The sequence below is a fragment of the Micromonospora sp. NPDC049282 genome (assembly GCF_043197045.1).
Lineage (GTDB): Bacteria > Actinomycetota > Actinomycetes > Mycobacteriales > Micromonosporaceae > Micromonospora.
Window position 1 is genome coordinate 82,380 of sequence record NZ_JBICSL010000002.1, and the last position, 54,718, is coordinate 137,097.

The 54,718-nt window shown below is 75.2% G+C and carries 55 protein-coding genes and 1 pseudogene (1 of these 56 running past the window's edge); 27 read left to right on the forward strand and 29 right to left on the reverse strand.

The window, feature by feature from the left end; genetic code table 11:
* The first annotated feature begins 226 nt into the window (after positions 1-226).
* The 3 genes from ACGFI2_RS04160 to ACGFI2_RS04170 all read left to right on the forward strand — a co-directional run bounded on the left by ACGFI2_RS04160 (position 227) and on the right by ACGFI2_RS04170 (position 2,318).
* Positions 227-898: a response regulator gene (locus tag ACGFI2_RS04160; RefSeq protein WP_393510323.1), complete on the forward strand. Its 672-nt coding sequence runs from the start codon at positions 227-229 to the stop codon at positions 896-898.
* Between the two features lie 207 nt (positions 899-1,105).
* Entirely contained in the window at positions 1,106-1,591 is a 486-nt protein-coding gene (locus tag ACGFI2_RS04165; protein ID WP_393510326.1) for a hypothetical protein, read from the forward strand.
* A 76-nt stretch (positions 1,592-1,667) separates the two neighbouring features.
* The gene (locus tag ACGFI2_RS04170; protein WP_393510329.1) at positions 1,668-2,318 is read left to right on the forward strand and encodes a class F sortase; all 651 of its coding nucleotides are present in this window, start codon (positions 1,668-1,670) and stop codon (positions 2,316-2,318) included.
* Positions 2,319-2,760: 442 nt separating this feature from the next.
* Here the strand turns inward: ACGFI2_RS04170 and ACGFI2_RS04175 are convergent, their stop codons facing one another.
* Entirely contained in the window at positions 2,761-2,931 is a 171-nt protein-coding gene (locus tag ACGFI2_RS04175) for a hypothetical protein (RefSeq protein ID WP_393510332.1), read from the reverse strand.
* A gap of 8 nt (positions 2,932-2,939) precedes the next feature.
* On the opposite strand from ACGFI2_RS04175, the gene ACGFI2_RS04180 reads away from it, so the two are divergent.
* A complete protein-coding gene (locus ACGFI2_RS04180) occupies positions 2,940-3,491 on the forward strand; it encodes a CorA family divalent cation transporter (RefSeq protein ID WP_393510335.1) in 552 nt (183 codons plus the stop codon).
* Between the two features lie 12 nt (positions 3,492-3,503).
* Here the strand turns inward: ACGFI2_RS04180 and ACGFI2_RS04185 are convergent, their stop codons facing one another.
* Complete coding sequence (locus ACGFI2_RS04185; RefSeq protein ID WP_393510338.1) at positions 3,504-4,175, reverse strand: TetR/AcrR family transcriptional regulator C-terminal domain-containing protein; 672 nt, start codon at positions 4,173-4,175, stop codon at positions 3,504-3,506.
* 82 nt (positions 4,176-4,257) lie between these two features.
* On the opposite strand from ACGFI2_RS04185, the gene ACGFI2_RS04190 reads away from it, so the two are divergent.
* A complete protein-coding gene (locus ACGFI2_RS04190) occupies positions 4,258-4,488 on the forward strand; it encodes a hypothetical protein (protein WP_393510341.1) in 231 nt (76 codons plus the stop codon).
* A gap of 54 nt (positions 4,489-4,542) precedes the next feature.
* Here ACGFI2_RS04190 and ACGFI2_RS04195 read toward each other — a convergent pair whose 3' ends face one another.
* Positions 4,543-5,553, reverse strand: coding sequence for a phosphotransferase family protein (locus ACGFI2_RS04195; protein WP_393510344.1), 1,011 nt, complete (start codon positions 5,551-5,553; stop codon positions 4,543-4,545).
* Positions 5,554-5,718: 165 nt separating this feature from the next.
* Between ACGFI2_RS04195 and ACGFI2_RS04200 the strand changes: the two genes are divergently transcribed.
* On the forward strand, positions 5,719-6,108 hold the full coding sequence (locus ACGFI2_RS04200) for a YchJ family protein (RefSeq protein ID WP_393510347.1): 390 nt from the start codon (positions 5,719-5,721) through the stop codon (positions 6,106-6,108).
* Between the two features lie 74 nt (positions 6,109-6,182).
* Here the strand turns inward: ACGFI2_RS04200 and ACGFI2_RS04205 are convergent, their stop codons facing one another.
* Entirely contained in the window at positions 6,183-8,045 is a 1,863-nt protein-coding gene (locus ACGFI2_RS04205; protein ID WP_393510350.1) for a transketolase, read from the reverse strand.
* Positions 8,046-8,094: 49 nt separating this feature from the next.
* Positions 8,095-9,396, reverse strand: a complete 1,302-nt coding sequence (locus tag ACGFI2_RS04210; protein ID WP_393510353.1) for an MFS transporter — start codon at positions 9,394-9,396, stop codon at positions 8,095-8,097.
* A gap of 187 nt (positions 9,397-9,583) precedes the next feature.
* Here ACGFI2_RS04210 and ACGFI2_RS04215 point away from each other — a divergent pair, with 187 nt between their 5' ends.
* Genes ACGFI2_RS04215 through ACGFI2_RS04225 form a run of 3 tightly spaced genes read left to right on the forward strand, consistent with a single transcriptional unit; the run spans position 9,584 to position 12,145 of the window.
* Positions 9,584-10,660, forward strand: coding sequence for a LacI family DNA-binding transcriptional regulator (locus ACGFI2_RS04215; RefSeq protein ID WP_393510356.1), 1,077 nt, complete (start codon positions 9,584-9,586; stop codon positions 10,658-10,660).
* The gene (locus ACGFI2_RS04220) at positions 10,657-11,580 is read left to right on the forward strand and encodes an arylamine N-acetyltransferase (RefSeq protein WP_393510359.1); all 924 of its coding nucleotides are present in this window, start codon (positions 10,657-10,659) and stop codon (positions 11,578-11,580) included. Before ACGFI2_RS04215 ends, ACGFI2_RS04220 begins: the two co-directional genes overlap by 4 nt.
* A complete protein-coding gene (locus ACGFI2_RS04225) occupies positions 11,573-12,145 on the forward strand; it encodes an NADPH-dependent FMN reductase (RefSeq protein WP_393510362.1) in 573 nt (190 codons plus the stop codon). Before ACGFI2_RS04220 ends, ACGFI2_RS04225 begins: the two co-directional genes overlap by 8 nt.
* A gap of 355 nt (positions 12,146-12,500) precedes the next feature.
* Here ACGFI2_RS04225 and ACGFI2_RS04230 read toward each other — a convergent pair.
* The 6 genes and pseudogenes from ACGFI2_RS04230 to ACGFI2_RS04255 all read right to left on the reverse strand — a co-directional run.
* A pseudogene (locus ACGFI2_RS04230) lies at positions 12,501-13,209 on the reverse strand (hypothetical protein); the annotation flags it as partial.
* Between the two features lie 72 nt (positions 13,210-13,281).
* A complete protein-coding gene (locus ACGFI2_RS04235; protein ID WP_393510365.1) occupies positions 13,282-14,181 on the reverse strand; it encodes a hypothetical protein in 900 nt (299 codons plus the stop codon).
* Between the two features lie 54 nt (positions 14,182-14,235).
* Complete coding sequence (locus ACGFI2_RS04240; RefSeq protein WP_393510368.1) at positions 14,236-15,867, reverse strand: protein kinase; 1,632 nt, start codon at positions 15,865-15,867, stop codon at positions 14,236-14,238.
* 209 nt (positions 15,868-16,076) lie between these two features.
* Entirely contained in the window at positions 16,077-17,144 is a 1,068-nt protein-coding gene (locus ACGFI2_RS04245) for a hypothetical protein (protein WP_393510371.1), read from the reverse strand.
* 58 nt (positions 17,145-17,202) lie between these two features.
* The gene (locus ACGFI2_RS04250; RefSeq protein ID WP_393510374.1) at positions 17,203-17,550 is read right to left on the reverse strand and encodes a PadR family transcriptional regulator; all 348 of its coding nucleotides are present in this window, start codon (positions 17,548-17,550) and stop codon (positions 17,203-17,205) included.
* A 54-nt stretch (positions 17,551-17,604) separates the two neighbouring features.
* A complete protein-coding gene (locus tag ACGFI2_RS04255) occupies positions 17,605-19,389 on the reverse strand; it encodes a hypothetical protein (RefSeq protein WP_393510377.1) in 1,785 nt (594 codons plus the stop codon).
* Positions 19,390-19,733: 344 nt separating this feature from the next.
* On the opposite strand from ACGFI2_RS04255, the gene ACGFI2_RS04260 reads away from it, so the two are divergent.
* The 7 genes from ACGFI2_RS04260 (at position 19,734) to ACGFI2_RS04290 (ending at position 28,251) form a co-directional block, all read left to right on the forward strand.
* A complete protein-coding gene (locus ACGFI2_RS04260) occupies positions 19,734-20,867 on the forward strand; it encodes an N-acetylmuramoyl-L-alanine amidase (RefSeq protein WP_393510380.1) in 1,134 nt (377 codons plus the stop codon).
* Positions 20,868-21,137: 270 nt separating this feature from the next.
* Complete coding sequence (locus tag ACGFI2_RS04265) at positions 21,138-24,323, forward strand: penicillin acylase family protein (protein WP_393510383.1); 3,186 nt, start codon at positions 21,138-21,140, stop codon at positions 24,321-24,323.
* A 124-nt stretch (positions 24,324-24,447) separates the two neighbouring features.
* The gene (locus ACGFI2_RS04270) at positions 24,448-24,912 is read left to right on the forward strand and encodes a hypothetical protein (RefSeq protein WP_393510386.1); all 465 of its coding nucleotides are present in this window, start codon (positions 24,448-24,450) and stop codon (positions 24,910-24,912) included.
* 101 nt (positions 24,913-25,013) lie between these two features.
* On the forward strand, positions 25,014-25,946 hold the full coding sequence (locus ACGFI2_RS04275) for a hypothetical protein (protein ID WP_393510389.1): 933 nt from the start codon (positions 25,014-25,016) through the stop codon (positions 25,944-25,946).
* Positions 25,943-26,386: an ABA4-like family protein gene (locus ACGFI2_RS04280; RefSeq protein WP_393510392.1), complete on the forward strand. Its 444-nt coding sequence runs from the start codon at positions 25,943-25,945 to the stop codon at positions 26,384-26,386. The genes ACGFI2_RS04275 and ACGFI2_RS04280 overlap by 4 nt, the downstream gene beginning before the upstream one ends.
* A gap of 9 nt (positions 26,387-26,395) precedes the next feature.
* Entirely contained in the window at positions 26,396-27,628 is a 1,233-nt protein-coding gene (locus tag ACGFI2_RS04285; RefSeq protein WP_393510395.1) for a sensor histidine kinase, read from the forward strand.
* Positions 27,625-28,251 (forward strand): response regulator, encoded by a 627-nt coding sequence (locus tag ACGFI2_RS04290; protein ID WP_393510398.1) that lies wholly within the window; start codon positions 27,625-27,627, stop codon positions 28,249-28,251. Before ACGFI2_RS04285 ends, ACGFI2_RS04290 begins: the two co-directional genes overlap by 4 nt.
* 3 nt (positions 28,252-28,254) lie before the next feature.
* Here ACGFI2_RS04290 and ACGFI2_RS04295 read toward each other — a convergent pair whose 3' ends face one another.
* The 3 genes from ACGFI2_RS04295 to ACGFI2_RS04305 all read right to left on the reverse strand — a co-directional run bounded on the left by ACGFI2_RS04295 (position 28,255) and on the right by ACGFI2_RS04305 (position 30,462).
* A complete protein-coding gene (locus tag ACGFI2_RS04295) occupies positions 28,255-28,968 on the reverse strand; it encodes an RraA family protein (RefSeq protein WP_393510401.1) in 714 nt (237 codons plus the stop codon).
* A gap of 83 nt (positions 28,969-29,051) precedes the next feature.
* Positions 29,052-29,678, reverse strand: a complete 627-nt coding sequence (locus ACGFI2_RS04300) for a maleylpyruvate isomerase family mycothiol-dependent enzyme (protein WP_393510403.1) — start codon at positions 29,676-29,678, stop codon at positions 29,052-29,054.
* Between the two features lie 31 nt (positions 29,679-29,709).
* Positions 29,710-30,462, reverse strand: a complete 753-nt coding sequence (locus ACGFI2_RS04305) for a dienelactone hydrolase family protein (RefSeq protein WP_393510406.1) — start codon at positions 30,460-30,462, stop codon at positions 29,710-29,712.
* A 105-nt stretch (positions 30,463-30,567) separates the two neighbouring features.
* On the opposite strand from ACGFI2_RS04305, the gene ACGFI2_RS04310 reads away from it, so the two are divergent.
* From ACGFI2_RS04310 to ACGFI2_RS04320, 3 genes are all read left to right on the forward strand, one after another.
* Positions 30,568-30,900, forward strand: coding sequence for a hypothetical protein (locus ACGFI2_RS04310; RefSeq protein ID WP_393510409.1), 333 nt, complete (start codon positions 30,568-30,570; stop codon positions 30,898-30,900).
* 71 nt (positions 30,901-30,971) lie between these two features.
* On the forward strand, positions 30,972-31,370 hold the full coding sequence (locus ACGFI2_RS04315) for a DUF2267 domain-containing protein (RefSeq protein WP_393510412.1): 399 nt from the start codon (positions 30,972-30,974) through the stop codon (positions 31,368-31,370).
* 10 nt (positions 31,371-31,380) lie between these two features.
* On the forward strand, positions 31,381-31,641 hold the full coding sequence (locus ACGFI2_RS04320; RefSeq protein WP_393510415.1) for a hypothetical protein: 261 nt from the start codon (positions 31,381-31,383) through the stop codon (positions 31,639-31,641).
* Positions 31,642-31,645: 4 nt separating this feature from the next.
* On the opposite strand, the gene ACGFI2_RS04325 is transcribed toward ACGFI2_RS04320, so the two are convergent.
* Complete coding sequence (locus tag ACGFI2_RS04325) at positions 31,646-32,575, reverse strand: diacylglycerol/lipid kinase family protein (RefSeq protein WP_393510418.1); 930 nt, start codon at positions 32,573-32,575, stop codon at positions 31,646-31,648.
* A gap of 10 nt (positions 32,576-32,585) precedes the next feature.
* Complete coding sequence (locus ACGFI2_RS04330) at positions 32,586-33,185, reverse strand: TetR/AcrR family transcriptional regulator (protein ID WP_393510421.1); 600 nt, start codon at positions 33,183-33,185, stop codon at positions 32,586-32,588.
* A gap of 74 nt (positions 33,186-33,259) precedes the next feature.
* On the opposite strand from ACGFI2_RS04330, the gene ACGFI2_RS04335 reads away from it, so the two are divergent.
* Positions 33,260-33,805: a hypothetical protein gene (locus tag ACGFI2_RS04335; RefSeq protein ID WP_393510424.1), complete on the forward strand. Its 546-nt coding sequence runs from the start codon at positions 33,260-33,262 to the stop codon at positions 33,803-33,805.
* Positions 33,806-34,015: 210 nt separating this feature from the next.
* On the opposite strand, the gene ACGFI2_RS04340 is transcribed toward ACGFI2_RS04335, so the two are convergent.
* The 3 genes from ACGFI2_RS04340 to ACGFI2_RS04350 are packed head-to-tail and all read right to left on the reverse strand — an operon-like array spanning position 34,016 to position 35,722.
* A complete protein-coding gene (locus ACGFI2_RS04340) occupies positions 34,016-34,789 on the reverse strand; it encodes an NAD-dependent deacetylase (RefSeq protein WP_393510427.1) in 774 nt (257 codons plus the stop codon).
* Positions 34,786-35,073, reverse strand: a complete 288-nt coding sequence (locus ACGFI2_RS04345) for a DUF1905 domain-containing protein (protein WP_393510430.1) — start codon at positions 35,071-35,073, stop codon at positions 34,786-34,788. Before ACGFI2_RS04345 ends, ACGFI2_RS04340 begins: the two co-directional genes overlap by 4 nt.
* A gap of 4 nt (positions 35,074-35,077) precedes the next feature.
* Complete coding sequence (locus tag ACGFI2_RS04350; RefSeq protein WP_393510433.1) at positions 35,078-35,722, reverse strand: DUF998 domain-containing protein; 645 nt, start codon at positions 35,720-35,722, stop codon at positions 35,078-35,080.
* Positions 35,723-35,855: 133 nt separating this feature from the next.
* Between ACGFI2_RS04350 and ACGFI2_RS04355 the strand changes: the two genes are divergently transcribed.
* Genes ACGFI2_RS04355 through ACGFI2_RS04365 form a run of 3 tightly spaced genes read left to right on the forward strand, consistent with a single transcriptional unit; the run spans position 35,856 to position 38,652 of the window.
* Positions 35,856-37,139, forward strand: coding sequence for a histidine kinase (locus tag ACGFI2_RS04355; protein ID WP_393510437.1), 1,284 nt, complete (start codon positions 35,856-35,858; stop codon positions 37,137-37,139).
* Positions 37,127-37,786 carry a response regulator gene (locus ACGFI2_RS04360; RefSeq protein ID WP_393510440.1) on the forward strand — a complete coding sequence of 220 codons (660 nt, stop codon included), beginning with the start codon at positions 37,127-37,129 and terminating at the stop codon, positions 37,784-37,786. The genes ACGFI2_RS04355 and ACGFI2_RS04360 overlap by 13 nt, the downstream gene beginning before the upstream one ends.
* 32 nt (positions 37,787-37,818) lie before the next feature.
* On the forward strand, positions 37,819-38,652 hold the full coding sequence (locus tag ACGFI2_RS04365; RefSeq protein WP_393510442.1) for a methyltransferase domain-containing protein: 834 nt from the start codon (positions 37,819-37,821) through the stop codon (positions 38,650-38,652).
* Positions 38,653-38,703: 51 nt separating this feature from the next.
* Here the strand turns inward: ACGFI2_RS04365 and ACGFI2_RS04370 are convergent, their stop codons facing one another.
* The 3 genes from ACGFI2_RS04370 to ACGFI2_RS04380 form a co-directional block, all read right to left on the reverse strand.
* Entirely contained in the window at positions 38,704-39,126 is a 423-nt protein-coding gene (locus tag ACGFI2_RS04370) for an acyl-CoA thioesterase (RefSeq protein ID WP_393510445.1), read from the reverse strand.
* Positions 39,127-39,135: 9 nt separating this feature from the next.
* Positions 39,136-40,776, reverse strand: a complete 1,641-nt coding sequence (locus tag ACGFI2_RS04375; RefSeq protein WP_393510447.1) for an ABC-F family ATP-binding cassette domain-containing protein — start codon at positions 40,774-40,776, stop codon at positions 39,136-39,138.
* Between the two features lie 211 nt (positions 40,777-40,987).
* Positions 40,988-41,293, reverse strand: a complete 306-nt coding sequence (locus ACGFI2_RS04380) for a DUF1330 domain-containing protein (protein ID WP_393510450.1) — start codon at positions 41,291-41,293, stop codon at positions 40,988-40,990.
* 22 nt (positions 41,294-41,315) lie between these two features.
* On the opposite strand from ACGFI2_RS04380, the gene ACGFI2_RS04385 reads away from it, so the two are divergent.
* Positions 41,316-41,648: a putative quinol monooxygenase gene (locus ACGFI2_RS04385; protein WP_393510453.1), complete on the forward strand. Its 333-nt coding sequence runs from the start codon at positions 41,316-41,318 to the stop codon at positions 41,646-41,648.
* Between the two features lie 18 nt (positions 41,649-41,666).
* Here the strand turns inward: ACGFI2_RS04385 and ACGFI2_RS04390 are convergent, their stop codons facing one another.
* Positions 41,667-42,509, reverse strand: coding sequence for a S1 family peptidase (locus tag ACGFI2_RS04390; RefSeq protein WP_393510456.1), 843 nt, complete (start codon positions 42,507-42,509; stop codon positions 41,667-41,669).
* 415 nt (positions 42,510-42,924) lie between these two features.
* On the opposite strand from ACGFI2_RS04390, the gene ACGFI2_RS04395 reads away from it, so the two are divergent.
* Complete coding sequence (locus ACGFI2_RS04395; protein ID WP_393510459.1) at positions 42,925-44,361, forward strand: endo-1,4-beta-xylanase; 1,437 nt, start codon at positions 42,925-42,927, stop codon at positions 44,359-44,361.
* Between the two features lie 105 nt (positions 44,362-44,466).
* Here ACGFI2_RS04395 and ACGFI2_RS04400 read toward each other — a convergent pair whose 3' ends face one another.
* Both ACGFI2_RS04400 and ACGFI2_RS04405 read right to left on the reverse strand, forming a co-directional pair.
* Positions 44,467-46,041: a Na+/H+ antiporter gene (locus ACGFI2_RS04400; RefSeq protein ID WP_393510462.1), complete on the reverse strand. Its 1,575-nt coding sequence runs from the start codon at positions 46,039-46,041 to the stop codon at positions 44,467-44,469.
* A 75-nt stretch (positions 46,042-46,116) separates the two neighbouring features.
* A complete protein-coding gene (locus tag ACGFI2_RS04405; RefSeq protein ID WP_393510465.1) occupies positions 46,117-46,737 on the reverse strand; it encodes an L-threonylcarbamoyladenylate synthase in 621 nt (206 codons plus the stop codon).
* 96 nt (positions 46,738-46,833) lie between these two features.
* Between ACGFI2_RS04405 and ACGFI2_RS04410 the strand changes: the two genes are divergently transcribed.
* Together ACGFI2_RS04410 and ACGFI2_RS04415 are read left to right on the forward strand one after the other, a co-directional pair.
* Positions 46,834-47,187 carry a hypothetical protein gene (locus tag ACGFI2_RS04410; protein WP_393510468.1) on the forward strand — a complete coding sequence of 118 codons (354 nt, stop codon included), beginning with the start codon at positions 46,834-46,836 and terminating at the stop codon, positions 47,185-47,187.
* A gap of 393 nt (positions 47,188-47,580) precedes the next feature.
* Complete coding sequence (locus ACGFI2_RS04415) at positions 47,581-50,574, forward strand: glycosyl hydrolase (protein ID WP_393510471.1); 2,994 nt, start codon at positions 47,581-47,583, stop codon at positions 50,572-50,574.
* Positions 50,575-50,628: 54 nt separating this feature from the next.
* Here ACGFI2_RS04415 and ACGFI2_RS04420 read toward each other — a convergent pair whose 3' ends face one another.
* The 4 genes from ACGFI2_RS04420 to ACGFI2_RS04435 form a co-directional block, all read right to left on the reverse strand.
* Positions 50,629-51,009 (reverse strand): VOC family protein, encoded by a 381-nt coding sequence (locus tag ACGFI2_RS04420; protein ID WP_393510474.1) that lies wholly within the window; start codon positions 51,007-51,009, stop codon positions 50,629-50,631.
* 157 nt (positions 51,010-51,166) lie between these two features.
* A complete protein-coding gene (locus ACGFI2_RS04425; RefSeq protein ID WP_393510477.1) occupies positions 51,167-51,586 on the reverse strand; it encodes a glutaredoxin domain-containing protein in 420 nt (139 codons plus the stop codon).
* Positions 51,586-54,378, reverse strand: a complete 2,793-nt coding sequence (locus ACGFI2_RS04430; protein WP_393510480.1) for an FAD-binding and (Fe-S)-binding domain-containing protein — start codon at positions 54,376-54,378, stop codon at positions 51,586-51,588. The genes ACGFI2_RS04425 and ACGFI2_RS04430 overlap by 1 nt, the downstream gene beginning before the upstream one ends.
* Positions 54,379-54,409: 31 nt before the next feature.
* On the reverse strand, positions 54,410-54,718 hold the 3' end of the coding sequence (locus ACGFI2_RS04435) for a nucleotidyltransferase domain-containing protein (protein ID WP_393510483.1). It continues 462 nt past the right edge of the window; only the last 309 of its 771 coding nucleotides appear in the window; its start codon lies beyond the right edge, outside the window; it ends in the stop codon at positions 54,410-54,412.

Genomic DNA, 54,718 nt, shown 5'->3' on the forward strand with positions numbered 1-54,718 from the left:
TGCGCCGGGCCTGCGAGCCCCGCAGTCGCGAACGGAGGACGGTCCGGTGAGCGCGAGGAGTGAGCCGGGCCGGCGAGCCCCGCAGTCGCGAACGGAGGACGGTCCGGTGAGCGCGAGGAGTGAGCCGGGCCTGCGAGCCCCGCAGTCGCGAACGGAGGACGGTCCGGTGAGCGCGAGGAGTGAGCCGGGCCGGCGAGCCCCGCAGTCGCGAACGGAGGATGGTCCGGTGAGTGTGCGGGTGGTGGTCGCCGACGACCAGGAGCTGATCCGCACCGGGCTGCGGATGGTCCTCGACGCCCGGCCCGACCTGACCGTGGTCGGTGAGGCGGCGGACGGCGTCGAGGCGGTCGCGGTGGCGACGCGTACCCGGCCCGACGTGGTGCTGATGGACGTGCGGATGCCCCGGCAGGACGGCATCGCCGCCACCCGTGAGCTGGTGGCGGCGGGCAACCCGGCCCGGGTCGTCATGCTCACCACGTTCGACGTCGACGAGCACGTCTACGCCGCGCTGCGCGCCGGGGCGAGCGCGTTCCTGCTCAAGGACACCCGCCCGGCCGACCTGGCGGAGGCGGTGCGGCTGGTGGCCCGGGGCGAGGCGCTGCTCGCGCCGACCGTGACGCGGCGGCTGCTGGACCGGTTCGCCGGCCGGCTGCCCGGCCCGGCGCCCACCGCCGAGCGGGCGCTCGCGGCGCTCACCGCCCGGGAGGTGGAGGTGCTCACGCTGACCGCGCGTGCCCTGTCCAACGCGGAGATCGCCGCTCGACTGCACCTCAGCACCGCCACCGTGAAGACGCACGTGTCCGCGATCCTCAGCAAGCTGGGCCTGCGCGACCGGATCCAGGCGGTGGTGCTGGCGTACGACACCGGACTGGTCCGGCCGGAGCCGCCGGCCCGATGACCGTTCGTCCGCTCTGCACCACGCGCTGCCGGCATGTCCGTCGTGGGTGCCGAGACGGGGAACACCGGACGGCAACGAAGATTTCTCAATTACCCCCAGTGACCGCCGCAACCCTCCTAGTGTTGGCCACACCGGTGCTAGTCACGGAGTTGGCCACCCGAACGACGTCCCACGCAGACAGCGGACGAAAAGTGAGGGAAGACGCGGATGAAGGCACAGTCATTTCTCGGACCGGCGGCGGTCGGCGTGGGCCTCGGCGCACTGCTGCTCCCGGCCGCCGCGCTGGCGGACACCAGAGTCTCACCGGCCACCACCCCGGTCGGCGGCACCGTCGTGCTCACCACGACGTGCAATCCGAACGCCGGTGACGCGATCTTCCGGGTCACCGGACCGGACCGCGACCAGAACGTCCGGTCCACCACGGCCGCGGCCGGCGGCGGGCTGAGCGCCGAACTGTTCACCGCCGGGTTCACGCTCGGCACGTACACGGTCGCCGCCACCTGCGGCGACGGCAGCGACGGCGGCAGCGCCACGTTCGCCGTGACCCCGATCGGCGGCGCCCAGGCCGGCGCCGGCGGCCGGGGCGGCGACACCGGCGTCCTGGTCGCGGGCGGCGCGCTCGCCGCCGGCGCGCTCGCCGGCGGGACGTACGTCCTCATCCGTCGCCGGCGGCGGGCGGGCGCCACCGCCTGAACGGCTCACCGTGCGGATCGCCCGCGCCGGCCCACCGGCGCGGGCGCCGCGTCCACGTCGGACGGAGGTGGAACCGGTGCCCTCGTCGAGCCGCCGGACGGGCGGGCCGTCGCGTGCCCGCACCGCGGTCGTCGTCACCGCCGTCACCCTCGCCGTCGCCACCGGCGTCGGACTGGTCTCGGCCGGCCTCGGCAGCACCTCGGCGACGCCGCCGCAGCCCGGCGCCTCCGCCGCGCCGGCCACCGAGCGTCCCGGTTCCGCCGGCCCGACGCTCCCCCGCTCGGCGCCGGTCCGGATCGCCATTCCCCGCATCGGCGTCGACGCCGACGTCGTGCCGGTGGCCACCGACGACAACGGCGCGCTGGAGGTGCCGCCGCTGGAGCGCCCGGAGGTCGCCGGCTGGTACCGCCCCGGCCCCGCGCCGGGTCAGGCCGGCAACGCGGTGCTGGTCGGGCACGTCGACTCGCAACGCGGACCGGCGGTCTTCTTCGACCTGGGCCGGCTACGCCCGGGCGACACCGTCCGGGTGGTCCGGGCCGACGGCCGGACCGCGGCGTTCACCGTGGACGGTGTGGGGGCGTACCCGAAGGACCGCTTCCCCACCGAGCGGGTGTACGGCGGCGGCGGGACGTCCCGGCTGCGGCTGATCACCTGCGGCGGGCGGTTCAACCCGCGCACCGGCAGCTACCCCGACAACATCGTGGTCTTCGCCACCGCCGCCCGCTGACGCGGGCCCGACACCGCCGGGGCGCCGGCGGGCCGTACGGTAGGCCGTCGGTTTCCCGGCGGGCGGAGGTTGCGGTGGACCGGATCCGGTGGCGGCAGCGGCTGCCCGGCCTCGTCGGGCGGCTGCTGCGACGCGACGGGGCGACGACCGGGCCGCGACAGCGCCGGGTGAACCCCGACGCGGTGGTCGACTGCGCGGTCTACGTCGGAGGACGGCGGGAGCCGGGCCGGCCGCACTACGCCGACGCGTACGACCGGGCGCGCCGCGGCCGGCGTACCTTCGTCTGGCTCGGGCTGCACGAGCCGGGCGCCGCGGTGCTGGCCGCGGTCGGGCGGACGTTCGGGCTCGACGAGGCGGCGGTCGAGCAGGCGCTCGCCGACGGGCACCGGCCCACCGTGCGGCGCTTCGGCGACGTGACGCTGCTGGTGCTGCGCAGCGCCGGCTACGTCGAGCACACCGAGCTGACCGCCACCTCCGAGCCCACCTGGGCCAGCACCTCCGGGCGGCGTTGCGCCTCCTCGCGTACCGGGGCGAGCGCGCCGGTGGCGCCGTGCCGGACGGTCAGCGCGAACCTCTCGCCGAGGAACACCAGCACGTCCCCGGTGTCGACCACCGTGGGCGGTGGCGTACGCGGTCTGCGCCCGGATGGTCGAGCTCTACCTGGAGGTCGCCGAGCACCTGGAACGGGACCTGGACCGGGTCGAGGAGAGCGTCTTCGCCCGCGAGCGCGGCGCCGACATCCAGCACCTCTACCAGCTCAAGCGGGAGGTGGTGGAGTTCAAGCGGGCGGTGCTGCCGCTGACCGCGCCGCTGCGTGCCCTGCTGGACTCCCCGGACGCCGGTCCCCCGCCCGCGCTGCGGCACCGGTTCGCCGCCGTGGTCGACGGGCTGGCCCGGGCGGTCGAGCGGATCGGCGCCTACGACGAGCTGCTCACCTCGCTGGTGCAGTCCCGGCTGGCGCAGCTCGCCGTGGAGCAGAACGACGACATGCGCAGGATCGCGGCGTGGGCGGCGATCGCCGCCTCGCAGACCGCGGTGGCCGGGATCTACGGGATGAACTTCGCGCACATGCCCGAGTTGCACTGGCGGTACGGCTACGGCGGCGCGCTGCTGCTCATGGCGACGCTGGCGGTGACGCTGCACCGGTTGTTCCGCCGGTCCGGCTGGCTCTGAACGGCCGGAGGCTCAGCGGGACGTCCCCGCCCGGAGCAGGGCGGTGAGGCCCTCCTCGAACAGCAGGTCGTCGTTCCACCGGGTGTCGTCGAGGTGGCCGGAGGCGGTCAGGGTCGGGTAGGCGTCGGCGTGCGAGGCGACGTGGTCGCGGGCGGCCGCCCGCACCTCGGGGTCGGCGGTGCGCCGCCACGTGGCCTCGGTCAGCGAGGCGCCGATGACGAAGTTCGCCACCATGCGCGTCACCACGGCCAGCCGACGCCCGTGGCAGCCGCCGCGCACCAGTGCGGCTTGCAGGAACTCCGTGCGGGCCAGGACGTTTGGCCCGAGCATCGGGCGCCCGACCAGCCCCGGCGCCCACGAATGGTCAAGCATGGCGGCGCGCCATCCCCGGGCGAGGACCCGGATGTTCTCCTCCCAGTCGTCGCTCCCGGCCGGGATCGGCACGTCGCCGAAGATCCGGTCGACGGCCAGGTCCAGGACGTCGTCCTTCGTTCGTACGTGCCAGTACAGCGCGGTGGCCGTCACGTCCAGTCGCTCGGCGAGACGGCGCATGGTCAGGCCGTCGACACCGTGCCGGTCGAGCAGGATCACCGCCGCGTCGACGATGTTCTCCCGGGTCAGGGGCCGCCCGCGCCGGGCTCGGCTCGGCTCGGCCCGGAGCCAGACCGGTTCGACGATGCTCATGCCGCCATGATAAACGCTGTACAGCCGCCTTAACATCGGTAAGTAAGGTGTCGTCGGACCGGCCGGTGAGGAGTTCACCACGATGCCCCTCCTGCGCATTCAGCTCGACAGCGACCCGACCACCGCTCGGCGTGTCCTTCTCCTGCACCAGCAGGGCCGCATCCACCACGAGTCCCGGGAGGCCGCCCGGGAGCAGGTGTGGCGTCAGGGCCGCACCCCGGCCGGCGACCCGGTCTTCGTCGGCGTCACGAACGGCCGCCGGCACGTACGGCTGCTCTACGACGTCCGGGTCCATTCCGACACGGTCCCCTGAGCACCCGCCCTGCGCCGTGCCCTTCCCCGCCGTGCCCTTCCCCGCCGGGCCCGCTCAGCGCGCGGGACCGGCCAGGTCGGACAGCTCGGCGTCGAGCAGCTCGGCCAGCAGCGCGACCCGCCCCGGGTCCGACTCCGCGGTGATGGCCCGGCTGGGCATCTCCACGGTCATCAGCAGATAGAGGTGCAGCCGGTAGAGGCCGAGCCGCCGCCGCGCGCCGGCGTCCAGCGGGAACGGCGCCGCCGCCCGGTAGGCCCGCACCAGCGGATCGTCCGGCTCGTCCTCGGCGCGGCGGAACAGCAGCGGCGACACCAGATCCAGCAGCGGATCGCCCCACAGGTGCCGTTCGCCGTCGACCAGGCCGCTGAGCCGGAGCGTGCCGTCCGGCCCGTCGACGGCCAGCACGTTGCCGGCCCAGCCGTCGAAGTGCAGCAGCGCCGGGCGGCGCACCACGTCGAGAGCGACGGCGTGCCGGGCGACCAGTGCCCGGATCCGGGTCGCGGGCACGGGCAGCGGCACCGACCAGTCCGCCGCGTCGGCGAGCAGGTCGTCCACCATCGCGACGTAGGCGTCCCGCCAGGTGGGGGCGGCGGCACGGCCGCCGTCGTAGCCGTACCGGTCGCCGGTGACGGCGTGCAGCGCGGCCAGCGCTCGGCCGAACTCCGCCCGCAGCGGCCCGACGTCCGCGCCGGCCCGGGTCAGGTCCCAGAGGGTACGCCCGGGCAGGCGCGCGGTGAGCAGCCAGTCGCCCAGCTCGGGGTGGCGGCCGTGGTGCAGCAGCGACGGCACCGGCACCGCGGGCGCGTGGGCGGCCACCAGGCGCAGGTAGCGCGCCTCCGCGCCGATCATGTCGCGCTCGTAGCGCAGCAGCGGCACGTGCGGCGGCGGCCCGACCTTGAGCACCACGTCGCGTCCGTCGGCGAGGCGTACCCACCACACCGCGGCGAACCCGCCGCCGGCCAACGGCCCGCAGTCGGCCACCTCGGCGGCCGGGCCGAGCGAGGCGGTCAGGTAACGGCGCACCTGCTCCGGATCGAGGTCGCGCCGCGTCGGGCTTCCGCTCATGGTCCCCGGAGACTAGTGCGCCGATCCCGCCCGCGCTGTCCCCTCGCCCGGGTGTAAGGAGGGGCCCCTCATTAACGCGCTGGGTACAGACGGGGCCCCTTCTAACGGGCTGCGTCAAGCGGGGCCCCCTCCTTGCACGTTCCGGCGGCGGGCGAGAATCGGCGGATGGTGACACGCGACCCGGCCTGCCCGTGCGGTTCCGGCCGGCCGTACGAGGACTGCTGCGCGCCGGTGCACCGGGGCACCGCCACGGCGGCCACCGCCGAGGCGTTGATGCGGTCCCGGTTCAGCGCGTTCGTCCTCGGCGACGCCGACTACCTGCGGCACAGTTGGCACTCCCGCACCCGGCCCGACCGGCTGGAGTTGGACCCGGGCACCCGGTGGACCCGGCTGGAGGTGCTGGAGACCGGGCAGGGCGGACTGTTCGACAGCAGCGGCACGGTCCGGTTCCGGGCCCACTACCGAGAGGGCGGCCGGCCCGGCGTGCTGGCCGAGCGGAGCCGCTTCGTCCGCGAGGACGGCCGCTGGGTCTACCTCGACCCGCTGCCGGAGTGACGCGCTCGGCCGAGCAGTTCAAGAAGGGGCCCCTCCGCTACCGAATGCGTTAACCGGGGGCCCCTCCTTACACCTCAGGCGAGGGTGCGCGCCGCGGCGACGACCGCGTGCACGCCGATCCCGGCTCGGTCGAGCTGCTGGGTCGGGGTGCCGGAGCCGGGCAGCCCGCGCACCGCGAGGTGCTGCACGCGCACCGGCTCGGCCAGGTCGGCCAACGCCTCCAGCACGGCGGAGCCGAGGCCGCCCTCCGGGTAGTGGTCCTCCACCACCACGAGCCGCCCGCCGGTGTCGCGGACCGTCTCCAGCAGGCGTTCCCGGTCGACCGGCTTGATCGAGTAGAGGTCGACGACGCGGGCGTCGATCCCCTCCCGGGTCAGCTCGTCGGCGGCGGCGAGGCAGACGTGCACGGTGACGCCGGCGCCGAGCAGCGCGACGTCGCCGCCGTCGCGCAGCACCCGGCTGCCGCCGATCGGGAACGCCTCGCCGTGGTCGTAGAGCACCGGGTACGCGCCGCGGGTGGTGCGCAGGTAGGCCACGCCCGGACGGTCGGGCAGCTGGGCGACCAGGGCCGCGCAGGAGACCGCGTCGGCCGGGCAGAGCACCGTGGAGCCGGGCACCGCGCGCAGCGCGGCGACGTCCTCCAGTCCCATCTGGGACGGGCCGTCCGGGCCGATCTCCACGCCGGCGTGCGAGCCGACCAGGGCGATGTCGGCGCGGGAGATGCCGGCCATCCGGATGAAGTCGTAGGCCCGGGACCAGAACGCGGCGAACGTGGCCGCGAACGGCCGCCGGCCCCGGACCGCCAGGCCCACGGCTGCGGCGACGAGTTGCTGCTCGGCGATGTACATCTGGAAGAACCGGTCCGGGTACGCGGCGCCGAAGCGGTCGGCCCGGGTGGAGTCGGCGACCTCCCCGTCGAGGGCGACCACGTCCGGCCGGGCGGCGCCCAGCGCGCACAGCGCGTCGCCGTACGCGTCCCGGGTGGCGACCTTCGCCCCGCGTTCGTAGCGGGGCAGTTCCGGCCGGCGGTGCTCGACCGGGTCGGCACGCGGCACGGTGTACGGCCTCGGTGCGCTGACCCGGATCCGCCGCGGCCCGCCGAGCGCCCGCACCGCCCGGTCGGCCAGCTCGGGGTCGAGCGCCTTGCCGTGCCAGGACGGGTCGTCCTCGATCTCGGGCACACCCTTGCCCTTGACCGTGCGGGCCAGCACCACGGTCGGTCCGGTGCCGTCGCGGGCCTGCCCGTACGCCTCGTCGACCGCGCCGAGGTCGTGGCCGTCGATCACGATCGCCCGGCAGCCGAACGCCTCGACCCGCCGCCGGTAGGTGTCCAGGTCCCACTCCAGCTCGGTCGGGCCGCGCTGGCCGAACCGGTTGACGTCGACGATCGCGGTGAGGTTGCGCAGCCCGTAGTGACCGGCCTTGTCGAGCGCCTCCCAGATCGAGCCCTCGGCGGTTTCGCTGTCGCCGCAGAGCACCCAGACGTGCGCCGCCGACCGGTCGAGGTACTGCGCGGCCAGCGCCACGCCCACGCCGACCGGCAGGCCCTGCCCGAGCGAGCCGGTGGCGACGTCGACCCAGGGCAGGACCGGGGTGGGGTGGCCCTGCAGGCGCGAGTCGGCCCGGCGGTACGTCTCCAGCAGCTCCTGCTCGCTGATCGCGCCGACGGCCCGGAACACCGCGTACAGCAGCGGTGAGGCGTGGCCCTTGGAGAAGATCAGGTGGTCGTTGCCGGGGTTGCCGGGGAAGGACCAGTCGTAGCGCAGGTGCCGGGCGACCAGCACGGCGAGCAGGTCGGCGGCGGAGAGGCTGGAGGTGGGGTGGCCGGAGCCGGCCATCGTGCTGCACCGGATGGCGTCCACCCGGAGCTGGGCGGCCAGCTCCGCCAGCCCGGTCAGGTCCTCGTCGCGCAGGGTGCGTGTCGCTTGCAGGGTCACCGGACCCACCGTAGTCGCGAATGCACTTATTGTTCCTTTTTCCGCTGACTCACCCCCGACCGGCGAACAGCCAGAGCGCCACCAGCGGGTACGGCAGCACGGCCACCGCGAACGCGGCCGGGTTGCCCAGCGCGCCGGCCAGCAGGCCGTACCCGCCGTAGAACGCGACGGTGGTCAGGTCGGTGGCCATCCCGGCCAGCGAGGTGACGGTGGCCCGGGCGTCGCCGGTGATCCGCGCCTGCAGCCGCACGTCGGCGAGCACGGTGGCGAGCTGGAACGCGGCGAACGCGAGCGCCAGCAGCAGGAAGCCGGCCGGGTGCCGCAGCAGCGCCCCGCCGGCCATCGCCGCCGCCGCGACCACCAGCAGGCCGGCGTACCCCCGGTGGGACAGCCGCTCACCCAGCGGCGCGAGCAGCCCGCCCACGGTCATCCCGACCCACACCAGCAGGAGCAGCAGCGGGACGGTCACCTCGGCGACGCCGGTGTCCCGGGCCAGCAGCCCGGTGTACTCGTCGAGCCCGCCCCAGATCGCGGCGACGGCGGCGACCAGCAGCACCGCCGCGCGCACGGCGCGGTCGGCACGCACCTCGGCCAGCCCGCCGCGCAGGCTGTCCCACCAGCCGGGTTCGTCGTCGTCCGGCCGCTCCCCCGGCGCGGCGTCCGCACCCGCCGGCGACGAGGACCGGCACTCCGACGGGACGACCGCGGGGGACCGGCGCTCCGGCGGAACGGCCGCCGGCGAGCGGTGCTCGGACGGGACGGCCGCCGGCGAGCGGTGCTCGGGGAGGCGGGCCGCGACCGCGGCCGCGAGCAGGCAGGTCAGCACGCTGGCGGCGCCGACCGCGAGGTAGCCACCGAGCGCGTACACCGGCCCGGCGAGCACCCCGGAGCCGACCGCGCCGAGCACCTCGGCGGTGCGGGCGCGGCCGATCAGCCGGGCGTAGCGGTCGGCCGCGCCGAGGCGGTCGAGCTCGGTGAAGACCAGCGCCTCCAGCGCACCGGAGCGCAACGCGCCGCCGGCGCCCCAGAGCAGGAAGCCGGCGGCGAACGCCGGGTAGGACGGCAGCAGCACCCAGAGCGCGAAGCCGGCGGCCGCGAGCAGCGGCGCCAGGCAGAGCAGCAGTCGGCGCGACAGTGCGTCGGCCCACGCGCCGGAGGGCACCTCAAGCAGGATGCCGGCGGCCGACCAGAGGACGAAGAGCGAGGAGATCTGCCCGACCGTCAGCCCGGTGTCGGCGAACAGCAGCACGTAGAGCGGGTAGAGCAGGACGAGGTCGGTGAGGAACGCGTAGCCGTAGAGCGTCGCCGCCAGGCGGCGGGGCGCGGGCACGCGGGCAGGGGCGACGAGCATGAGGCCTTCCCACGGGACGTGACGGACACCTGTCGCAGTGCACGGTGTCCGCGGCGGCCCGCGGCCTCGTCGTTCAGGCGGGCATCAACATCGCCAGGTCATGCCGACGATCCTAACCGGACCGTGGCCTTGACGGGTACGGCACGGCGAGGCATCCTGTTAATCGATTAACAACGGAAGGAAGGCCATGGGTTCCCGGGTCACGTTGCGATCCGTCGCCGACGCGGCGGGCGTCTCCACGGCGGCGGTCTCCTACGCCTTCAACCGGCCGCAGCGGCTCTCCGAGGAGGTGCGGACGCGCATCCTGGCGGTCGCCCGGGACCTCGGCTACGCCGGCCCGAACGCCGCCGCGCGGTCGCTGCGCACCGGGCGGGCCAACGCGGTCGGCGTCATCCTGACCACCGAACTGGCGTACGCGTTCCGCGACCCGTACGTCCTCGACCTGCTCGGCGGCCTCGCCGAGACACTGGCGGCGGGCCGGACCAGCCTGGTGCTCATCCCGTTCGCGCCGGTCGTCGCGGGGCTCACCGACGCCCAGGTGCGCGAGTCACTCGACGCCGTGCACCGCGCCGTGATCGACGGCGCGGTGGCCGACGGGCTCACCGGCGAACACCCGGCCGTCCGGGCGCTCGCCGACCGTTCGCTACCGCTGGTCCTCTCCACCGAGTCCGCCGCCGCCCGCTGCGTGCTGATCGACGACCGGCAGGCCGGCCGGGCGATCGGCCGGCACCTGGTCGACCTCGGTCACCGCGACCTCGCGATGATGGTCGCCGCGCCGGAGCCACCCGGGCGGAACGTCCCGGCGCCGGACGAGGCGACCCTCTACCCGTACTCCCGCAACCGGCTGGCCGGGGTCCGCGACGCCCTGCCGCCCGGCGCCCGCCTGCGGGTGGTCAGCGGCGGCGGCAACGCCACCGCCTCCGGCCACGCGGCGGCGGCGGCGCTCCTGGCGGGCGGTGACCGGCCGACGGCGATCGTCGCGGACAGCGACGTGCTCGCCGCCGCCGTGGCGCGCACCGCCGAGGACCGGGGTCTCCGCGTCGGACACGACCTCTCGGTGACCGGCTTCGACGACGTGCCGCTGGCGGCGGCGGCCGGGCTGACCACCGTGCGCCAGCCGATCGCCGAGAAGGGCAGGTTGATGGCCCGCATGCTGCTCGACCCGGCCGGCACGCCGAACCGGGTCACCCTCCCCACCCACCTCGTCGTCCGCTCCAGCACCGGTCCCGTGCCGGAGCGTCGAACGGAAAGGACCATGCCGTGACCCGACCACCGGCTCCCCCGCTCGGACTCGTCGACCTGACCGCGCACTGGCCGGTCGACGCGCTGGACCTCGACGCGTACCTGCGTCGCGTCGGCCACCGCGGAGCCGTCGCGCCGGACGGCCGGACCCTGCGCGCCCTGCACCGCGCGCACGTCGCCGCGATCACGTTCGAGAACCTGGACGTGATGCTCGGCCGGGGCGTCGAGGTGGACCTGGCCCGGGTGCAGGACAAGCTCGTCCGGGCCGGGCGGGGCGGCTACTGCTACGAGCACGGCGTCCTCTTCGGCGCGGTGCTCCAGCGCATCGGCTACCGGGTGGACCGGCTGCTCGCCCGCACCGGCGACCCGGCCGAGAGCCCCCGCCCACGCTCGCACCTCGTGCTGCGGGTCGACGACGGCGAGCAGGTGTGGCTCGCCGACGTGGGCTTCGGCTCCGGCCTGCTCGAGCCGCTGCCGCTGGGCGAGGACGACCCGCGGCGACAGGGCCGGTGGGAGTACCGGCTCCGGCGCGGCGCGGACGGCGCGTGGCGGCTGCGGGAACGGACCACGGGCGACTGGACCACGCTGCTGACCTTCACCGAGGAGCCGCAGTACCCGGTGGACGTCGAGGTCGCCAACCACAACACCGCCACCAGCCCGCACTCGCCGTTCACCCGGCAGCGGATCGTCGTCCGCAAGGACGACGAGTCGGTGCGCCGGCTCATCGACCGCGAGTACGCGCGGGAGAGCCCCGGCCACCCCACCCGGTCCCGCTCGCTGACCGACGAGGAGTACGCCGACGCGCTGCACGACGAATTCGCCCTCACCCTGAGCCCCGCCGAGATCCGGGCGCTGCTGGACTCGCTGCCCGCGCCCGACGCGGACGCCGCCGTCGCCCCGGACCTCGAACTCAGGTCCCCGACCGGAGGACACCATGCCTGACCAGCCCGCCCCCTATCCGCTGGCGGTCATCACCGCCAGCGTCCGGCCCGACCGGATCGGCCCGACGGTGACCCGCTGGCTCCTGCGACACCTCGAGCGCCACCCCGCCGCCGCCGTGGACCACATCGACCTGGCCGACCTCGACCTGCCGGGCGACCTGGCCGGCGGCGGCGACGCCGAGGGGTTCACGAAGCGGATCGACCGGGCCGACGCGTTCGTCGTCGTCACGCCCGAGTACAACCACGGCTATCCCGGTCCGCTGAAGACCGCGCTCGACACCGCGTACGTCGAGTGGCGGGCCAAGCCGCTCGGCTTCGTCTCGTACGGCGGCGCGTCCGGCGGCCTGCGCGCGGTGGAGCAGTTGCGGGGCGTCCTGGCCGAGTTGCACGTCAGCACCATGCGCACCGGCGTCATGATCCCCGACGTGCACGAGGCGTTCGACGAGCACGGGGAGTTGCGCCGCCCGGAGCGGGCGGAGGCGGGCCTGGCCGCGATGCTGCGCCAGCTCGACTGGTGGGCCCGGACCCTGCGGCGTGGTCGGGCCGAACGTGCCTACGACTGCTGAACGGCGACCGGGGCGGGACCCGATCGGATCCCGCCCCGGTCGCCGCGCTCGGCTCAGCGGCGGAACTTGTCCGCGTCCGCCGACGGGATGACCATGGTCGCCTCGCTGTCCGCGGCCTGCTCGGCCGTGGGCTGGCGCGGCGTGGTCGGCTGGGTGCGCCCGGAGTCGGCGAGCGCCGGGATGACCTGGGTGGTCTCCCCGGCCACGGCCGGGTCGTCGCCGGCCCGCGTCGGCACCACCTGGGTCGGCTCGGCCGAGCCCGCGTACGCCGGCACCGGCTGGGTGCGGTCCGCCTCGGTGTCCCGGGCCACCGGCCGGGTCAGCTCGGCCTCACGGTCGGCGGCGAGCCGGGCCGCCACGTCACGCCGGCCGGCCTGGTAGGCGCGGGCGTGGGTGGCGATGGTCCGGGACTCCTCCTCGGCCCGGGTCAGCCAGTTCTCCCAGCGGCTCTGCATCGGCCGGACCAGACCGCCGCCGACGCCCACCACCAGGATGCCGCCGACGGTGGCCAGCACCGCGATCAGCACCGGCGTGGTCACCGCGGTGGCGACGCCGATCTGGTTGAGCGCGGCGATGACGCCGAGACCGAGGATGAACACCGAGGCGAGGTTGGCCAGCACCCGGCCGTAGGAGAGGCCGCCGAGGGCGCTGGAGATGATGTCCTTCACCGCCCGGGCGATGGCCGCGGCCACCACCACGATGACGATCGCCACGAACGCCCGGGGCAGCCAGGCGACCACGCCGGCGATCAGGTCGGAGATCGGGTTGGGGCCCCAGATGCCGAACGCGAGCTGGAGCGTGACCAGCAGCACCGCGTAGTAGGCCAGCTTCGCGACGATGTCGCTGGCGTCGTACTTCGAGCGGGCGAGCGCGGTCTTGATCCCGCCGCGCTCGACGGCCCGGTCGAAGTGCACCCGCTCCAGGACCTTGTCCACCAGCTTCAGCACGGCCTTGGCGATCAGCCAGCCGGCGACCAGGATCGCGATGAACGCGACCGCCTTGGGCAGGAAGAGCATCACCGAGCGGAACGCGTCGCCCACCGCGTCACCGAAGTTGTCTCTCATCTAAGGGCCTCCACGCACGGGGTCAGGGGTAGTTCCGGGTGGGCCTACCCTGGGCGACGCGCGGGGAAACGCTCAGCCGCCGGGGCAGCGGTAGCTGACGCGCGTGCCGGCCTGCACCGGCGACGGTTCGACGATGTTGACGGTGGCCGTCCCGGTGGTCGCGCCGACCCCGCTGAACGTCCACCTGAGGGTGAGCGTGGCGGTCCGCTGCCCACCACCGACCCGCTCGCTGAGCAGGGCGCCGGGCGGCGCGTCGGAGCGGAACCACTGGTAGCGGATGGTGCCGGCGTGCCCGTTCGTGCGGACCGTGGCGACGACGTCGACGGTCACGTCGCAGGCCACCCCGGCCGGCCGGGGCACCGCCACCGAGACCTGCTCGACCTCCAACGGCCGCAGCCGCTGCCACAGGTAGAGCCCGACCGCCACCAGCAGCGCGGCGGTGAGCACCGTGGACAGCACCGAGACGACCCGACGCCAGAGCGGGCGCGTCGGCCGGACCGGCGGCGCGACCGGCCAGGCCGGAGCCGGCGGCGGCGTCGCCGGCACGCCCGGGCCGAAGCGCAGCTCGCCGCCGGGCGCGGGCGCCGGGACGCCGCTCACCGTCCGCGCGTCCACCGTCGGCTCCCGGTACGCCCCGGCGGTCGTCCCCGCCGGCGTGGCCCTCGCCTGCCGGTACGGTGCGGCCCGCGGCTCGGGGGCGGTCAGGTGCACGGTCGGCTCCGCTCCCCGGTGGACATCGCCGGCCGGCGAGCCGATGTGCACGGTCGGCTCCGCGACGCCCGGGTCACCCGCGAGGTGCACGGTCGGGTCCCCGCCGGGCCCGGGCCCGGCCGGAGGGCCGAAGCGCACGGTCGCGTCCCCGCCGGGCCCGGGCACCGCCGGAGGGCCGAGGCGCACGGTGTGGTCCGTGCCGGACGACGCGGGCAGGGCGTGGGTGGGCAGCGCCTCGGTGGGCTCCTCCGGCCGGTTCATGCCGGCCGTCCCCGGGTCGGGCTGCGGTGCTGGGCGGTGGGCACGGTCGTACTCCTAGCCGGGGGTGCAGTAGTTGTAGAGCGTCACGTACACCGGTTTCGCCGAGGTGGTCGCGTTGCCGGCGGCGTCGACGGCGGTGACCTGGATCGGGATGCGGGTGCTCTGCCTCGGCGCGGCCAGCGGGCCGAGGGTGCCGGTGAACACGCCGCGACCGGCGGCGGCCATCCGGACCGTGCCGGTGGCGTCCTCCAGCGGGTAGCGGAACGTGACCTTCAGCGCGGCCGGTCCGCTGCGGTCGTCGGTGACGGTGACGGTGACGGTGCTGCTCTGGACCCCGAACGGGCAGCCCTTCGGTTCGAGCTGACCCGGATCGGCGTCGACGCCGCCGACCACCGGCGCGGTGACGTCCGGCGGGGGCGGCGGCGTGGTGCTGCGCGACGGGCCGGGGGTCGCCGCGCCGGTGCGCGCCGGCGGTCGGGCCGGCGACCGGGTTCCGTCCGGCGCGACGGACGGCGTCGCCGCCGGCGGGGTGGCCAGCGTGGACGGCGTGGGGGTGGCGTCCGGGGGCGCGGCGCTCGTCGGGTCCGGTGCGGCCGGGTCGGCGACGGCCGGCGACGGATCGTCGGGAGCCCCGGCGGCGACCGGGGTCTCGCGGGCGGCGTAGCTGTAGCCGGCGCCGCCGACCAGCACGGCGGCGACCAGGGCGCCGGCCACCAGCACGGTGCGCTTGCGTCCCCGCCGGAGCAGGCCGCCCCGGCCGGTGGTGGCGCCGAGCGCCGTGCTGGCCACCACGGTGGCGCCCGCCGCCCGGTCCGGGAACGGCCACAGCGCGGCCAGCAGGGCGGCCCGGCGGGCCAGCTCGCCCAGCCCGCGCTCCTCCCACCCGGGGCCGTACCCGGCGCCGGCCACCCGGTCCAGCAGCTCCAGGAAGACCTCGGCCGGTTGCGGCCGCTCGTCCGGACGCTTGGCCATGCCGTGCCGGAGCAGTTCGTGCACCGGCGCGGGCGCCGGATCGGTCGGGATCGGCGCGGTGGCGTGCTGCTCGCGCAGCGAGAGCAGGTCCGGCCCGTGGTACGGGGGCAGCCCGGTGAGGCACTCGAAGAACGTGGCGGTGGCGGCGTAGATGTCGCAGGCGGGGCTGGCCGGGGCGCCCGTCCACTGCTCCGGGGCCATGTAGCGGGGCGTGCCGGAGACGGTCGTGTCGGTGCCCCGGCCGACCGGCATGGCGATGCCGAAGTCGGCGAGCTTGCTGAGCCCGCCGCCGGTGACCAGCACGTTCTCCGGCTTGTAGTCGCGGTGCACCACCCCGCGCGCGTGCGCCGCGGCCAACCCGGCGAGCGACCCCCGCAGCACGCAGAGCGCCGCCTCGGGTGTGGTCGGGCCGTGCGCGCGCAGCATCTGCCGCAGCGAGACGCCGTCGACCAGCTCCATCACGATGGCCGCGCCCTGCGGGGACTCGACGTACTCGTAGAGCCGACTCACGTGCGGGTCGTCGATCTCGCCGAGCAGCCGGGCCTCGGCGCGGAAGGCCACCCGGAACGACGACTCCCCGCCGAGGTCGCGGACCAGGTACTTGATCGCGACCGGGGTGCCGGTGGCGTCGTGGGTGGCCAGCACGACACTGCCCGACGCGCCGGCGCCGAGCCGACGGACCGGCGTGTAGCCGGACAGTTGCCAGCCGCTCATGCGACCAACTCCACGGCGTTCCAGGGGCGGATGTCGGTGGCCGCCTCGCTGGTCATTCTGGTCGCGCCGGGACGGCCGGCCATCGGCGCAACGGGTGCTTCCGCACGCCGGACGGCGGCCCCGGGCCGGGGACGTCGCCCGATCCCGGTGCCGGGCGGCGGATGGTCGGTAACGGACACCCCGTCACTGGTAGCAGACGCCGGCAAGCGTCAGCCGGTCGGCCGCTCCCGGTCCGCGGCGCGGCCCAGCGCCACCATCCGCTGCGTCTCCTCGCGCCGGCGCACCAGCAGCACCCCGGCCAGGAACGTGACCGGCGGGACGAGCACCAGCATCGCCCACTGGGCGCCGACCAGCGGGATGGTGTGCCCCATGTGGACCGTGGAGGTCGCCCAGCCGGCCAGCGCGCCGTCGATCACCAGGGCGAGGGCGGCGACCGGCGCCAGCAGCACCACGACCCGCCGCCGCACCACCGGGGCCAGCCGGGCCACGGGTACGCCGACCGCGAGGCACGCCAGCGCGAGCCCGGCGAGATAGAGGTACATGACCGGCTCGCTGCCGGTGCTCAGCCCGTAGAAACTCTCGTAGCTCACCTCACCCCCACCGAACAGCGGGCTGGTGACCCGGTTCAGCTCCAGCAGGCCGACCACGGCGACCGGCCCGGCCACCACCGCGGCGAGGCGTCCGCGGCCCAGTACGCGCGCCGCCCGGCGCGGCGGCGCCGCCACCGTGAGCCCGGCGGCGGCGATCACGGCCAGGGTGAACTGGGGGAGCGTGTCCACCACGTATCCGGGCTGGTCGGCCACGCCCGGCCCGACCAGCGCCAGCCAGCCGGCGACCCCGGCCCAGGCGAGGATCGCCGCGACCCGGCGCAGCCCGACCGCGGCGGCCACCGCGACCGCCGCCCAGCCGGCCAGCCGCAGCCAGTCGACCGGGTCCGTCGCGGGCGGCCGGAACGGCGGCGGCAGGGACGGGTCGACCAGGATCTGGTCCAGCACGTTCTTCCCGGCGGCGGCGGCGAGCACCAGCGCCACCAGCAGCCCGGTGACGGCGGCGGCGTCGGCCCAGGCCGGCTCGGTGAACCCCCGTGCGCCCACCCGCAGCCGGGCCCGCAGCCCCGCCCCCACCAGGTCGACCGTGTCGGCGAGGCCGGGGCGGGTCTGCCCCGGCCGCGCGTCGGCCAGCAGCACGGCCAGCATCTCCTCCTCGTAGACCCGGCGGTGGGCCCAGGGGTGGACGGCCAGCAGCCGGCGGTAGCGGCGCTCCAACTCTCCACTCACGCTGCGCCACCTTCCGTTCGCGACTGCGGGGCTCGCAAGACCGGCTCACTCCTCGCGCTCACGAGAAACCCCCCTCGGGCAGCAGGCCGGCGGCGCGCAACCGGCGGCCGGCGGTGTCGGCGTGCCGGCGCAGCCGGTCGACCTCGTCGGCGAGCCGGGTCGCGCCCAGCGCGGTGAGCCGGTAGTAGCGGCGCAGCCGGGACTGCACCACCTCCTCCCGGTCGACCTCGATCAGACCGTCGGACCGCAGCCGGTCCAGCACGGCGTAGAGGGTGCCGGCCCGCAGCCGGACCCGACCGTCGGAGATGCGGAGCACGTCCTCGATGACCGCGTAGCCGTGCCGGGGCTCCTCGGTCAACGCGGTGAGGATCAGGAACGTCGGCTCCCGCAGCGGAGGTTCACTCACGCCGGGAGCATATACCGTTTACCGGCATATGCACATGCCGCGCGCGGGGGTCGGTCAGAAGCGGCGGGACGGGGGGACGCCGTGGGGCGGGGGCCGGCGCAGCAGCCAGAGCGGGTTGCTCGCGGCGACGATGCCGCCGTCGCGGTCACGCACCTGGGTGCGCAGGTACGCGCCGCCGCCCACCCGCACCGGCAGGTCGTGCCAGCCCTCCCGCAACTGCCGCCACGGCACCTGTCCGGTCCGGATCGCCGGTGTCGGGTCCGCCGCGCCGGCCAGGTCGACCTCGCCGGTGACCGCCTCCAGGGTGGCCCCGGCCGGCAGGTCGGTGGCGCGCAGCCGCACCGTGACGGTGTCGTCGGCGACCGTCGGCAACGCGCCCATGGCGCTGCGGCCACCGAGTTCCAGGTCCAGCGCTCCCCGGTAGCCGACCAGGTCGGCGAACCACGCCTGCCCGGCGCGCAGCGCCGCGACCAGGTCGTCGCGGCCGGTCGAGGCGGCCCAGACGGACGTGATCCAGCGGTCCCGCCCGGTCCGCCAGTCGGTGCCGTCGTGGTCGTCGGTCACCCCCACTGCGGTGAGCGGGATCGCGTTGCGGGCCGCCACGTCGTATGCCCAAAGGTGGTCCTCGACCGGCGCCCGTCCGATCTCGATCAGGTCGGCGCCGAGGCCGCGCCGGGCCACCAGCAGCCGGGCCAGCGAGTCGCGCCGTTCCACGTCCAGCGGATGGTTCCAGCAGACCACGCCGCCGTGGGTGTGCAGGAACTCCACCATCCGCTCGGTCGCGCCGGGGTCGTTGTCCCGGTACGGCGGGGACGGGAAGCGCGGCAGCGTGCCGTCACCGCCGAACCAGTTGAGGTGCCGCACCATCGACACCTCGTACGCCCGGTGGTGGGTCACGCCCGGGTAGGCCCCGTCGTAGCCGCGCAGCACCTCGGCGCGCAGTTCCTCCCCGCCCTGCCCGGCCCGGCGCGCCCGGTCGAAGACCAGCCGGTCCACCAGGTACGCGCCGCGCGCGCCACCGGTGACGGTCACGCCGAGACGCAGCCCGCGCAGCGAGTTGTCGCCGGCCACCAGGTCGGGCCAGAGCCGCCGGACGTCGGCGAGCAGGTCGAACGTGTGCCGCCGCCGGACGCCGGCCGGGGCCGGCACGTCGACGGTGCCGTGCCGGCCGTCCGCCGCGTGCCGGACCGTTGCCGCCGCGCCGAGGCGGTAGCGCAGCACCAGTTGGCCGGCGGGCCGCCCGGGCCCGGCCGGGTGGTGGGACAGGGCGACCTCGACGGTGAGCGTGGCGTGCGGGCCGGCCGACTCGGGCCGTACGTCCAGGTGCAACGTGGTGTCGGAGATGTTCCCGGTGTGCGTCCAGTTCCACGCCTTGCCCGCGTACCAGTGGGTGCCGGCGCCGGTGGCGGTGAGGCGCAACGCGCGGCCGGGGCCGTCGGCGGCGTCCGGCGCGGCGACGAAGTCGGCGCTCGATGCGGTGAGCCGGCCCTCGGTGGTCGACGTCCAGGTCCAGGCCAGCCCACCCTCGGACTCCTCCGGGCCGTCGAAGCGCACGACACGGCGGTGGTCGTGCGCGGCCACCCGGAAGTCGTGGTCGGTCCACCAGAGCACGTCGACGGCGTTGCGGCGGGCCTGGTCGAGGTGGGCGGCGTAGCTGGCGACGCCCTCGCTGAACGAGGCGTGCAGGTGCATGGCCATGCTGACCGGCCGGCGTCCGCGGGCCGGCGGCGGGCGGTCACGGGTGACGGCCAGCCCGACCGGTACGCCGATCCCGGCGACCGCCAGCCCACCCGCGGCGGCGAGCACACTGCGCCGGTCCGGTCGCGCCCGTCCGCCCATCCCACTCCCCCGTCCAGTCGTCTCCGCGCCCGGTGTGGGCCAGTCCCCATCGTCCCGGAACCGAACCCGGCCACTCCACCCGCCGCCGACGATCGTGGAGTGGTGGCTCCCGCAATGTCGGTTCAGCCGGATATCGGAGGTGCCACAACTCCTGGATCGACGCCACCGCCGCGTGGGCGGGCAGGGCGGCGGGTCGGCGAGAGGGGGCGGCGACGCGGGGAACGACCCGGGTGGCATTTGTCCTCTGGCGCGCGGCGCGGTTCTGGCAATATTCTCCGAATCGCGCCTTGAAGTTGGAGTTCCTTTACACCACCCGGCGCCGGTCGGGTCATCGAGGAGATGCCATGCACTTCGACCACCCCGAACTGGACCGCCGTACGCTGCTGCGGGCCGGCCTCGGCGCCGCCACCGTCGCGGTCGTCGGAACCGAGCTCGCGCTCCCGGCCGCCGCGCACGCCGCGCCGGGCACGGACCTCGACTGGATCATCAGCTGCGACGAGTGGGCCGCCCGGCCGCCGTCGGGCGCGCTGTCGGTCAGCGCGATCCCCACCAACAAGATCATCCTGCACCACATGGCGTTCCCGAACGTCACCGACTACTCCGAGGAACACGCCAAGCAACTGGCCCGCGACTGCCAGGACCTGCACATGGACGGCAACGGCTGGTCGGACACCGGGCAGCACTTCACGGTGAGCCGGGGCGGCCACGTCCTGGAGGGACGGCACGGCAGCCTGGAGCGGTTGGAGGCCGGCGACCGGCAGATGATCGCCGCGCACTGCCCGGGCGAGAACGGCCGGGCCATCGGCATCGAGAACGAGGGCACCTACGTCACCGAGACGCCGCCGGAGGAACTCCTCGACTCCCTGGTGCGGCTCTGCACCGCGATCTGCCGGCAGTACGGGCTGCACGCGCACGACATCTTCGGCCACTGGGACTTCCGGGAGACCCAGTGCCCGGGCGCGACGTTCTACCGGGAGTTCCCGGCGGTGCGGCGCGAGGTGTTCCGGAACCTGGGCACCCGCCTGGGCGACGTGCCGGCGCGACGCTGGCCGGACATCTGGCGCTTCGTCGGCGGCCCGGTGGTCCGGGTCGCGCAGTACCTGCTCACGTTCCGCGGCTACGCCGTGCCGGTGACCGGCGTGTTCGACGCGGCGACCGTCGCGGCGGTGCAGGACTGGCAGGCCCGCAACGGCATCCCGGTCGACGTGGACGCCACCCTGACGGCGCCCACCTGGGAGACGCTCGCCCCGGAGCTGGACCAGCGCGACACCGGCGTGCCAGTGGTCGCGGCGCAGTTCATGCTCGCCTCCAAGGGCTGGGCGGAGGTCGTCCCGACCGGCGAGTACGACCACCCGACCCGGAGCGCGGTGAAGGACCTGCAGCGCCTGCACGGACTGCCGCCCAACGGCAAGCTCAGCACCACCACCTGGTGCGCCCTGGTGGGGGGCGTGGTGCGCCAGTCGTTCCACAAGCACTGACGGCGCGCCGGCTCAGGAACGCGGTGGGGGGTGGCAACGGCGCCACCCCCCACCGTCGCGTGCACGGGCGGCCGACGGAGCGAAACGTCGGCATTCACGGCTGGTGAACGACGGCTATCCCGAGCGACGGTTCGCCGCCGATCATTGCCCGGAGATAGATATGAGTCATTCTCACCTCCGGGTGGAACGCCCGGGCGCGGAGGGCGAGACGTCGGCACCGACCCGCCGGGCGTACCGAAGGCCCGACTCCGCGTCCCCGGAGGAATCGCCATGCCCCGTCGCCCACTCCGCGCCCGGCTCGCGGCACTCACCGCCGCCGCCCTGACCGCGAGCGTGCTGACCGTCACCCCGCCCTCACCGGCGCTCGCGGCCAGCACGTTCGCCCCGAACGACTACTGCCTCGGCCAGTGCGCCGACATCCTGCCGCCCGGGCAGAACGGCAACGCCACGCTCGTCGCGATCCTGGCCCACCAGACGCTCGGCACCCGCCCGGCGCACTCCAGCGACCAGCTCGACGAGTACGCGAACCTGGTCTACAACTACGCCGGGCTGACCGACGAGCAGATCGCCAGCTTCTACAACGACTCCTCGTTCGGCGTCCCCGCCGCGCAGGTCGAGAGCACCGTCTCGCCCCGCTCGGACGTCACCATCGTGCGGGACAAGGCCACCGGCGTCCCGCACGTCACCGGCACCACCCGCGGCGGCACCATGTTCGGCGCCGGCTACGCCGGGGCCCAGGACCGGCTCTGGGTGATGGACCTGCTGCGGCACGTCGGCCGCGGCAACGTCAGCTCGTTCGCCGGCGGCGCCCCCGGCAACCGGGAACTGGAGCAGAGCGTCTGGGCCAACTCGCCGTACACCGAGGCGGACCTGCAGGCCCAGGTGGACGCGCTGCGCACCAAGGGCGCCCGGGGCCAGCAGCTCTACACCGACGTCGTCGACTACATCGCCGGCATCAACGCCTACATCGACAGGTCGATCGCCGACGACAACTACCCCGGCGAGTACGTGCTCGCCGGCGCCGGCAAGCCGAAGCACTTCACCATGACCGACCTGATCGCCACCGCCGGCGTCATCGGCGGCCTGTTCGGCGGAGGCGGCGGCAGCGAGGTCCGGTCCGCACTGGTCCGGGTCGCCGCCCGGGCCAAGTACGGCGCCACCGAGGGCGACAAGGTGTGGGCGGCGTTCCGCTCCCAGAACGACCCGGAGACCGTGCTCACCCTGCACGACGGGCAGAGCTTCCCGTACGGCGCGACTCCGCCCGGCGCGACCAGCGCCGTCCTGCCCGACGCCGGCACCGTGACGGCCGAGCCGCTCGCCTACGACCAGAGCGGCGGCGCCGCCGCCCGGACCGGCTCCAGCACCGCCACCAAGGACCTGCTCGGCGGCCTGTCCAACCTGCGCGCGCACGGCATGTCGAACGCCGTGGTGGTCTCCGGCCGGCACACCACCACCGGCAACCCGGTGGCCGTGTTCGGCCCGCAGACCGGCTACTTCGCCCCGCAACTGCTGATGCTCCAGGAGTTGCAGGGGCCGGGGATCAGCGCCCGCGGCGCCGCGTTCGCCGGGTTGAACCTCTACGTGCTGCTCGGTCGCGGCCAGGACTACGCGTGGAGCGCGACGTCGGCCTCGCAGGACCTGACCGACACGTACGCGGTGCCGCTGTGCACCACCGACGGCAGCACGCCGACGCTGCGCACCAACCGCTACCTCTACCACGGGCAGTGCCTCGCCATGGAGGCGCTGGAGCAGCGCAACTCCTGGTCGCCGACGCTTGCCGACTCCACCCCGGCCGGCTCCTACACGCTGCGCGCGCTGCGCACGAAGTACGGGCTGGTGGCCTACCGGGGGTTGGTGAACGGGCAGCCCACCGCGTTCACCAAGCTGCGCTCCACCTACCGGCACGAGGCGGACTCGGCGATCGGCTTCCAGGCCTTCAACGACCCGTCGGCGATGGGCAGCGCGGCGGCGTTCCAGGCGTCCGCGGGCAGCGTCGGCTACGCGTTCAACTGGTTCTACGTCAACTCGACCGAGGCGGCGTACTACAACTCGGGCGCGAACCCGGTCCGGTCGTCCGTCACCGACCCGAACCTGCCGGCGAAGGCCGAGCCGGCGTACGAGTGGGTCGGCTGGAACCCGGACACCAACGACGCCGGCTACGCCCCGTCCTCGGCGCACCCGCAGTCGGTCAACCAGGACTACTACGTGAGCTGGAACAACAAGCAGGCGCGGGACTTCGGGGCGGCGGACGGCAACTTCAGCTTCGGCTCCGTACACCGGGGTCAGTTGCTGGACGGCCCGGTGCGTGCCGCGATCGCCCAGCGCAAGCTCGGCCGCGCCGACGTCGTGAAGATCATGGCGGACGCGGCGGTGACCGACCTGCGCGGCCAGCAGGTCCTCGGCGACCTGCTGCGGGTGCTGGACAGCGCGCCGGTCACCGACCCGGCGCTCGCCGACGCGATCGGCAAGCTGCGGGCCTGGCAGCAGGCCGGCTCCCGGCGGGTGGAGACGTCCCCCGGCTCGAAGGTCTACCAGCACGCCGACGCGATCCGGATCTTCGACGCCTGGTGGCCGCTGCTGGCCTCGGCGGAGTTCCGCCCCGTCCTCGGACCGGACCTGTACGGCGCGCTGGTGGACGCCATCGAGGTGAACGAGGCGCCGTCGGGCGGGCAGAACGGCGGGCGCGACGGCGCCGCGAGCTGGGCGCTGCAGGGCCAGGCGCACAAGGGCTCGTCGTTCCAGTACGGCTGGTGGGGCTACGTCGACAAGGACGTGCGCACCGTGCTCGGCGACCCGGTCGCGGGCGGGCTGGGGCGCGCGTACTGCGGCAACGGCAACCTTGCCGCCTGCCGGACGGCGCTGCTCGGTGCGCTCGGCCAGGCCGCCGCGGTGCCGGCCACCACGGTCTACCCCGGCGACAAGTCCTGCTCCGCCGGCGACCAGTGGTGCGCCGACTCGATCGCCCAGTCCGGGCTGGGCGGCATCACCCACCCGCTGATCGCCTGGCAGAACCGGCCCACCTACCAGCAGGTGGTGTCGTTCCCGGCGCGCCGGGGCGACGACGTCACCAACCTGGCCCAGGGTCGCCCGGCCACCGCGTCGAGCACCCAGTTCCTGACCAGCTACACCCCGGACAAGGCGGTCGACGGCAGCCTGGGCAGCCGGTGGGCCAGCAGCTACAACGACAACCAGTGGCTCCGGGTCGACCTCGGCGCGGCCCGTACGGTCAGCCGGGCGGTGCTGCGCTGGGAGTCGGCGTACGGCACGTCGTACCGGATCGAGGTCTCCGGCGACGGCGCCTCCTGGACGCCGGTGTTCGCCACCACCACCGGTAACGGCGGTGTCGACAACGCCACCTTCGCCCCGGTCTCCGCCCGCTACGTGCGGGTGTACGGGGTCAAGCGGGCCACCTCGTACGGGTTCTCGCTCTACGAGTTCGAGGTCTACGGGCGGTGACGCGCACGGCCGGCCGGCGGGGCTCTCTCCCGCCGGCCGGCCGCTGTCCGGGCAGGTCAGCCCGCGCCCACCGAACAGGCGCCGTGACCCCCGTGCGGTGCAGGTGGGTCGCCGCCGGTCCTCGATGGGCGCGCAGCACGCGCTGGGCCGCGAGCCGCACTCCGCCGCCGAGCTGGACGCGGTGCCGGCCGGGCTGGTCGACCGGGTGACCGGGCGGATGCGCGACGCCCGGCGCACCGGCCGGACGGTGACGCTGCGGCTGCGCTTCGCCGACTACACCCGGGCGACCCGCTCGCCCACCCTCGACAAGCCGACCGCGCAGACCGCCCCGCTGCGGGCCGTCGCCCGGGCGCTGCTGCGCGCCGCGCTGCCGCAGATCGAGTGGCGCGGCGTCACCCTGCTGGGCGTCTCGGTGGGCAACCTGGACGGCGGGCACACGCAGCTCACCCTGCCGTTCACCGCCGAGCCGGGGCCGGCGTCGGACGCCGCGGTCGACGCCGTACGGGATCGGTTCGGCTCCCGGGCGTTGACCCGTGGGGTGCTGCTCGGCCGCGATCCCGGCGTGGAGATGCCCCGGCTGCCCGACTGAGCGTCTCCTCCCCCGGTAGGAGACGCGGCTCCCACCGGTGGCCGTGACCGCGGCCTCCGGTCGGGCGCGACCGGCGCCACCGGCCACCAGCATCTACAGGCATGACTACCGTGTGGAACCGGGCGGCCGGATGGCACCGCCCCCTGATGCTCCTCGTGTCCGCGATGGCGGTGCTCACCGTCGTCGCCGCGGTCGGCGTCGTGGCCGACCCCCGGGTGCTCACCGGCGCCCCTGCCTGGCTCAAGCCGTTGAAGTTCGCGATCTCGTTCGTGATCTACGGCGTCACCCTCGCCTGGATGCTGTCCCTGCTGCCGAGACGCAGCCGGCTCGCCGAGCGGGCCGCCACCGTGCTCGTGGCCGTGGCGGTGCTGGAAATGGTCATCATCGTCGCCCAGGTGCTCCGCGGCACCACCAGCCACTTCAACACCACCACCGGACTGAACGCGGCGCTGTTCGACGTGATGGGCGCGGCGATCCTGGTGCTCTTCCTGGCCCAGGCCGTGCTCGCGGTCGTGCTGCTGCGACGGCGCACGCCGGACCGGGCCGGCGGGTACGCGGTGCGCCTCGGCCTCGGCGTGTCGCTGCTCGGCATGCTTGTCGCGTTCCTGATGGTGGCGCAGCGGCCGGCCGGCGCGCCGGCCGGGATCAGCGGCGCGCACAGCGTCGGCGTGCCGGACGGCGGACCCGGACTGCCGCTGGTCGGCTGGAGCACCACCGGCGGCGACCTGCGCGTCGGGCACTTCGTCGGGCTGCACGCGTTGCAGGCGCTGCCGCTGCTGGCGATCCTGCTCGACCGGTTCCTCGGCGCCCGGCTGGACGAGGTGACCCGGGCCCGGTTGGTGCTCGTCGGCGGCGTCGCCTACGCCGCTCTCACGTTGCTGCTCACCTGGCAGGCGCTGCGCGGGCAGCCGGTGTCGCGCCCGGACGGGCTCACCCTGACCGTGGCGGCGGCGCTGGTGCTGGTCACCGTGACGGCCGCCGGTCTGGTGCTGGCCCGCCGGTCCCGGCGCGCAGGTATGGCACTTGTCGGATGAGCGGCACGCTGTTCGGCCTGACGTTCGCCCTCGCCGCCCCGTTCTGGGCGCTGATGATCCTGGTGCCCCGCTGGTCCTGGACCGCACGGATCGTCGGCTCACCGCTGATCGTGGCTCCGGTCCTGCTGGTGTACGCGCTCCTGGTGCTGCCGGCGCTCGGCGCCGTGCTGCCGGTGGTCACCGCGCCCACCCTGGACGGACTGCGGGACCTGCTCGGCACCGCCGACGGCGCGGCGGCGGCCTGGGCCCACATGATCGGCTTCGACCTCTTCGTCGGGCGCTGGATCTTCTCCGACGCCCGGGAACGGGGCATCCCGGCCCTGCTCACCGCCCCGGTGCTGGTGCTCACCATCCTGCTGGGCCCGGTCGGCCTGGCCGTCCACCTCGGACTCCGCCCACGGTGGCGGCGGCCGGTGGCTCCGGCCGCCGCCGTTGCCTAGGCTGGCGTGGTGGGCTGGGTGGGACGGTTGTTCGACGCGCGGGACACGCTCGCGCGGATGCTGCTGCTGGATCTGAGTGGCGTCGGCTACCTGGTCGTCGGCGCGCACGGCCGACCCGGGCCGACGGGAACGCAGTGGCTGCTCGCGCTCGCGGCGTTCGCGGTCGCGCTGCTGTGCCACCGCCGGCCGCTGCTGAACCTGCTGCTCCAGTCCGCCCTGCTGGTGGCGGCGCTCCCGTTGGTCGACGACGTGACGATCAACCAGGTCGGCGCGAGCTGGGCGTTGCTGGAGCTGACCATGCGGGCCGCCCGGCCCCGGACGTTCTGGCTGGCGGCCGGGCTGGTGGCCGCGATCGACGTGAGTCACGTGATCGACGACCCGATCCGGCAGGCGCTCAGCGGCGTGTTCGGACTGGCCGTCACGGTCGGCCTGCCGTTGCTGCTCGGGCTGGTGGTGCGGACCACCCGGGAGTTGGGCCGGCAGGCCGAGGAACGGGCCGCGGCGGAGCAGCGCCGGCGCGAGTCGGAGAGCCGGGCCGCCCGCGCCGACGAGCGCAGCGCCATCGCCCGTGAACTGCACGACGTGCTCGCCCACCACGTCGCGTCTATGGTGCTGCGGGTCGGGGTCGCCCGGCACGTACTGCCGGACCTGGACCCCCGGGTGGGTGAGGTCTTCGACGACGTGCACGGCACCGGCACGGCGGCGCTGACCGACCTGCGCCGGCTGGTCGCGGTGCTGCGTGACCCGGACGGCGTGCGAGGGGACGCGGCGCTGACCGTGATCGAGCCGGCGGCGCTGCCGGCGGCGATCGGCGCCGCGGTGGACCGGGCCCGGCAGGCGGGGGTGGTGGTGGAGGCCGACGTGGACGCGGCCGTCGGCACGCTGGACGCGGTCCGCGGCCAGGCGGTGCTGCGCCTGACCCAGGAGGCGTTGACGAACGTGGCGAAGCACGCGGGCGCGGCGGCCCAGGCCCGACTGACCGTGTCGGTGGTGGACGGCGCGGTGCACTGGGCGGTGTCCGACGACGGGCGCGGCGCCGCCCCGGCCGGCGTGCCGTCCGGCGGCGGCCACGGCCTGGTCGGGATGCGGGAGCGGGTGGAGGTGCTCGGCGGGCGGCTGGAGGCCGGACCGACCGGGTACGGCTGGCGGGTGCGTACCGTCCTGCCGGCGGCCGGGCCGGAGCGGGTCTCGGTCGGGATGCCGGCGCCCCTGCCCCGGCCGGCCACGCCGGAGCCGGCGTGATCCGGGTGCTGCTGGTCGACGACCAGCACCTCATCCGGGCCGGCCTGCGGATGCTCTGCGACGCCCAGCCCGACCTCGAGGTCGTCGGCGAGGCCGACAACGGCCGCGACGCGGTCGACCTGGCCGCCCGCCTGCGCCCGGACGTGGTGGTGATGGACCTGCGGATGCCCGGCGTGGACGGGATCAGCGCGACCAGCCGGATCCTCGCCGACCGGCCCGCCACCCGGATCATGGTGCTCACCACGTTCGGCGACGACGACCACCTCTACCCGGCGCTGACCGCGGGCGCCTGCGGCTTCCTGCTCAAGGACGCGCCGCCGGCCGACCTGCTCGACGGCGTTCGCCGGGCCGCCGCCGGGGACAGCCCGTTCAGCCCGGAGGTGCTGCGCCGGCTGGTCCGGCGGGCGGTGCACGCCCGGGCCGACGCGCCCCGGCGCACGGCCGAGCTGACCGCCCGCGAGCAGGACGTGCTCGGCCTGGTCGCGGAAGGGCTGTCCAACACCGAGATCGGGGAGCGGCTGCACATCGGCGTGACCACGGTGAAGACCCACATCACCAGCCTGATGACCAAGACCGGCAGCCCCAACCGGGTCCGCCTGGCGTTGTGGGCCCGCGGCGACTGAGCCTCACTCCTCGATCGCGCCGCCCACCGCGCGCAGGTGCGCCCGGAACGTCAGCGTCGGGTCGGCCGCCCGGGCGGCCAGGTAGTCGCCGAACCCGACCTGCGTGCGCAGCGACTCGCCGGCCGCGATCCGGTCGGCCTGCCGCCGCTCGGTGTCCCGGATGGATCCGGCCAGGTCGAGCAGCTCGCCGGCGCGGTCCGCGGGCACGAAGAGGGCCCCGTCGTCGTCGGCCAGGACCAGATCGCCGGGGCCGACCGTCCACGGGCCGACCCGCGCCGAGTCCAGGGCCCCGGCCGGCGCGGGGCCCAGCTCCAGCGGGCCGGTCGGGGTGACGCCGACGCTGAACACGGGCAACCCGACCGCCGTCAGGTCCGCGGTGTCCCGGTGCGCGCCCCACACCAGCAGACCGGCCAGGCCGGCGGCCTGGGCCTCCCGCACGACCAGGTCCCCGACGCAGGCCCGGTCGGTGCGCCCGCCGTCGTCGACCACCAGCACGTCTCCTTCCGACGCCCGGTCGATCGCCTCCAGGAACACGTCGACGCTGCCGGTGTGCCGGGCCGGCCGCACCCGCCCGGCCAGGCGCCACCCGGCCCGCACCGGGCGTACGGCGGCCGGGGCGCAGCGGACCGGCACCCCGGCCCGCAGGCAGGCGTCGGCGACGTGGGCGGTGGTCAGGGCGGCGAACCGCCCGGCCGGCGCGGTGTGGTCGATGTCCATGGGCCGACGCTAACCAGCCGGGCCGGCGGTGGCAGGTGCCAGTTGCGCCCCGCTGGCCTGCGGGCCCGACGCCGGCGGACGGGTCAGCGGGCGGCCAGCCTCGCCACGCCGTCGCCGGCGAGGTCGGCCAGCGCCGCCCGGCGGCCGGTCAACGCGAGCAGCAGCGCGTCGCCCGTGCCGCGCACCACCGGCCCGTCCCCGGCCGACCAGCCCAGGTCGGTCGCCTCGAACCGCAGCCCGGCGACCCGGCGGCGGTCGACGAACCCGATCGCCCGGCCGCCGGTCAGGAAGTCCAGCGAGATCCGCAGCCGGTCCGGGTCCAGGTCGGCGGGGAGGCCGAGCGGGCGGCGGATGTCCTGCCCGTGCACCTGCAGGTCGGTGAGCTGGCCGAACCAGCCGACCACGGGCGGGCGGAACCGGTGCTCGGCGTGTGCGCGCAGCGCGGCGGCCAGTTCGCCGGGGGGACGCCGGGACACCCGCCGGGCCAGCCGCGCGTTCGCCACGTGCGGTCGGAAACCGGCGCCCACCAGCAGCGGCAGCAGCCGCCACGGCGGCTCGACCAGCGGCGACACGAGGTGCCCGGCGACCTCGCGCACGGTCCACGCGCCGCAGAGGCTGGGCGTGTCGAGCTGGGCCGGCGTGAGTGAGTCGATCAGGTCGGCCGTGCGGCGCCGCTCGGCGGCGATCATCGGCAGCAGGTGCGCGTCCACCGCACCATTGTGGCCGGTCGGGCCGGCCGGGTCAGCCCCGGAACGTGCGTTCCAGCAGATCGAACAGCGCGCTCCAGTGCCGCTCGGTGGCCCGCTCGTCGTACATCGGGGTGTCGGACTGGGTGTAGCCGTGGTGGGCGCCCCGGTAGACCTCCGAGTGGTAGGTGACACCGGCCGCGTCCAGCGCCTTCTCCAGCACGGCGATCTGCTCGGCGGTCATCGACGCGTCCTGGTCGGCGTGGCCGAAGTAGAGCTCGCCGGTCACCGCCCCCACCCCCAGGTGCGGGCTGTCCGGCGCGTCGGTGACCACCCGCCCGGCGTGGAAGGCCGCCACCGCGGCGATCCGGTCCGGGTGGGCCTCGATCGCCCGCAGCGCGTTCGTGCCGCCCATGCAGTAGCCGGTGATCGCGGCCGGGCCGGGCGCGACGTCCGGCTGGGCGGCGAGGAAGTCGAGGTAGGCGGCGGTGTCGCGGGCCACCGTCTCCGGCGTCAGCGCGCCGATCATCGGCCCGACCCGCGCGAACAGCTCGGCACGCCGGCTGTCGTCGGCCAGGGCGGACATGTCGACCGGCCGGGTCCGGCCGGCGCGGTGGAACAGGTTGGGCACCAGCACGACGTAGCCGCGGGTGGCGATCGTCTCGGCCATCTCGGCCAGCCGGGGGCGCAGCCCGAACGCGTCCATGAACAGCAGGACGCCCGGGAACGGCCCGCCGGAGTCGGGCCGGGCCAGGTAGGCGTCCGCCGTTCCGTCGGGGGTGGGCACGTCCACGATCGTCGGCGGCACTGTCCGGACCTCCTCGCTGCGGGTTCGCGGTGCACGCTACTCCCGGCCGCGCCGCGCGGCACCTGGGGCCTTCCGAGCCGGCCGGCGGTGGGGCATCCTTGGTCGATGGGAGAGGTACGACCGATGCCCGCCTTCGGTGACCTGTTCACCGACCTGCGCGGCGAGGACCGGACGCTGCGGGTCAGCTTCCATCCCGACCGTGGCGCGGTGGTGCTGTCGCTCTGGAGCGGCCCGCGGTGTCGCGGCTCGTTCCGCCTGGCCGAGACGGACGTCGACCGGCTGCTGACCCTGCTCACCGCCGTGCGCGACGACGCCGATCGCGGGTCCGGCGCGGCCCCGCCGGCGGTGGACGCGCCGACCGACCCGGCGGTGGAGCGCACCGGGGAGATCAGCGGCACCACGCACCGGCTGGCCGTTCCGGTGCCCCGGGTCGCCTGAGCCACGCCGCCGGCCCGTTTGCGCCGCCCGAGCGCGGGAATCCCGCTGTCCCGGCAGAGGGAGGCGGCGAGATGGACCAGGACCAGTTCATCGGCGCGGTGGCCACGCGCTGCGGGGCGTCCGCGGAGCAGGCCGCCGCGGTCACCCGGGCCACGTTGACCACGCTGGCCGAGCGGATCGACGGCGGGGAGGCCCGCGACCTGGCCGACCGGCTCCCGGAGGCGCTGCGGGCGTACGCGTTCGGCCCGGCCGAGGCCGCCGAGCCGTTCGGGCTCGACGAGTTCGTGGCGCGGGTCGGCGGGCGCGCGGACGTCGACGCCGAGGCGGCCCGGGACGGGGTGACCGCCGTATTCGACGTGCTGCGCGACGCGCTCGACCCGGCCGCCTACGCGCAGGCCGTCGCCCAGCTCCCGGCCGAGTACGGCGAGGTGGCCGACCGGAGCGCGCCGTTCGTACGGCGCCCGGCGTGAGGGCGGCGCGATGAGCGAGGACGCGCTGCGCCGCCCGCCGGAGGCCGACGCCCAGGAGCAGCGGCAGGACCAGAGGGTCGTCGGCCCGCCCGAGCGGGTGGCGGACGCCGTGCCCGAGGCGGCCGAGGGCGACCTGGCCGAGCAGGGTGTGCTGCGCCCGCCGAGCGGACGCGCCGGCCTGGGCGAGTCGGTCCGCGACGACCTGAACCCGGCCGACGCGCTGGAGCAGAACCAGGAGGTTCCGCTGCCCGACGAGGACCGCCCGGTGTGAACGGTCAGTGGTCCGGGCTGTCCGCCCGGGCCATCAGCCGCAGCGCGTTCGGGTCCAGGCCGATGCGCGCCGGCGTCTGGCCGTACGGCTCGCCGTCGACCTCGATGCGGGCCGGCCGGTCGGTTTCCAGCCAGAGCTGGCGGACGGCCAGGAACGGCTCGTCGCCGAGCGTGCGGCGGCGACCGGCGGTGGCGTTGCGCGCCGTCTCGCGCAGCAGCCCGCGCCGGCTCGCCCCACCCACCGGGTACGCGACCAGCAGTCGGTCGTCGGCGGTGGCGTCGGCGGTGATCGGCCGCCCGGCGTGGAACCCGCCGTTGGCCACGTACACCTGGTGGGTGGTGAACGCGTGGTCCCGCCCCTCGGCGCGGACGGTCACGCGCAGCGGCCGGTGCCGGGCCAGCAGCCCGAGCGCGGTCAGCGGGTAGGCCAGCCGGCCCACGGCGCGCTTCAGCCGGGGCGGTGCGGCCAGCATGATGTCGGCGGACAGGCCGATCCCGACGTGGTTGGTGAACCGGGTGTCGCCGATCAGGCCCAGGTCGACGTCGATCACCTTGCCGCCGGTGAGCACCGCGACCGCCGCGTCGAGGTCGAGCGGGACGCCGACGGTGCGGGCGAAGTTGTTGGTGGTGCCCAGTGGCAGCAGGCCCAGGGCGACGTCGCGGTGGGCGAGCAGCCGGGCGGCCGCCCCGATCGTGCCGTCGCCGCCGCCGGTGACCAGCAGGTCCGGGCCGAGGTCGGCCGCCTCGGCCAGCGCCCGGTCCAGCTCGCCCGGCCGGTCCACGGGATACGCGCCGAGCAGCGTGAACCCGGCCGCGCGCAGGCGCGTGTGGACGGTGTCGTAGAGCCGGCGTCCCCGGCGGGAGTGGGCGTTGACCACCAGCGCCGCCCGCCGTCGTTCCCGGATCGCCGCCGACAGCTCCTGCTTGGTCCGCACGGGACCGACCCTATCCGGGGTCTGCCGGCAACCCGCGGCGGGCGAGCTGGTCGAGGTGCGCGGCGAGCAGTTCGCGCAGCCGTCGCGGCGGCATCCGGTCGGGGTGCAGCAGCGCGTGCAGGGTGAGGCCGTCGAGCAGGGCGTGCAGCCGGGCGGTCGCCGCGTCGTCGGCCGGTTGCTCCCCGGTGAGTAGCGCGACGGCGACCTCGGCGGCGCGGCGTACGCCGTCGTCGGCCTCGGTCATCCGGTCCCGGGCGGTGGGGTCGACCTGGGCCCGGGCGGCGAGCAGCAGCCACACCTCGGCCTCCCGGACGCGCTGCCGGTCCAGCGGCAGCAGCTCCTCCAGCATCCCCTGGACGACGTCGCGGGTGGCGCCGGTGCGGTGGTCGGCGGTGAACCGCTCGGTCGCCTTGGCCATCACGTGTTCCATGGCGAAGACCAGCAGCTCGGTCTGGGTGGCGAAGTAGTGCCGCAGGGCGCTGGGCGACCAGCCGGCCTCGGCGGCGATGCTGCGCACCGTGGCCGCGCCGACGCCGTCGCGGTAGACCACCCGCCACATCGCCTCGGCCAGCTCCGCGCGGCGGGCGTCATGGTCGACGATCTTGGGCACGGGCACCTCCTACGGCTGATGGACGGCGGTTGCTAGGGTTGTTGTCGCACAGCGTACTAAAACGGGGAGGTCAGGTGCTCATCGGAGTCATCGTCGCGTGCGAGGTGGCGTTCTGGCTGTTCCTGGCCGCCGGACTGGTCGCCCGGTATCCGTTGCGCCGGCCCCGCCTCGGCGCCGCCCTGCTGCTCGCCGTGCCCGCCGTCGACCTCGTCCTGCTGGCCGCCACGATCATCGACCTGCGCGGCGGCGGCACCGCCACGTTCGCCCACGGCCTCGCCGCCGCATACCTCGGCTTCTCGGTCGCGTTCGGGCACAGCATGGTGCGCTGGGCCGACGAGCGGTTCGCGCACCGGTTCGCCGGCGGACCGCCGCCGCGCCGGGCGCCGCGCTACGGGTGGGCCCGGGCCCGGCACGAGTGGCGGGAGTGGGGCAAGGGCATGCTCGGCTGGGCGGTCGCCTGCGCCGTGCTGCTCGGCGGCATCGCGCTGGTCGGCGACGCCGAGCGGACCGAGGAGCTGTGGGCGTGGGCCGCCCGCCTCACCCTCGCCATGGCGGCCTGGCTGGTGTTCTGGCCGGTGGCCTACACCGTCTTCCCCAAGCGGGCGCCGCGCGACAGCTGACGCTCACCCCTTGCGCCCGGTAGCCGCGATGCCCTCCACGAAGTGCCGCTGGGCCAGGAAGAACAGCACGATCATCGGTACCGTGGCGATCAGGCCGGCCCACTCCCGGGCGCGCCCCTGCCGGTCCGCGGCGACGGCGACCAGCCGACGGTAGGCGGCCCGGGCCGGGCCGGTCGGGCGATTCGGCCGATCACGCCGAACGGGCGCCGGTCAGTCGCCGGAATCGTCCGGCCAGGCGGCCCGGACCAGCGCGGGCAGCACGTCGCCGGCGCGACCGCGCAGGTTGACCGCGCAGACCGCGTCCAGTGGCGTCCGGTCCGGGTTCACCTGCACCACGGGCGCGCCGAGGCGGGCCGCCACCAGCGGGATCTCGGCGGCCGGGTGGACCAGCGCGGAGGTGCCGACGGTGAGCAGGAGGTCGCAGCGGGACGCCGCCTCGACCGCCGCCCCCAGCGCCTCCTCCGGCAGCGCCTCACCGAACCACACCACGCCCGGCCGGACCGGGGCGGCGCAGCGCGCACAGGCCGGCGGGTCGAGCGGCCCCTCCGGTGGCGGCTCCGCGTCACCGGGCACCGGCGCCGGGTGGGCGCAGGCCGAGCAGCGGGGCGCGAACAGGCTGCCGTGCAGCCGCACCGCGGAGGTGACACCACCCCGCTCGTGCAGGTCGTCGACGTTCTGCGTGATCACGACGGTGCCGGGAAGCCGGGCCTGGATCGCGGCCACCGCCCGGTGTCCCGGGTTCGGCTCGGCCCGGCGCACCCCGTGCCGCCGACCCTCGTACCAGCCCCAGACCAGGGCCGGGTCGGCGTGGAACGCGGCCGGCGTGGCGAGCCGGCTCGGGTCGTACCGCTGCCAGAGGCCGGTCTGCGCGTCCCGGAACGTCGGTACGCCGCTCTCGGCCGACATGCCGGCGCCGGTGAACACCACCGGTCGGGTCGCGGCGGCGAGCAACCGGCCCGCCCGCGCCAGGTCCTCGGCGGTCACACGTCCACCGTCAGCCGGACGTCCACCCGGTCGCCCAGCTCGATCCCCTCCGCCCGGCGCGCCGCCACCCGCAGCGGCACCACGTAGCGTCCGTCCTTCGGCCACAGCGACGTGCGCCAGTCGGTGCCGCCGATCCGGACGCCCACCGGGATCATGCCCCAGCCGTAGGTGACCGACGCGGCGGCGGCCTCCAGCGCCGCGCACTGCTCGTCGGGCACGGTGACGAAGTGGTAGGGCGCCGGGCCGCGCCAGAACCACACCTCGCCGCTGAACGCCAGCTCCACCCGTTCAGGATAGGCGCCGCCGACACTCCCGGAGCACGCGCAGGCCCGCCCACGACACCCAGCCGAACAGCGGCGCGACGGCGAACCGTTCCATGCCGCCCACTCCGATGCCCACGTCGACCCGGGCCAGAAACAGCGCGGTGCCCACCAGCCCGGCCACGCCGAGAACCAGACCGGCGCTCCGCAGGTCGCCCAGCCCGGCCGGGCGGACGGCAGGCGCCGCGGCGAGCAGGCCCACGTTGCCCAGCACGAAGATCAGCACCGCGCCCAGCACGTGCCGGTTCTCGTCCACGTCCGCCGGATAGCAGCCGGCCAGCACGTACCCGCCGGCCGCCGCGAGGACGCACGCCCGGGCCAGGTGCGCGGACCGCCCCCGGCCGAACGCGGTCCGGCCGGCCAGGACGCCGGCCGCGAGCAACACTCCGACGGCGACGAGGGCGACATTCATCGCCGGGTGCCACGGCGAACAGACGAGCCGTGGTCGGCTGGTGTCCCACAGGCCGCACCCGACGTTGCCCAGGTCGCTGATGTTGTGTTCGGTCCATCGGAAGCGGGGCTCCCGCCAGGCCAGCCCGACCACGACGTTGGCGGTCAGGAACAGCGCGGTGGCGAGCAGCCAGCAGGCCGCGGTGAGACGGTCACGAGTCATCCGTCGAGTCGACCGCCGTCCCCCGGCCGCGCGCACGGGGCGTGGCGGGCCGGTCCGGGGTAGGGCCAGGCCCACCCCGATGCGGGGCCTGGACGGCTGGGCCGGCCGGCTGCCGGCTGGCTAGCGTCAGACCATGACTCAGCCGTCGCACCTGGCCGGGGCGTTGCGCCGCCGCCGTTACCCGCTCTCCGCCTGGCCCTGGCGCGCCCTGGCGTACGCCGTGACCACCCTGCCGGTCGCCGGCGTCCTGGCGGTCGCGTGGTCCGTGGTCGCCGCGCCGGTGCTGCTGGTGGCGAGCGCGCTGCGGCGGGGCCGGCCGGTCGACGTGCCGGTGCTGGCCGTGCTCGCCGTGGTGGCGCTGGCCGCGCTCGCCGTCGCCCCGCTGGCGAGCGCGCCGGTGGCGGCGGTCGAGCGGTGGCGGCTCGGCCTGGTCGACGACCGGCCGCTGCCCGGCCCGCTCCGGCGCGGCGTGGTCGCCCGCTGGACCAGCGCCGCCGCGTGGCGGGAGGTCGCGTACGCCGCCTGGCTGGCGACCGTGGTGCCGCTGGGCTACGGGACGTTCGGCCTGCTCGTGCTGCTCGACGTCGCGCTGGTCGCCGGGCCGTGGCTGACCGGTCACGGGGAACGGATCGTGCTGGTCTGGACCACTGTCGACACACCGGCCGCGGCGGTCCCGTACGCCGTCGCCGGCGTGCTCGTGGCGCCGGCGCTGGTCTACCTCGCCGGTCTGCTGGTCGCCGGCCAGGCGGCGGTGGCCCGGTGGCTGCTCGACGGCGCGCCCGACGCCGCGGCGCTGCGCGAGGTGACCCGGTCGCGGGCCCGCCTGATGGGCGCCTACGAGGCGGAACGCCGCCGCATCGAGCGGGACCTGCACGACGGCGCGCAGCCGCGCCTGACCAGCCTCACCCTCCAGCTCGGGCTGGCCCGCCTCGACGTGCCGGACGACTCACCGGCCGCACGGCCGCTCGACGCGGCGCACGAGCAGGCCAAGGAGCTGATGGTGACGATGCGCGGCATCGTCCAGGGCATCCGCCCGCGGCAGCTCACCGAGCTGGGGCTGGCCGGCGCGGTCGGCGACCTGGCCGCCCGGTCGGTGGTCCCGGTCACCGTGCGCGCGGAGCTGTCCCGCCCGGTGCCGGAGCTGGTCGAGACCACCGCCTGGTACGTGGTGTCCGAGGCGCTGGGCAACGTGGCCCAGCACGCCGGGGCGACCCGGGCCGAGGTGCGCTTGACCCGGACCGACCGCCGGCTGGTGGTGGAGGTCGAGGACGACGGCCGGGGCGGCGCCGACCCGGCCCGCGGCACCGGCCTGACCGGGCTCGCCGACCGGGTGGCCGCGGTGGACGGCAGGTTGCTGCTGGCCAGTCCGCCCGGCGGGCCTACAGTCGTGCGGGTGGAGCTGCCGTGCCGTCCGTGACCCGGGTCGTGCTGGCCGAGGACGAGGTCCTCCTCCGCGAGGGCCTGGTCGGCCTGTTGACCCGCTTCGGCTTCGCGGTGGCCGCCGCGGTCGGTTCCGCCCCGGCGCTGGTGGACGCGGTCCGGGCCCACCGGCCCGACCTGGTGGTGACCGACATCCGGATGCCGCCGGAGCACCGCGACGACGGCCTGCGCGCGGCGGTCACGCTGCGCGCGGAGCGGCCGGACCTCGCCGTGGTGGTGCTGAGCCAGCACGTGCAGAGCGGGTATGCGTCGGCGTTGCTGGACAGCGGCGACGGCCGGCGGGTCGGCTACCTGCTCAAGGACCGGGTCGCCGACGTCGCCGAGTTCGCCGACACGCTGCGCCGGGTGGCCGCCGGCGGCACGGCCGTCGACCCGGACGTGGTGCGGCACCTGCTGCGCCGCCCGCGCGACCCGCTCGACGCGCTCTCCCGGCGTGAGCGGGAGGTGCTCGGACTGGTCGCCGAGGGGCACTCCAACGCCGCGATCGCGGCCCGGCTGCACGTCACCGAGGCCGCGGTCGGCAAGCACGTCGGCAACATCCTGGCCAAGCTGGACCTGCCGCCGGACGACGACACCAACCGCCGGGTGCTGGCCGTGCTCGCCTACCTGCGCGCCGGCGGCTGACATCGCGCCCGCTCGGGCGTGAAGATGGGCCGATGAACGCAACGCAGCCCGCCGTCGACCCTCCGCCCGAGCCGGGCCCGGATCACCGCTACCTGCTGGACAACGCCCGGGTCGAGGCGGGCGAGCGGTTCACCTGGTTGGCCGAGCTGTTCGACGGGGTCACGCGTGGACACGTCGAGCGGCTCGGGGTGCGGGCGGGCTGGCGCTGTTGGGACGTCGGCGCCGGCGGCCCCAGCCTCCCCGAGGCGCTGGCCAGGGCCGTCGGCCCGACCGGTCACGTGCTGGCCACGGACATCGATCCGGCCTGGTTGGATCCGCGCGGCGGGTACGAGGTGCGCCGGCACGACGTCGTCCGGGACCCGCCGCCGCAGCCTGGCACGTTCGACCTGGTGCACGCGCGGCTCGTGCTCGTGCACGTGCCCGACCCGGCCCGCGCGTTGGCGACGATGGTGGCGGCGCTGCGGCCCGGCGGGTGGCTGTTGGTGGAGGACGCCGACACCGAGTTGCAACCGCTGGCCTGCCTCGACGAGGTCGGCCCGGCGCAGCGGCGGGCCAACCGGCTGCGGCGCGCGGTCCGGGAGTTGATGACCCGGCGCGGCGCCGATCTGCGCTTCGGCCGTACGCTGCCCCGGGCGTTGCGCACGGCGGGCCTGGTCGACGTGACGGCGGCCGGCTGCTTCCCGGTCGGCGGGGTGGCCTGCGACCGGCTGGAGGCCGCGACGGTGCGGATGGTCCGCCCCGAGTTGCTCGCGGCCGGGCTGGCCGACGACGCCGAGATCGACGCGCACCTGGCCGCCGTCGAGGCCGGCGAGCTCGATCTCACCCTCGCGCCGCTGATCTCGGCATGGGGACGCCGCCCAGGTTGATCCGACGCCTCCCGTCCCGCCGGGCCCGGTCGTCGCGGCGGCCGGGGCGGCTCACAGGCTCATCGGCGCCGGGTCGGCGGCCAGCGCCCGGAACCGCTCTCGCGGCTCGGGCACCAGCCGCCGGGCCGACAGGTCGAGCAGGCCGCCCACCCCGGTCACCGAGGCGACCGGGCTGCCGTCCGGGCGGGTGAAGTCCTGCACGATCCCGAACGTCTTCCCCTCGCCCCAACGGAACTCGCAGGTGACGTCGACCTCGTCGCCGCCGCGCAGCTCCCGCAGGTAGCGCACGGTCACCTCCAGGGCGACCGGCCCGACGCCGCCGGCGAGCAACCGGTCCTGGGCGATCCCGGCGGCGCGCAGGCACTCCCAGCGGGCGTGCTCGGCGTACTGGAGATAGACCGCCTGGTTGAGGTGCCCCTGGGTGTCGAGCTCGTACCCGCGCACGGTGACACGCACCCGGAATGGATCTGCCATGCCGGCAGACTAGCCAGCCGCCTCCGGGGCGCCGGCCTCGACCAGCGTGCCGTCGGCCAGTCGCAGCCACCGGTCCACCCCGATCGCGGCCAGGAACCGCGGGTCGTGGCTGACCACGAGCATCGCCCCCCGATATCCGCCGAGCGCGCTCTCCAGCTGCGCGACGCTGTCCAGGTCGAGGTTGTTGGTCGGCTCGTCGAGCAGCAGCAGCTGCGGGGCCGGCGAGGCGTTCAGCACGCAGGCCAGGGTGGCCCGCAACAGCTCACCGCCGGAGAGCACCCGTACCGGCAGGTGCGCCCGGTCCCCCCGGAACAGGAACCGGGCCAGCAGGTTCATCCGCTCGGCGTCGGCGAGCCCGGGCGCGAACGCGGCCAGGTTCTCGGCGACGGTCCGCGCCGGGTCGAGCAGGTCCAGTCGTTGCGACAGGTAGGCCACCCGGCCCTCGACCCGGGTGGCGGTGCCGGAGACCGGCGGTTGGTCGCCGCTGACCAGGCGTAGCAACGTGGACTTGCCGGCGCCGTTGTCGCCGGTGAGCGCGATCCGTTCCGGCCCCCGGACGATCAGGTCGATGCCGTTGCCGGCGAACACCGCACGGCCGTCGTACTCGGCGCGCAGCCGCTCGCCGTGGAAGACCGTCCGGCCGGCCGGCACGGCGGTGTCGGGCAGGTCGATCACGATCCGGTCGTCCTGGCGGGCAGCCCGGCTGGCCTGGTCCAGCCGGGCCTGCGCGTCGCCGACGCGGGCGGCGTGCGTCTCGGCGGCCCGGCCGGCCGAGACCTGCGCGTCCCGCTTGAGGCCGCCGGCGACGATCCGGGCCAGCCCGGCGTCGGGCAGGTTCCGCGCGGCCGTGGAGGCGCGGCGGGCGGCGCGTTCCCGGGCCTGCTGCAGCTCGCGCCTCTGCCGCTTCAGGTCCTGTTCGGCGCTGCGGACCTGCCGTTCGGCGACCTCACGCTCGGCGCTCACGGCCTGCTCGTAGGCGGTGTGGTTGCCGCCGTACCAGCGGATCTCGCCGGGCTCGAGCGACGCGATGCGGTCCATCTCGTCGAGCAGCGCCCGGTCGTGGCTGACCACCAGCAGGCAGCCGGTCCACCCGCGCAGCACCGCGGTGAGCCGCTCCCGGGCCGCCTCGTCGAGGTTGTTCGTCGGCTCGTCGAGCAGCAGCACGTCCGGGCGTCGCAGCAGCTGCGCGGCCAGGCCCAGGGAGATCACCTGGCCGCCGCTGAGGGTGCCCAGGCGGCGGTCCGGCGCCAGCTCGCCCAGCCCCAGCCGGTCCAGCTCGGCGTGGGTGCGCTCCTCGACGTCCCAGTCGTCGCCGACGGCGGTGAAGTGCTCCTCGCGGGCGTCGCCGGCCTCGATCGCGTGCAGCGCGGCGATGGCCCGGTCGACGCCGAGGACCTGTGCCACGGTCTGGTCCACGGCGAAGGGCAGGTGCTGCGGCAGGTAGCCGAGCACACCGTCGACGGTGACCGTGCCGGCCGTCGGGCGCAGCTCGCCGGCGATCAGCCGCAGCAACGTGGTCTTACCGGTGCCGTTGGGCGCCACCAGACCGGTCCGGCCGCCGGGCACGGAGAAGGACAGGTCGGTGAAGACCGGGGTGTCGTCCGGCCAGGAGAAGGAGAGAGCGGAGCTGACGACGTATGCGTCGGACATGATCGACCTCGGAGAGGGAGCGCCGGAGCGCGACTCGGCGCTCGGCGTTGGGCAGGGGACGACGAGGGGGGGGCCGCGGCGACGGCGCGGGATGCGCGCGTCGGCGGCCGTCCGGGGCTCTCACCCGGAGATGTCGTCGTCACCTGCCATGATCACTCCGATTCTCGGGGACACCCCACCTTAACTCGACGCCGGCGGATCGGCGTGCCGGTCAGGCGGGCCAGGCGTGGCCGATCCCGTCGAGCAGCAGGAGCACCCCGTCGGTGGCCGCCTCCCGGTCACGGGCGATCTCCCGGTATTCCGGCGAGGCCGACCAGCGCTCGAAGTCCTCCCGGCTGTCGAAGGACAACAGGACCACCTTGTCGTGCGGCCAGTCGCCGGACACCACCCGCGGGGCGGTGTCGGCGGCGAGCAGCCGGCCGCCGTGCCGGGCCAGCACCGGCAGGAAGGCGGCGACGTACCGGTCGTAGCGCGCCCGGTCGTGGACGGTGAGCTGCGCGAGGGCGTAGACGGTCACCGCGCCAGGCTAGCCTCTACCCATGATCTTCATCACCGCCAAGTTCCGGGTCCGGCCGGCCGACGCGGACCGCTGGCCGCAGATCGCCGCCGACTTCACCGCCGCGACCCGGGCCGAGCCCGGCTGCCTGTGGTTCGACTGGTCCCGCAGCCTGGACGACCCGACCGAGTACGTGCTGGTCGAGGCGTTCCGCGACGACCAGGCCGGCGCGGCGCACGTACAGTCGGCGCACTTCCGCGAGGCGCAGCGCACGCTGCCGCCGCACCTGGCCGAGACGCCCCGGATCGTCAACACGACCGTGCCGCAGGACGACTGGGCGCTCCTGGGTGAGATGGCCGTGCCCGGCGACGACTGAGGCCGGGCACGACGCCGGTCACGGGATGCTCAGGCCGTACGCGGCGAGGATCTCCAGGATCGGCTGGTAGTAGCTGGTGCCGCCGCTGGCGCAGTTGCCGCTGCCGCCGGAGAGGACGCCGATGACGGTGCCGGTCGCGGCCACGTAGAGCGGGCCGCCGCTGTCCCCCGGCTCCGCGCAGATGTTGGTCCGGATCAGCCCGGTGACGCTGCCCTCGGCGTAGTTGACGGTCTGGTTCAGCCCGGTGACCGTGCCGCACCGCACGCCGGTGGTGGCGCCGCTGCGACAGACCGCCTGCCCGACGTACGCGTTGCCGGCGCCGGAGATCGTCACCTGGCCCGGCCAGGTGTACACCGCGCTGGGGTGGGCGACCCTGCCGGTGTAGCGGACCACCCCGTAGTCGTTGGTGGGGAAGCTGCTGCCGGTCCGGGTGCCCAGCACGCTGGTGCGGGCGCTGTCGGCGTACCAGGTGGCGCCGAGGTTCGTGCAGTGTCCGGCGGTGACGAAGTACCAGGTGCTGCCGCTGCGCGCGTTCACGCCGAGCGAGCAACGCCCACCGTCGCCGTAGACCGGCTGGCCACCGGCGATGAGGGTGCGCAGCCGGCCGGGCTCGTGACGCAGCACCGCGCCGGAGCGGGTGGCGGCCCGGCGCAGCGCGGCCAGCTCGGCCCCGCGTACGGTGTCGTCGACGGTGACGGTCAGCCGGCCGGTGGCCGGGTCGTGGCCCCAGGCGGTGCCGGCGGTGCGCACCTCGGCGAGCGCCGCCGGTGCGGGTTGCGGTGCCGCGCCGGCCCGGGCCGCCGCCGGGGTGACGGCGAGCAGCGCGGCGAGCGCGAGGAAGACGAGCGACGGTCGGCGCATCCGGAAGCCTCCTACATCGTCGATAATCGATGTGATGCCAGCATCGACCCCGGGCCGTCCACGCTCAAGCGCCGGCCGCCGTCCGGTGGCGGACAGCGGGCCGGCCCGATCGGGCCCGGGTGCCGAAATTTTCGGAGCCGGCGCGCCCGCTGGTCGCCGCGCGCCGACCGTCCCCGGCCGGCCTGTTCGCCGCCTCGGGCCGTCGCCGTCCAGGACGAATCGAGACATCGAGAGCGTTAAGTTTTCGGAACACTTCCGGTAGGCTCCTGGCAGAGATTCACTTCGATCATTCCACGGTGACGGGGAGTCACTCCCCACCCGCGCGGCCTCCGGGCGGCCGCGTCCGAGCCGACACCGTGGCGGGCGGTGGCCGAGGTGAACCGTCTCCATTGACCAGGCTAGGAGAGGCTTTCAGATGGACAAGGTGTTCGCCCGCACCAGAAACAGCGCGGCAGCCCGGCCGCGCGCCGCGGTGGTGTCGATGCTGGCCGGGGCCGCGGCGGTCGCGGCGACGGTCGCGGTCGCGACCAGCGCCAGCGCCGGCACGACGCTCGGCGCGTCGGCGGCGGAACAGGGCCGCTACTTCGGCACCGCGGTGGCCGCGAACAAGCTGTCGGACGGCACGTACGTCGGCATCCTGAACCGCGAGTTCAACATGGTCACGCCGGAGAACGAGATGAAGTGGGACGCCACCGAGCCGTCCCAGAACCAGTTCAACTACAGCAGCTCCGACCGGATCGTCGCGCACGCCCAGGCCAACGGCATGCGGGTGCGTGGGCACGCGCTGGCCTGGCACTCGCAGCAGCCGGGCTGGGCGCAGAACATGTCCGGCACCGCGCTGCGCAACGCGATGGTCAACCACATCACCCAGGTCGCCACCCACTTCAAGGGCAAGATCTACTCCTGGGACGTGGTCAACGAGGCGTTCGACGACGGCAACGGCGGCCGTCGCGACTCGAATCTCCAGCGCACCGGCAACGACTGGATCGAGGTGGCCTTCCGTACCGCCCGTGCCGCCGACCCCGGCGCCAAGCTCTGCTACAACGACTACAACACCGACAACTGGACCTGGGCCAAGACGCAGGGCGTCTACAACATGGTCAAGGACTTCAAGGCCCGGGGCGTGCCGATCGACTGCGTCGGCTTCCAGTCGCACTTCAACAACGGCTCGCCGTACCCGAGCAACTACCGCACCACGCTGCAGAACTTCGCCGACCTCGGCGTCGACGTGCAGATCACCGAGCTCGACATCGAGGGCTCCGGCAGCACCCAGGCGACCACCTACGGCAACGTGGTCAAGGACTGCCTCGCCGTGGCGCGGTGCAACGGCATCACCGTCTGGGGCATCCGGGACAGCGACTCCTGGCGGGCCAGCGGCACGCCGCTGCTCTTCGACGGCAGCGGCAACAAGAAGGCGGCGTACACCTCGACGCTCAACGCGTTGAACGCCGGCGGCACCACGCCGCCGACCAGCACGCCGCCCACCAGCACGCCGCCCACCAGCACGCCGCCGACCAGCACGCCGCCCACCAGCACCCCGCCGTCGACGCCGCCGCCGGCCGGCGCCTGCACCGCGTCGCTCACCACCAACCAGTGGCAGGGCGGCTTCGTCACCAACGTGCGGGTCACCGCCGGCGGCAGCCCGCTCAACGGATGGTCGGTGTCGCTCACCGTGCCCTCCGGCTCGTCGGTCACCAACACCTGGAGCGCCCAGGCCAGCGGCTCCAGCGGCCTGGTGACGTTCCGCAACGTCGACTACAACCGCCAGGTCGGCGCCGGTGGCAGCACCGAGTTCGGCTTCCAGGGGACGGGCACCGCCCCCTCCGGCACCGTGACCTGCACGGCCGGCTGACCCCTCCCCCTCCCCCTACCCCGCTGTTCACGGAAAGAGTGGCTATCCAGGCTCGGATAGCCACTCTTTCCGTGAACGCGGGCGCCCTGGGCCGCCGTGGTGGGCTCAGTCGTCCAGCTCGGGGCCGAGCAGCCGGATCTCCTCGATGTCCGTGGCCGCCTGGAGCTCCCGCAGCACCGCGTCGTCGATCTGGTTGGTGTTCCGCAGCCGGGTGACCGCCTGACGCTTACGGTCCAGCATCTCGAGCTGCAACCGGCGGGCCAGTTCCCGCTCCCGGTCCGCCTCCTCGCTGCGGGGGTTGCGGACGTCCTCCAGGTGGTCCTGGTAGCCGGCGCGGAGCCGGTCCACGGTGTCCGGCGCGACGCCCAGGTCGGCGGCGACGCCGGGCAACGCCTCCAGCACCGCCTCGGTGGCCCGGATCCGCGCCCGGCGCGCCTCGTCGTCGCGTTCCCGGTCGCCCATCAGGCCCGCCCAGCCGACGACGGCGGGCAGGGTGGTGCCCTGCACCACCATGATCAGCACGATCACCACCACGGTGACGAAGATGATCAGATCGCGCTCGCGCACCCGCGCGCCGTCGTGCATGGTGACCGGAACGGCCAGCGCCGCGGCGAGCGACACCGCGCCCCGGAAACCGGCCCAGCCCGCGGCGGTGCGCATCCGGGCGTCGAAGTACGTCGACCGCCGCGACTCCCGCCGGTCGACGCGCTGCAGCAGGGACACGGACAGGTGCACCCAGCCCAGCCGGGTGACGACCACGACCAGCGCGACCAGCACCGCGATGCCGAACGAGGCGGCGGGCGAGTGGCTCGTGATGCTCCGCAGCGAGCCGGGTACCTGCATGCCGAGCAGCACGAACAGGCTGCCGTTGACCATGAAGGTGGACAGGTCCCAGAACGCGTACGCGGTGACCCGGGAGCGGGCCCGGATCACCCGCGGACCCGCGTACGACAGCAGCAGGCCGGAGACGACCACCGCGAGCACCCCGCTGGCGTGCACCGCGTCGGCGAGCAGGAACGCGACGAACGGGGTCAGGATGCTCAGCCCGCCCTCGCGCAGCGCGTCGTCGACGTGCTTCCGGATCAACACCACCAGCCCGCCGACGAGCAGCCCGGCGGCCACCCCGCCCAGCGACTTGCCGACGAACTGTCCGGTGAGCGAGAACGCGCCGGGTACCCTCCCGCCCGCGATCACGCCGGCCGCCACCGCGAACAGCACCAACGCCGTACCGTCGTTGACCAGGCTCTCGGCGCGCAGCGTGGTGAGGATGCCCCGCGGCATCCGCTTCGCCAGGCCGGCGACGGCGGCGGCGTCGGTGGGTGCCAGGACCGCGCCGAGCACCCAGGCGGCGGCCGGTTCCACGCCGAGGGCCTGGGTCACGTACGCCACCGCGACCATCGTGATGATCACCAATGCCACGGCCAGCAGCACGATCACCGCGAGGTTGGCGCGGATCTCGCGGAGGCTGACCACCAGACTCTCCCGGTAGAGGATCGCCGGGAGGAACAGCACCAGCACCACCTCGGGTTCGAGGACCACGCGCGCGAACGGCGGCAGCAGGCCGAGCAGCGCGCCCATCGAGATGAGCAGCACCGGCGGCGCGACGCTGTACCGACCCCCGATCGTGGTGCCGACGAGCACGGTGGCGCCGAGCACCGTGATCAGCACGAGTGCGCCCACGCCGTACCCCCGTCACCGTCCGCCGGGTCCACCGTGCCGCACGGCACGAGCGGGTGGGGCGGAACGGCGCGATCTCTACTCGAAGCGGGACGGGTCGCCGACTCCCCGGCGCAGGATCTCCGGCTCGGAGCCGGAGAGGTCGACCACGGTGGTGGGTTCGAGCCCGCAGTCCCCGGCGTCGACCACGGCGTCGACCAGGTGGTCGAGGCGTTCCTTGATCTCCCACCCCTGGGTCATCGGCTCCGGCTCACCGGGGAGCAGCAGCGTGCTGGAGAGCAGCGGCTCGCCCAGCTCGGCGAGCAGCGCCTGGGTGACGGTGTGCTTCGGCACGCGCGCGCCGACCACCCGCCGCCGGGGGTCCTGCAGCCGGCGGGGCACCTCGGAGGTGGCCGGGAGCAGGAACGTGTAGCTGCCCGGGATCACGGCCTTGACCTGCCGGAAGACCGAGTTGCTGAGCTTGACGAACTGGCCGAGCTGGGCGAAGTCGGCGCACACCAGCGTGAACGGGTGCCGCTCGTCCAACCGTCGGATCTCCCGGATCCGCTCCACGCCGGCGCGGTTGTCGAGCCGGCAGCCGAGGGCGTAGCACGAGTCGGTCGGGTAGACGATCACCCCGTCGGAGCGCAGCAGGTCCACCACCTGCCGGATCACCCGTGGTTGGGGGTTGTCCGGATGCAGGTCGTAGTACCTCGCCACACCGGCCAGCCTATGCCCGCTCCCGATCATCCGCAGGTTTGGCGGGGCCCGGTTCCGGAAACAGGTCAGGGCCGTTCACCACAGGGGGGATCGACCATGTCCGAATCCAGTACCGACCGCGTCGCCGACCGTCCGGCGGAGGTGACCGACCCACTGCTGTGGGACCTGTCCGCCGCGGTGGCCGACGCGCACCAGCCCGACGCGGAGCGGGCCTGCGCCAGCCCGAGTTGCGCCGGCGCCGCCTGGCCGTGCGCCGCCTGGGACGCCGCGCAGGCCGGATTGACCGTCGCCCGTGGCGGGTCCACCGCCGCCCGGGCCGGGTCCACCGCGACCGGCGCGGCACGTCCCGGCGACACCCTCGCCGCCGCGGCGAGCGGTCCCACCGGCGCCAACCGTCCGACCGCCGACCCGAGGACCGGCGAGGACCAACTCGTCGCCACCGCCGCCTGACCCGCCCACCCGCCCACCCCGCACCGACGTCGATCAAGGAGTTCGTGTCGTCGGCCGACCCGGCCCCCGACGTCAACTCCTTGATCGACTGGCGAGGGGCCGGAACACCCACCCCGTCGTTCCACTCACCGGACCGACGGAGGGTGGTGGGACGCGGTGGGTGCGGGGCGGCGTGGGGGCGAGACGTCCTGGGTGGACGCCGGGGGTAGGTGCTGTTCAGGGACGTCGGTGGGGCTTCGCGTGGGAGCCGTGCCGCGACTGGGAGAGCGCTCTCTTCGGTAACAAGACATTGACGACCGCGTAACCGGAACCTAATCTCGCTTCTCAAGAGAGCGCTCTCTCGATTGTCGGACCACCGTCCGAACACCACCTTCTCCTCCGAAGGGGACCTCCATGACACTCCCCCTGCGGGACGTCTCCCCCGGCGCGGCACCCCCGCCGGCGCCCGTCCCGTCCCCCACCGGCCGGCGTCGCCGGCGGGTGACCGCCCTCGCCGCCGCCTCCGTGCTCGCGGCCGGCCTGCTCGGCGTCGTGGTCGGCGGTGGCGGCACCGCCGCCGCCGGCACCGTCGGCGCGGGCAGCTACACCGAGACGCTGCCGCCCGGCGCCACGCTGCCCAAGGGCTGCGGCACGCTCAGCACCAACCCCCGGATCTTCGCCACGGCGGACGCCCCCGCCGGCGCGATCCCCACCAACGACTGGTGGTCCTCGCTGATCTGGAAGCGCAACAACTGCGGGACCAGCGAGAACCTCCAGGCCCACCCGCTGGCGTTCAAGGCCGAGAACAACGGGCTCGGGCTGTCCTACAACACCACACCGGCGATCAGCGGCACCGCCACCGGCGTCGGCGAATACCACTACCCGTACACCGAGGACGTGCGGGTCGGGGTGGCCGGGCTGTCCGCGCCGGTGGTCAAGGCCGCCGACTGGACGGACTGGACGGTCACCGCCGACTGGAGCGACGGCAGCCGCGGCATGCGCGCCACCATCGGCCACGGGCTGCCGTTCAGCTACTACACCGTCGCCGGCGGCGGCGCCGCGCAGCTCACCGCCGCCGCGACGCCCACCGTGTGGCGCAACTCCGGCGCCACCATCGGCTTCACGGTCAACGGCCACGACTACGTCGGGTACGCGCCGACCGGCGCGACCTGGACCGTCAACGGCGCCGGCATCAGCTCGACGCTGGCCGGCAAGGGCTACTTCTCGGTCGCGGTGCTGCCCGGCGGAGCGGACCGGGCGTCCCTGGCCGACACCTACGGCCGGTACGCCCACGCGCACGTCACCGGCACCCGGATGAGCTACGCGTACGACCCGGCGACCGGCACCGTGCGCACCACCTACGCGTTCACCACCACGCGCCGCGAGGGCACCGAGACGAAGACGGTGGTGGCGCTCTACCCGCACCAGTGGCGCAGCCTCACCGGCGCCACCCCGATCACCCCGACGTACGTCTCGCCGCGCGGCGCCATGCGGGTGCTCGCCGGCGTGCCGTCGTTCACCACCTCGATGCGCTTCACCGGCGTGCTCCCCGAGGTGCCCGCCGTCGGCGACTCCACCGGCGCGGACCTGAGCACGGTCACCAACTACCTCAACGCCGAACTGGCCAACCCGGAGGGGATCAGCGGCCAGGACACCTACTGGGCCGGCAAGGGCCTCGGCCGGGCCGCCCGGATCGCCGAGATCGCCGACCAGCTCGGGCTGGCGCCGGTCCGGGACAAGGCCGTCGCGGCCATGAAGGCCCGGCTCACCAACTGGCTCACCGCCGGCTCCGGCGAGACCAGCCAGCTCTTCTACTACGACCGCAACTGGGGCACCCTGATCGGCTACCCGGCGTCGTACGGCTCCGACGAGGACCTCAACGACCACCACTTCCACTACGGCTACTTCATCGCCGCGGCGGCCACGGTGGCCAAGTTCGACCCTGGCTGGGCCGACGGCACCCGCTACGGCGGCATGGTCGACCTGCTCATCCGGGACGCCAACAACTACGACCGCACCGACAACCGCTTCCCCTACCTGCGCGACTTCGACATCTACGCCGGCCACGACTGGGCCTCCGGGCTGGCGCCGTTCTTCGCCGGCAACAACCAGGAGTCCTCCTCCGAGGGGATGAACTTCGCCAACGCGCTGATCCAATGGGGCCAGGCCACCGGGAACACCGCCGTCCGTGACGCCGGTGTCTACCTGTGGACCACGCAGTCCGCCGCCATCTCGGAGTACTGGTTCGACGTGCACGACGAGAACTTCCCGGCCGCGTTCGGGCACAAGACCGTCGGCATGGTGTGGGGCGACGGCGGGTCGTACTCGACCTGGTTCTCCGCCGCGCCGGAGATGATCCAGGGCATCAACATGCTGCCCATCACCGGCGGTCACCTCTACCTCGGCGAGTACCCGGAGTACGTCAGGGCCAACTACGCGGAGCTGCTCGCCAACAAGGGCGGCCCGCCGACGGTGTGGCAGGACATCCTCTGGGAGTTCCTGGCCCTCGGCGACGGCGACCAGGCGTTGCGGAACTTCCGGGCCAACAGCGGCTTCACCAGCGAGGAGGGCGAGAGCAAGGCGCACACGTTCCACTGGATCCGCAACCTCGCCGCGCTCGGCACGGTGGACACCTCGGTCACCGCGAACCACCCGCTGGCGAAGGTGTTCCGCAAGGGCACCGCTCGCACCTACGTGGCGTCGAACATCACCGCCGCGCCGCTGACCGTCACGTTCTCCGACGGCACCACGCTCGCCGTGCCGGCCGGGAAGACGGCCACCTCGGGGGCGTACGCCTGGAGCGGAGGCAGCGCCACCGGCGGCGTGACGGTGCCGACCGGTCCCCCGCCGACGTCGACGCCCACCCCCACCCCGACCACCGCGAGTCCCACGCCGACCTCCGCGAGCCCCAGTCCGAGCACCAGCAGCCCGTCGACGCTGAAGCCGGTCCGGTACCTGCGCTCGGGCGGCGGGCTGGACGGCACCGCCGGCACCGCCGGCACGGTGAACGTGGCGGCGGCGAACGGCAACCACGACGGCACGCCGACCAACCCGCAGGTGTTCACCGCCACCGGGCTGACCGGCACGTACACCGGCGGGGCGACCGCCTTCGACCTGGCCGTCGACGCGGGCACCGCGGTCGGCAACGGCGTCCAGATCCGCGTCTCCTACGACCTGACCGGCAACGGCAGCGTCGAACGGGTGGAGACGTACCGGTACTTCGCCACCGATCCGGTCCCGGGTGCGGAGCGCTACCGGCAGACCCAGGGTCTGCTCTCGTCCACCGGCACGCTGGGCAACCTGTCCGGCGGCACGGTACGCGTCGAAGTGTGGAACGCCATCGGCGGCGCGCCCACGATCCTCGGCGTCGGCAACGGCTCGACTGTCACGCTGCCGTACGGCTCCTGACCCGCGGTCCCGGCGCCCCGGCCGCAGTGGCCGGGGCGCCGGTTCGCGACCGGGTCACGGCCAGCGGGTGGCGGTGGACTCGAACAGCGCGCTGTCGCTCGCCACCGGGATGACGCACAGCAGGTGCCCGCCCGGCGCGCGCAGCACGTGGCAGTCGAGCCAGCGGGAGACCGGTGTGGCACCCAGTCCGCACAGCCGCTCGACCTCGGCGGTGACGTCGTCGGTCTCGATGTCGAGGTGGTAGCGGGGCGCGTCGCCGACCGACTGCACGGCGGTGACCAGCCCGGGCACCACGTCGGCCAGGCCGGTGAACTCCGGTTCGGCCGGTTCGGTGCGCAGCTCGGAGCCGAGCGCGGCGGACCAGAACGCGGCCGCCTCCCCCGCCTCGTCCCGCGGCGCGTCGATGATCAAAGCGTACAACCGCGATCGATGCATCGCCCGAGCCTAGCCAGGACCGCCCTCACCGGCAGCCCTGCGCGGTCATCTCCAGCAGCGGCGCGAAGGCCTGGATGCCCCTCTGGCACGGTATGCCCGCCGAGCCGTCCCGTGCCGGGGTTCGCCCGGTCAGACCCCGAGCCGAGGTTTCGCCCGGTCAGGCCCCGAGCCGCGCCCGCAACCACGCCGGGTCGGGATTGACCACCGCCCCGTCCGGCAGCACCACCGTGGGAACCGTCTCGTCGCCGCCGGTCACCGCCCGGACGGCGGCGGCGGCCTCCGGGTCGCGCCAGATGTCCACCCAGTACGCGCCCCGGGCCCGCCCGCCCAACCGCAGGCGCAGCCGCAGGCAGTACGTGCAGCCGGGCCGCCAGTAGATCACCGGCCGGCCGTCGTCCGCGCTGCGCAGACGCGCCTGCGCCGAGGTCAGCGACCGGGGGAAGGCCAGCGGCGAGAAGAGCGCCGCCACCGCGGCGAACGCGAGGAAGCCCACCACCGACGACACCGGCGTGTCCTGACCGGCGCCCACCGCCACGCCGACGGCCAGCATCAGCGCGGCCAGCCGCCAGCTGCGCATCACGCGGTCACCTCCGCCAGCAGCTCCAGCAGGTGCCGGTACGGCTGCCCGGTGGCCCGCGCCAGGCCGATCTCGCAGGTGCGGTTCACCGACGCGTACCCGTCGAAGGGCCGCGCGGTGACGGCGGCGGCCTCGGCCCGGGTGGCCGACGCGGTCAGCTCCGGGTGCAGCAGTCCCCGGTCGCCGGCGAAGCCGCAGCACTGCCAGCCCTCCGGGACCACCACCTCGTCGGCGACCGCCCCGGCCACCGCCCGCAGCGCGTCGTCCAGGCCGAGGCGGGTCGACGAGCAGGTCGGGTGCAGCGCGAGCGAACCCAGCCGGCGGCGCACGGTCAGCCGGGGCAGCAGCGCGGTGGCCGCGAACTCCACCGCGTCGACCACCCGCAGATCGCCGGCGCCGGCGAGCAGCCGGTCGAAGCCCTCGGTGCAGGAAGCGGCGTCGCTGACCACCGGCAGCGCGCCGTCGCGGCTGGCCGCGCGCAGCACCGGCGGCACCCGGTCACGCACCGCCCGGTAGCCGTCGGTCAGCCCCTTCGACGACCAGGGCGTGCCGCAGCACAGGTCGCCGACGCCGTCCGGCACGAGCAGGCGTACGCCGGCCCGCTCGGCGAGGGTGAGCAGCGCGGCGGACACCCCGACGCCGCCCTCGGCGGGGGCGAACAGCGTGCCGAGGCAGGAGGGCACGAAGACCGCGTCCGGCTCGCCGGCCGGGTGGGGCCGCCGGGGCGCGCCGCCGCCCGGCAGGTCCCGCCGCCACTGCGGGACGCGCTCGGCGCCGAGCACGGCCCGGGCCGCCCGGGTGACCGCCTCGGGCAGCGCCGGTGGCAGCGCGCCGGCCAGGTCCAACCCGCGGGCCATGCCCCGGGTGGTGGCGCCCCACCGCCGGGCCGCGGCCCGCCAGCCGCTCGCCGCGGCCCGGCCGTGCTCCTCGGCACGCAGCCGCTTGACCAGGTCACCGGTGTTGATCAGGACCGGGCAGGCGGTGGCGCACATCCCGTCCACGGCACAGGTCTGCACCGCGTCGTAGTCGTAGGCGTCGGTCAGCTCCCGGGCCAGCGCCCGGTCGCCGGCGGCCTCGGCGGCGGCGATCTCGCGGCGCAGCACGATCCGCTGCCGGGGCGTGGTGGTGAGGTCACGGCTCGGGCAGACCGGCTCGCAGTAGCCGCACTCGACGCAGCGGTCCACCTCCTCCTCCACGCTCGGCACGGTCTTCAGGTGCCGCAGGTGGACCTCCGGGTCGTCGCCGAGCAGCACGCCCGGGTTGAGCACGCCGTCCGGGTCGCAGAGCGTCCGCAGCTCGCGCATCACGTCGTACAGCTCGTCGCCGAACTGGCGGCGCACGTACGGGGCCATCACCCGGCCGGTGCCGTGCTCGGCCTTCAGCGTGCCGCCGTGGCCGAGCACCAGGTCGACCATCTCCTCGGTGAAGGCGGCGTACCGCGTCGGGGCCTCCCCGCCGGGGAACCGCTCGTTGAGCATGAAGTGCAGGTTGCCGTCCTTGGCGTGGCCGAAGATCACGCTGTCGGCGTAGCGGTGGCGGTCGAACAGGTCGGCCAGCGCGGCGCAGGTGCCGGCCAGCGCCGCCACCGGCACGGCGACGTCCTCCAGCAACGCGGTGGTGCCGGACGGGCGGGCCCCGGCCACCGCCGCGTACAGGCCCTTGCGGATGTGCCACAGCGCGGCCCGGGCCGCCGGCTCGCCGCTGAGCCGGGCCGGGGTGGTCAGCGCCAGGCCGGCCAGCACCGGCCCGGCGGCGGCGACCCGGTCGGCCAGCGCGTCCGGATCGGACTCCTGCCACTCCACCAGCAGCGCGGCGTGCCCGCGCACGGCCAGCCCGCGCAGCGCCGCGTCCGCCTTCGGATCGCGCTGGGCCACCCGCAGGGCGGCGGCGTCGAGCAGCTCGACCGCCGCCGGTCCGGCGGCCACCAGCGCCGGCATGGCCGCCGTCGCCGCGCCGAGGGTGTCGAAGACCAGCAGGCCGGTCGCGGCGTGCCGAAGCACGGGTACGGTGCGGAACGTCGCCGACGCGACGAACGCGAGCGTGCCCTCGCTGCCCACCACCAGCCGGGTGAGCAGGTCGACCGGGTCGTCGTGGTCGAGGAACGCGTTCACCCCGTACCCCATGGTGTTCTTCATCGCGAACTGGGCGCGGACCCGGCGCACCGAGTCGGGGTTGCCGCGCACCCGGTCGCGCAGCCGCAGCAGGCCGGCGTGCAGCGCCGGCTCGGTGGCGCGCAGCCGGGCGTCGGCGTCCGGCGCGCCGGTGTCCAGCACGGTGCCGCTCGGCAGCACCAGCACCAGCGACTCCAGCGTGCGGTAGGTGTTGAACTCGGTGCCGCAGGTCATTCCGCTGGAGTTGTTGGCGACCACCCCGCCGACGGTGCACGCGGCCTCGCTCGCCGGGTCCGGGCCGAGCTTGCGGCCGTGCGCCGCGAGCCGCGCGTTGACCTGCCGCAGGACCACCCCCGGCTGCACCCGCACCCGCCGCCCGTCGTCGAGCACGGTCAGGTCGCGGAAGTGCCGGCGGACGTCGACCAGCAGCCCGTCGGTGACCGCCTGGCCGCTGAGGCTGGTGCCGCCGGAGCGGAAGGTCAGCGGGAGGCCGGCGCGGCGGCTCTGCGCCAGCAGCGCGGCGACCTGGCCGGCGTCGGCCGGGGTGACCACCGCGCCGGGGTGCAGCAGGTAGTGCGACGCGTCGTGGGCCAGCCGCAGCCGGTCCGCGGCCCGGGTGCTCACGCCGCCGGGCACCGCGGTCTCCAACCCGGCCCGCACCGAACCGCTCAGCTCCGTCATGATCCCCTCCCCGGCCCACCCTAGCGGCGGCTCAGCCGGCCTCGACCTGCGCCAGCACCCGGCGCTGGAACGCGCGGGCCGCCGGGCCGGACGGCGGCGGCCCGCCCCGGCGGGCGGCGACCGCGCGGTGGATCAGCGCGGCGTCCGGGTCGTCGGCGGCCACCCGCCGTCCGGCCTCGACCTTGCCCAGCCAGACGCCGTCGCGGCAGCGTACGAGCGCGCGGCAGGCCCCGAGCACCGCGTCCTCGGCGCCCGGCGCCGGCGCGTCGCCGGGCGGGGTGGGCAGCGCCAGCCACCAGCGCAGCGCGTCGACCAGCAGCGCCCGCAGCGCTGCCGGCGG

Coding starts and splice junctions, on each gene's coding strand:
- ACGFI2_RS04185 (WP_393510338.1), bottom strand. CDS start 4,175: ATGAGCATCGTCGAACCGGTCTGGCTCCGGGCCGAGCCGAGCCGAGCC.
- ACGFI2_RS04395 (WP_393510459.1), top strand. CDS start 42,925: ATGGACAAGGTGTTCGCCCGCACCAGAAACAGCGCGGCAGCCCGGCCG.
- ACGFI2_RS04320 (WP_393510415.1), top strand. CDS start 31,381: ATGAGCGAGGACGCGCTGCGCCGCCCGCCGGAGGCCGACGCCCAGGAG.
- ACGFI2_RS04275 (WP_393510389.1), top strand. CDS start 25,014: ATGACTACCGTGTGGAACCGGGCGGCCGGATGGCACCGCCCCCTGATG.
- ACGFI2_RS04215 (WP_393510356.1), top strand. CDS start 9,584: ATGGGTTCCCGGGTCACGTTGCGATCCGTCGCCGACGCGGCGGGCGTC.
- ACGFI2_RS04190 (WP_393510341.1), top strand. CDS start 4,258: ATGCCCCTCCTGCGCATTCAGCTCGACAGCGACCCGACCACCGCTCGG.
- ACGFI2_RS04280 (WP_393510392.1), top strand. CDS start 25,943: ATGAGCGGCACGCTGTTCGGCCTGACGTTCGCCCTCGCCGCCCCGTTC.
- ACGFI2_RS04430 (WP_393510480.1), bottom strand. CDS start 54,378: ATGACGGAGCTGAGCGGTTCGGTGCGGGCCGGGTTGGAGACCGCGGTG.
- ACGFI2_RS04410 (WP_393510468.1), top strand. CDS start 46,834: ATGTCCGAATCCAGTACCGACCGCGTCGCCGACCGTCCGGCGGAGGTG.
- ACGFI2_RS04415 (WP_393510471.1), top strand. CDS start 47,581: ATGACACTCCCCCTGCGGGACGTCTCCCCCGGCGCGGCACCCCCGCCG.
- ACGFI2_RS04200 (WP_393510347.1), top strand. CDS start 5,719: ATGGTGACACGCGACCCGGCCTGCCCGTGCGGTTCCGGCCGGCCGTAC.
- ACGFI2_RS04260 (WP_393510380.1), top strand. CDS start 19,734: ATGCACTTCGACCACCCCGAACTGGACCGCCGTACGCTGCTGCGGGCC.
- ACGFI2_RS04195 (WP_393510344.1), bottom strand. CDS start 5,553: ATGAGCGGAAGCCCGACGCGGCGCGACCTCGATCCGGAGCAGGTGCGC.
- ACGFI2_RS04225 (WP_393510362.1), top strand. CDS start 11,573: ATGCCTGACCAGCCCGCCCCCTATCCGCTGGCGGTCATCACCGCCAGC.
- ACGFI2_RS04355 (WP_393510437.1), top strand. CDS start 35,856: ATGACTCAGCCGTCGCACCTGGCCGGGGCGTTGCGCCGCCGCCGTTAC.
- ACGFI2_RS04165 (WP_393510326.1), top strand. CDS start 1,106: ATGAAGGCACAGTCATTTCTCGGACCGGCGGCGGTCGGCGTGGGCCTC.
- ACGFI2_RS04385 (WP_393510453.1), top strand. CDS start 41,316: ATGATCTTCATCACCGCCAAGTTCCGGGTCCGGCCGGCCGACGCGGAC.
- ACGFI2_RS04310 (WP_393510409.1), top strand. CDS start 30,568: ATGGGAGAGGTACGACCGATGCCCGCCTTCGGTGACCTGTTCACCGAC.
- ACGFI2_RS04265 (WP_393510383.1), top strand. CDS start 21,138: ATGCCCCGTCGCCCACTCCGCGCCCGGCTCGCGGCACTCACCGCCGCC.
- ACGFI2_RS04315 (WP_393510412.1), top strand. CDS start 30,972: ATGGACCAGGACCAGTTCATCGGCGCGGTGGCCACGCGCTGCGGGGCG.
- ACGFI2_RS04420 (WP_393510474.1), bottom strand. CDS start 51,009: ATGCATCGATCGCGGTTGTACGCTTTGATCATCGACGCGCCGCGGGAC.
- ACGFI2_RS04295 (WP_393510401.1), bottom strand. CDS start 28,968: ATGGACATCGACCACACCGCGCCGGCCGGGCGGTTCGCCGCCCTGACC.
- ACGFI2_RS04370 (WP_393510445.1), bottom strand. CDS start 39,126: ATGGCAGATCCATTCCGGGTGCGTGTCACCGTGCGCGGGTACGAGCTC.
- ACGFI2_RS04350 (WP_393510433.1), bottom strand. CDS start 35,722: ATGACTCGTGACCGTCTCACCGCGGCCTGCTGGCTGCTCGCCACCGCG.
- ACGFI2_RS04390 (WP_393510456.1), bottom strand. CDS start 42,509: ATGCGCCGACCGTCGCTCGTCTTCCTCGCGCTCGCCGCGCTGCTCGCC.
- ACGFI2_RS04425 (WP_393510477.1), bottom strand. CDS start 51,586: ATGCGCAGCTGGCGGCTGGCCGCGCTGATGCTGGCCGTCGGCGTGGCG.
- ACGFI2_RS04255 (WP_393510377.1), bottom strand. CDS start 19,389: ATGGGCGGACGGGCGCGACCGGACCGGCGCAGTGTGCTCGCCGCCGCG.
- ACGFI2_RS04270 (WP_393510386.1), top strand. CDS start 24,448: ATGGGCGCGCAGCACGCGCTGGGCCGCGAGCCGCACTCCGCCGCCGAG.
- ACGFI2_RS04210 (WP_393510353.1), bottom strand. CDS start 9,396: ATGCTCGTCGCCCCTGCCCGCGTGCCCGCGCCCCGCCGCCTGGCGGCG.
- ACGFI2_RS04375 (WP_393510447.1), bottom strand. CDS start 40,776: ATGTCCGACGCATACGTCGTCAGCTCCGCTCTCTCCTTCTCCTGGCCG.
- ACGFI2_RS04365 (WP_393510442.1), top strand. CDS start 37,819: ATGAACGCAACGCAGCCCGCCGTCGACCCTCCGCCCGAGCCGGGCCCG.
- ACGFI2_RS04240 (WP_393510368.1), bottom strand. CDS start 15,867: ATGAGCGGCTGGCAACTGTCCGGCTACACGCCGGTCCGTCGGCTCGGC.
- ACGFI2_RS04235 (WP_393510365.1), bottom strand. CDS start 14,181: ATGAACCGGCCGGAGGAGCCCACCGAGGCGCTGCCCACCCACGCCCTG.